This window comes from Parabacteroides sp. AF39-10AC, assembly GCF_003635405.1.
GTDB classification, from domain to species: Bacteria; Bacteroidota; Bacteroidia; order Bacteroidales; family Tannerellaceae; genus Parabacteroides; species Parabacteroides distasonis.
In genome coordinates this window covers 1-57,671 of the sequence record NZ_QTLP01000002.1, presented here as the reverse complement: position 1 = coordinate 57,671, position 57,671 = coordinate 1, and the positions used below count along the sequence as shown (strand labels likewise).

Here is a 57,671-nt window from a genome sequence, read left to right as displayed (position 1 = left end):
GACCCAAGATCCGTCCGACTGTTCCGTGAACCCGTTAAAGGAGATATTCTCCGCTCTCTCAACGTTAAACGTATAATCAAACAACGGGTATCTCTCGGCTATCACTTGCCTCTCGGGTACGCTGGACTCGCTCCGGACATACCTAACGCCGTTTATCCTCACCTCGGACAGACAGAATATGTTATTGATCAAGCGGGCCATCTCGAAAGGTACCCCCTCGTTATCCCCTATCGTGAGCGTGTCCACCTGATACGGTACGGCGTAAAGCTCTATGATCTCTTGCCCCTGTGTCCTGAACTGCTCGTTGCTAACGTTAAGGGAATGCCCATCCGACTTGAACCCTCCCTCTATCCATAGCTTGAAAGTCCTTTGATTGTTTCCAACCTCAAATACCGCCCCGAACGAGGTGATATTATCCCTGTTGGTATAGGACACCTCCGTCAGCCCCTCCAATTCCCCGTTATCGCAAAACCGGAAGGGGAGACTGCTTATCTGCCCCTCACTCCCGATTATGGAAGCCCTATAAAGGCTATTCCCTCTTGGAACGATAAACTCCAGAAGCTTATTCGAGTCGTTGATCTCATAGGATATGGGGGATATGACGAAGCTATCGTTGGCGCAAAGGTCGAACAACCTCATAGACAAAGTGGTGGAAGGGGATACTACGCATTGCACGGTTATATTCTCGGCATTAGAGAAGCGTTGTATATACTCACGCTCCATCTCGATGCCGTTATAGCCCACGTCAAAAAGCAACGGTGATATCTTGCTCACGTTTATCATACGCCTATAAACGCCAAAAGAGCCATACCCCGCAGGATACGACTCCCGCCGGGTATGGCTCTTAGGCTCTAATTTCTTTTTTGTTATGTCCTACAAATATAGGGGATAAGGATCAATTGTCAAAACAAATTCATGTAATTTTAGACAATATCAGCGAATAGGATGCCGTTTGGTATTTCCCTATCTTCTCCGTTATCTCGCTAACCCATCCCTCGTACGATCTCCCTGCGTACGAGAACGACAATTTGCCCCTGTAATTACCCGGGAACGGGGATAACCCCGGGGTCTCCAAGGAAACCTTATCGATCCTAATCCTCCGGTCGTTAACCGGCAGGGATATAGGAAGGGTCTCCGATACGCCTCCTATCGATATAGAGGAGTTTCCGTCCGAGGCCGTGAAAGACAGGTAATCCGTGCATATCCCGAGCCTTTCCTTATTGACAAGAAGCATATTTCTCGGCGAGTAGGAGGCGTTAAAGATAGTGTCGGAGAACAATACTCCCGTAACGGCATATATAGCTCCCCCATTCTCTTCTCTTACCAGAACTAATCTATCCCCATCTTTCCTAGCGTGGACAATAAATATGTCATTGTCGGAATCCGTATCCTTCGATTCCTCGTCACGCTCGTTAGCGAGAAACTCCAATCCGTAGCAATCTGCCCTATACGGGCTTATCAATGACAATATGTTGTCCTTTATGTCCAATCCCGTGCTGAAACTGCTCTTGAAGTGAAACTCGTCACGCCCGTTTATCTCATCATAGTCCTGCTTGTCGAATCCAATTTCAACCCCAGAGTATATCAACGACTCATCCACGGATAGCTCCATATTGCTCACGTGATCCAATTCTTTCGTCTCATTGACGAAGAAATCATTCATATGCCGGAAACGCACGCTATTATCAAGTATCTCGTAATCATACCCAAGCAACGCCTTGGCGAAATCACAGAACTTGGAGAAGGACGTATGGACCTTCGCGTCCTTTATTCCTCTCACGCTCTCAGCGGCCATCATCCAAGGTATGGGCATGGAACCGGAGACGATATCGCCGGACAATAACACGCCCATCCTTGACAATAACGAGGATAATAGTTTTTTAGGAGAGAAAGTGTCTATTTCCACCGGCTTATTTCGACCTATATAAGATACGGATATGTCTTTTACATCCTTAATTGTCAAATGAATATCAGTGCTATGACCTCCCGCCGAGTTGAAATAAACGGCAAATCTATCATCCGGATTTAATGATATGTCAAATGTCTTATCTATATTTATATATGTATCCGATAATGGTATGTCGGTCCTTTCTTCCCGTAAAATATCCCCTCCCTTGTTTAGTATAACAAAAAACAAAGCCAATACGATCTCCTCACTAGTCTTACCAGCTTTGATACTGAAGGAAATTCTTATTTTTATAGGATGTGGCGTAATCCCTTTTATCATATAATTGTCGCCTGTAGCCTCATGGATACTCAATATTTGATCCGACACATCTATTATGTTCTTTACGGCAAAATTTGTATCTATATAGGTTATTGGCAATAGCGTGTATATGTCTTTTGTATTTATGATAACCTCATATACGTCATCTTGCGTTTGATCCACATTTGGATTTATGGACCATTTCGTATTGTTGTTAAGATAGACCCTGTCATAATACAATGTATCCTCCTTTAGCTCCGACACCGGGATATCGTATACCTGCGACTTGTTTGCGTTGATGATGGACGCTACGCTATCGTCAATGGCGTTTATGGATATCGTATACCCGTCGCTCTGGTACGTGGAGAAATCGAGCTTGCAACGAAACTTCTCGTTATACCCCCAGCTATCGTTCAACACGCCTATCACCAATATGGCCGAGGCTTTCGTATAATTGGATAGGTACTCGGCCTCAAGAAGGTCGTATGCCCCCTTCACGAACTCAAACTTGTTGGAGAAGGAGCGAACGACACCGCCAAGATCCTTCCTCTTAGCCGATATCTCCACGTCCTCCCAGTTCTTGAGGTGATCCGTCACGTCGTACCTCTTCCCTCCTATTAATAACACCGCTTTTATCATACGCATATAAATAAGAAGAGCCGTCCGGGGACAAATACGTCTCCGGTACGGCTCTTTGGCTCTGTCACAAAGATAATGACTATTAAGATAATATCAACTAATCAATCGTATTATCTTTCTCGATCACCCGCAAGAAATCCCTCACGCATGACACGGCCCTCATCTTGTCCATGATATACCCGTCCTCGTAATTACCCTCGCAACTCAAATTGATAAGCGTATCTATCATATCGTCCATATCCTTAGAGAACAGGCAAGTGGACATACTCTTTATCTCTCTCATCATTTCCGGGGTTATGGTCAAGTCACCAATAACCAACTCATGCGCATGATCAACCTTGATCTCGTTACCGTCGGCTTTCACGACGATGCTTTTAATCTCATTCTCTTTCATATTCAATCAATCTTTTAATATTTCACAATTATTTTCAAGTCACAAAATGTTAAAGTCTTGGGTATACGTACTAAATCCGTACATCTAATCTATTTAGGTCACATTTTATACTTGGCATAGTCAAGGAAAGGAATCTTTCAAACAATCCTAGTAATCTTACCGTCACCGGGATCACCTCCCAGAAGATGGTTTATGTAAGCCAGCCCCTTCTGGGTTACGAGTACCTTCGTCACGACAAAGCCCGGATGATTCTCCCTCTCAATAAACTTCTCGGTCATCTCGAAATACCCGGCGTTGATGTACTTCTGTTTCGGCTCGTTCCGGTTGGAGAAGAACACGCCCATTTCTTTAAGCTTCTTGAAGAGGATGTTTCTTCCGAACCCTAATTTCAATATCTTCGCAGCCATACCGATATCAACCTTGTCCGAGGTCCCGAAAGCCTTGTCCGCAAAATCGGCCTTGGGCTGGAGCTTGCTGATAGTTCTATTTGCCTGTTCTATCTGCTCTTGCTGCTTGGCCGCCAACATCAACGCCTCCGAGAAAGATTGTGGAATCTGGAAACCTCCAGTCTTGATCTGCTCTTCCATACGGTTGAAAGCCTCAATATAATCTAACTTGAATTGAAGGGCCTTATCACCAGTAAAGCCCATAACCAATAATGTAAATCCATCACGATTCATAATATACATTGGCTGCATACGTCCATAATTGTCTGGATACTCTGACTCTATGAAGAGATTGGCGCAATTTTGCGCCGATGTCAATAATGCTTTTATCGCTCTCATTACATCTTTATGTAATTTGCCAAACTTCTCAGCGACCAATAAGCTGTTCGTGAAAATGCGATTATTATCGCCTTTAAATACTAATTCTTTCATAATCTTAATATATTTGTTATTGAAAATTCCATCAAACCCTCCGGCCGTATTACCGGAGGGGCATCTACTTCCGATCCTCTCCCCGTCGTTCGAGTTATCCCGCAAGCCTTACGCAAGTCATGTCGCTTATCACGCTCATGAATCTATCGTAGGTCTTTTTATTCCATTCCTTGTGATCCGGCATCCAGTCATTGAATATCTCCATGTAGACTACCTCGTGAGATCTGTCCTGTACGGTGACGCATAAACCGCCCGTCTCCGGCATAACGCCTACATTTATATGTACCGGTTTCCTTCCGATCATACACTCCAACGCAATCCTTTGCACGTTCTTCAATACCTCTATCGTTTCCATATTTCTTATATTATTAATGTATAGTTATCAATCTCCCGAATAAACCCTGTTACCGTAAAGGCTAGCCATACCGACATGAGATAAGACAACATGCTTGCGATACTCGATGCGTCTAGCTTCTTCCTCTGCCAATCTCTTGGCTTTGGCCTCATTATTTTTTATCTCTATCTTGGCATTATCCCATGCTATAGAAAGGCACTTGCCAAAAGACCAAGAGAATTTTCGGTAAAGTCTGAATAATCTCCATGCGTCTTTCATGATCTCACTCTTGTTGTATTTCTGTGTTGCCATTGTACTGTTGTTTTATTTTGATGATGCAAATGTAAGTCTATCATATTACATATACAAGAAAAAGAAATGCTATCATCTTAAATTTAACATCATTTAGTAGTATGATCGTTTTACATTTAATTATTCTGTGTAGTTTTGCATAAACTTAATACTGATCATTATGATAGATAGATTAATAATTAAAGAAGCTATTAAACATTACGGCACATCTGTTAATGAAGTAGCAGAGAAAATGGGTATATCAAGAGTTACTTTAAGCACGCACATTAATGGAAACCCATCTACAGAAATTCTTTTAAGAATAGCGGACGCAATAGGATGTCCAGTTACAGAGTTATTCGAGCAACCAAAGAAAGACTCTCTATCTATCACGTGCCCTAACTGCGGGCATCCATTGAAGATAAAGGTGGAATGATGTTATCTTCAATGATCTCAAAATAAAAATCATGAAAGTTTGTTTTCTGCATACAATGCACTACCTTTGCGATACAATATAATACAGAAGTAATATGGAAGCAGTAATAAGAAAACAAACCTCGTTCCGTTTACGTGAAGACTTGTTGCAAGTCTTGCAGGAGCAAGCCAAGAAAGCGAACAGGAGTTTGAATAATTTTGTAGAGAGCACCTTGATGGACGCTGTATACTCCGAGCCAAACGAGGAAACGATAGCGGCTATAAGGGAAGCACGCACGACCAAGAATAAAGAAACGTTCGACAGCGTGGATAGCTTGATGGAGGAATTAATGAAGTGAAAAAGAAATTACACCCAACAAGCCAGTTTAAGAAAGATTTCAAACGTATTCAGAAATTCCCCAAAAAAATCGCAGCTTTTGAATATATCGCAAATCTACTTATAAATGACCATCCGATTCCACAAGAATACAAACCTCACATGTTGAAAGGTGAGTATAAAGGGTGTATGGAATGCCATATAGAAGGGGATTTTCTTCTTATTTGGATTGACGGAGAAATAATCGACTTGCTTAGAATTGGTAGTCATTCCGAGTTGTTCGGAAAAAAAAGATGATTTCACGCCATCAAAAAGGATACATACTTACCTTGTCATCTAATATATGCTTCAAGTTACGCATGAGACATACAGCGTCAGCAAGGAAGTACTCAATTTCATAAACATGTTATCAAACATATTATTTTAATTCTTTAAGATTTCACTTATTAATATAAATATTTACTTTTGCATTGATTTATTAATTACAAAAACACACATGAAAACATTTTATTTGATATTTGGTATTCTATTTTTGAGTTCATGCAATGATAAATATACATATGTAGAAACCGTTAAAGAAAAAAGCTTCGATGGTGAATATTCTATTGAAAAAAAAGAAGAAATTTTTTCAGCCGCAAATGACTCTATCGCTTTTATTGAAGCTTATAAAAAGTTTTGTATTAGCATTGAAGTTGCTAATAAAATGAAAGAAAAGATAGGAAACAATCTATACTCAACCCCTATGAATTTTACCTTATATGATAAAAATGGGAATAAAATAGAAAATATAATTAGTGACAAAACACTGTTAGACATTAAAAACTCAATTAATAAAATTTCAGATAAAGATAACAATAGAGGAATATACTCTGAGTCTGAATCTTCAAATATTAATCTTATAGACTCTATACAAATAAAGGAACTTTCTCCTAATTTTATTTTTGAAAAAGACAAATTTGATCCTAATGGTAAAACTTGGATAAAACATAAAGATAATCAAAAATATATAAACAAAAATGATATAGGTTGTTATTTTATGTCCATAAATAACAATGTATTGAATTTTAGGTTTTTTATTCAATATTTGGCAGATGATTGGCTTTTCGTTCAAAAGTATCAATTTTCCATAGATGGTAATGCTTATGAGTTTGTTCCAAATCAAGTTGAACGAGATAATGGAGACGGTAAAATTTGGGAGTGGAGCGATGATTCTATAAATACTAAGAATAAGTTTGCTTTAATAAAAGCATTAGCTTATTCAAAAGAAGCTGAAATTAAGATTATAGGCCGCAATTATTATGAAATAAAAAAAATAACACAAAAACAAATTAATGCTATTAAAGAAACGTATCAATTATATTTAGCAATGGGTGGTATAATTAAATAACATAGATAGAGACAAGTAAAAGAACTTACTATCCCCTCCACCCAAAAGGCTCTGGAGGGGATTTTTATGAGATTGCCACATTTGTTGGCTAAGCAGTGTTTTTAAACAGACCTATTAGCCTAATAAAAAAGCCATACATTATTAACAATCAAAGATTTACCATCATATTTAATATTTGTTAGTTTTTTTAGCTAAAAAAATTTTGTTTGTTATCCAGTTTATCTCATCTTTGTGTCGAAAACAACAAAGATGAATGAATATGGGCACAGTCAAAAACAGTAAGGACATGCGGCCCAAAGATGTTAATAGCAAAATTGTGACCGCAGCTTCAGAAAAGAAGGATACCCAAGTAAAGTTCAGATCCCTTACGTCTAAAGAGTTACTTGATAGAAGAATTGACATTTATCCTTATATGATTTGAAATGAGTTTTTATTACCCTTATAGGTTTGTCCAGAATTTCGAAGGAAAGTCTGGACATCTTTTATCTAAAAGACTATATTCATTTAAATCTACCAAATCTAATCTTACTTATTGGGTCTGGGTGGAATTATATGATTATAATGTTTATGCTATAAAATTCCATTTAAAAAATCATAGACACAGTAAAAGAAAATATAATATACTATCTAGCACATTTGAGCCTAGAACGATAATACATACATGTATAAACATAATGCTTGACATATACCATCAAGATGATCATGCATCCTTTGGATTTATAGGCTCTAATTTGGACGAAGAGGGAATTGATAATACCAAAAGATTCCGTTTTTATAGCAAGATTATGGCAACCAATTTTTCTGATAAATATTTTCTACATACAGAACTAAAAGATAAAAGCGCATACTTAATGGTTAATAAAATCGAATTAGAGAACAATCCTAATTTGATAAATGACATCCAAGATGCTTTTACAGAGCAATATGAATATTTCGATTAAACATATATCCCCTTGCTGTCTCACGACATGAGGGAGGATTATGAAAACTAAACTAAATCATGTCTATTATGTTTTTAACAAGCCTCCTTATTACCTAAGAACTTGTTCACGAAGTAAACTTGGCCTTTGCCTGTTACTTTTATGACAATCGTCTCTAATAAGGTTCCATCCAACTTATTTGTAATAGTTCTCTTTACTTCGAATAAACCCAGATCAATGGATTTTTGGGTAGGTTGATTGAAATATTCTTCTTCCTCATGCAGATAATTATTCTTTCGCATCCACGCTAATAGACGCTCCGCATCAATATTGACACCGTTATGCTGTAATATCTTTGCTAGCTCCGGGATCAAACATGAGCGTTGGGATCTGGATATAGCGTCCGCAAACAAAACCTTAGGAACATCAGACTTAATCTTTCGTTCAGCCTCAATACGTTTAATCTTTTCCTTTTTCAGTTCCGTCGCTAGATGAATCAATAAGTCTAAATAGTTCAAATCCATATTTTAATTTTTGGTTGTTTAAAATCTTCTATACCGCTTGGTTAAATACCGCTGGATTATTCTTTTTATTATAAAGCTTCCGTAGATAGTTGATAAGCGGATCGTATGAGGTAATGAATCCCTCGTTTATCAGATCGGCCACCTTCTTCTCCAGTTGCCACAGTTCACGTTGCTTGCTTTCGTCACCGTGCTTGTTTCTCAATAATCTCTCGTGGCCGTTGAAGATTATCCAGTTTAAAGCCTCTCCTATTTTTCTCATGGCTTTTGGCATGAAATCATTCGGAACAATCTTCATGACAGCGGAGGACAATTCCCTGTAAGCATCACCGGCTTCGTTACGGTAACGGATCATCTCATCATGTACGAATTTTATGACATCGTATTTAAATTCTGGATTAATCCACATCGCAAAATCTATAAACAGCATCGGATGCATCCATGTACCACCTTTTTTGCCTCTAGTTTTTAAATACACCATTTTTGGGGTATTTAGTTTTTCCCGTTCAATTATTGTATTAATGAACTCATTGGTTTTATGAGAAGCGAAAAAGTTATCCATTTTTCTTTCGCTGCACGATTGATTATTCCATTGCTTCAATAAATCAGTGGCATTAAACATGCCATCCTTTGTCCGCTGGATAACATTGAAATTACCCATTTTTCTGATCATCTCTTGATTTGTCTTCATGAACAATCGTATTTATCTTGTTATATTATTATTATTATTTTCTCCCGCGATTTTAGCCATAAGATCAAAACGACTTTGTTATTTTGATTACTTCGGCACTTCTTAATGAAAAAGCCTCCCCGACACGAGCCACAACACATCGTATCAAGGAGGCTGTTAGCGACCGCTGTCGCCCAATATCTTCCTAGCCTGTTGTGGTAGGCTGACCAGTAAAAACAAAAAGAGCCATACCCCATAGACGTGACTCTATCGGGTATGGCTCTAAGGCTCTACTGTCTTCTTATATGTCCAGCAAATATAACTAGAAAGAATAAGAAAAGCAAGTTTTACGCTCAATTCATCCTCGATCTCTTGTAATTCTCGAAATCAATGCTCTTGCTACCCTTGGATATGGTTTTAGATAGCTTGCCTATCTCTTTTTTTATCTCATTATTAGCCCTTATTATCCCTTCAGCGTCGAAATTATTGACGATCTGAACCGGCTCGCCTTTCTTATTGTGGGTAAGCCAATACGTGTTATCCACGAAGCGGCTAAGGAAGGCCGGATCATTGAGATCCGGAACGACCTCGGCTCCCGCCGGCAATGACAGCAAGGTGGGCTTATCCGGGGTAATGTACGCTTTATCTCCTACCAATACCGCCTCGCTACGGCCTCCATCGCCAACAATAGCCAGACCGCCGGGGTGATTGTCGGTACCATGGGCGTATTTGGGGATGGGTTGGGCTATGATCGTGGCTAGTTGCACGGCACCCATCGCCCCTACTAGTGCCGCTAGGACGAAATTAGGTAAAGCTTTAGTGACAGCTAGAGATGTGGCAGCTATTGTCTGGGCTATATCCATCGCCTTCTGGAACTTTGCCTGTTTAGTCTGTAACTCAGCCTTCTTCTTCTCTAGCTCCTTGTTCTTGCGGCTGGTCTCTTCCTCCGCCGCACGCTTGCGGGCCTCGGCCTCCTCTGTCGTTATTATATCCTTCTCGGAAAGAGCGTCTATAGTCTCAACCTTAGCGTCATACTCATCTTGGTTAGCCTCTATTTCAGCATCTACATTATCTATTTGACGTTGAAATAATGAATTACCGATTGATATGATAGCAGATATAGATTCTTGTATCAAGCGCTTTTTAGCCTGTTCTACTTTTTTTCGCTCCTCTTCCTCTCGTTTGGCATCCTCTATGATTTTATCGCTGGTCTCTTTAGATAATTGAACACGGAGGCGAGCTATCTCTTTCTCTTTCTCAAGTCGCTCATTCCCGCTAAATAAGTAAAGATTTGACTCCAATATCTGCAATTGGCTGTTCAATGACTCCATAGCATACTGATGCTCCAAATCCGATTTCTGTTTCTCATATTCTTTTTTCTTGATAATCCCTTGCTCATATTGTTTAGCCAAGATGTTAAGCTCTTCGTTTATCTCTATCTGCCTTTGAGAAAGGAATATTTCATTTTGAGATTGTTGCGTTGACATCAAGTTTTTATAATAATCTCTATAGAGATCCTGCCTTTGTTTATTGTATTTATCGACAATCAAAGACTTATCCTGTTCAGTCTTATCAGCCTCTTTTAATTCCTTATCTCTTTGCAATTGTAATATGACTAGACGGGCATTAAGCTCATCCATGCTACCTTTTTCTGCAATCGCAAGACGATTTTGAGCCTCATCATTAGCCCTTTGCTCCGAGATCTTACGGTCGAATTCCGCCAACTTCTTACTTCTCTCAGCCTCAATAGCCTCGATTTGCTCATTAACCCTTACGCCTTTCGTCTTTACGTCGTCGATACGCTTTTGGAAAGATTGCTCCAAGAGAAGACGGTCTTTCTTATACCCCTCATCCATCACATTAAGACGGGCCTCCTGAATATTCCGTTCGGCCTCCATCTCTAATTTCTCCCTACGCTTGGCCTCTCGTTCTATTTGCTCCTGCTGTCGTTTAAGTTTCTCCTCGTTAGAGGATTCTCTTATACCTGCGCTCTCTAATTCACTCCTTGCGGCTTCCATCTGCTTTTTGTTATAGTTGAAATAAGCGAATCCTGCCTCATCAAGAGCATCAGCTTGATCATTCAAAGATTTAACATCCACTTCTATAGCCTTCGCATTCTCCTCAGCAAGTTCTTTCACTGATTTTACGCCAAATCTAGTATCTTGCATAACAGCCGTAGCCGCATATTGCCCTTTTTCTCTTGCCTCATCTGCTTTTTTTTGTAGATTTTCGGCTTCAATCCTTTTTTGTAAAGCCTCAGCATATTTTTCTTGAGCTAATTTTTGCGCAGCCGTTGCTTGCGCTCTCAAAGCCATTGCTTTAACAAAAGCATCCGTATTATCTACTAGCAGATTCTCAGCGTCATTAACATCCGTAACTGACACATCTAATTTCTTAAACTCAGAGGCGTTATCAATGATAAACTGCTTCTGCTTATTGAGATTATCTCCTAAATTATTCCATTCCGCTTGCAGGTTGCGTAATGTTACAAGATTCTCCCCATATGATGATGTCGAGTTCTTTAAAGCCTTGGCATAATCCCCGGTGGATGAATTCAAGTCTCTCTGGGCTTCCGAAGCGGCCTTAGCCGAGTTAGAGGATGACAATAAGTTTTTACCCCACTCAAAGATATCCTTACCATATACGGTAAGTAGAGTTATACCAACCGACAACAAGGTATTCAAAGACAAAGCGGACTTAGCTATTTGCTTCCACACGGGAACACCTTTCAGTTCCTCCTCCCGTAAGGCGGCGTTCTCCTTCCTTATCCGAGATATTTGGTCGACCAATATAGGGATATTGTTAGAGATAGCGAGGAATCCGGTCTGGAGCGATACCGAGAATGCTGGAAACTCACGGGTTAATTGATTGATTGCGTTTCCCATTCCATCCCAAGTGGAGACATAATTACCCACGTTTCTCTGATGCTGTCCCAGACTTTTATCAACAGATTTTACCTGAGTGTCCAAAGCCGCTATATTCTTTTGCAACTCTACTCCTAACTTGCTGTTAGCGGCTTCCGTGGAAAGCATCCGATACGCCTTTCTCAGCCTCTCCAATTGCAACGATTGCTCTTGATAACTATCGTTGGCCGAGTTGATCATTTTTGTCTCATTCGTAAGAATGTTCAACAGCTCTCTCAAGGATTCTCGATGAAGCAATTCAGACCTTACCAAATCCTGCCTCTTTTGCACGGCATCTTTAGTTGAGATAGCCCCGCTTTTCTCCATTTTATTCAATTGGCTTTTCTCCTTGGATAGTTGGGCCAATATCGTCCTTTCTTGAGCGACCCTGCGTATATTCTCCTCCCTAGATCCCAATGTCTGGTCAATGAGTCCCTTCAATTCCTGACTTATGACAACCTCTTGTTGCTTGGCTTTCATGTTCTCCGAGATAGCGTTTGATTCCTTGGCTATGGAAGAGGATGATTGATCTAAACTATTTTGAACTTTCCCAGCCGCTTCCGCATATCTCTTGTTAACCTCTATCAGCTCATCAATCTTTCTCTTGTACTGGTCATTGGTCTTATTGAGAGTGTCAATCGTGCTTTTAAGCGCTGATACATTTTTCTTGTACTCCTCGATCTTGGCGTTCAACTCTGACAAGCTTGAGGGATTTATCGTCAACCCTTTCCCTATCTCTTTTACCAACCCGATATAGACATTCTGCGTATCCGCTAATTTCCTATCCAGACGCTCCAGTTGATCAAACGCCTCTTTCCCTACTATATCAGTGATCTTAGTCTCGTTTCCCGCCATAATTCTTCATGTCCTCTAATTGGTTAAACATAATCCTTATCATATTCCCGTACTCGGCCGCGGTGAACGTGTCAGGATCGATACGCATCTTGAAATAGGTGGACACGATCATCCTCTCACGGGTGAAATCTTTATCCTTGGGGTCTACCACCTTAGACTTGTTCCTATCCAGAACGCTCAGGCTATATTTCACCTGCGACATCTTGGACTGGATTCTCTTTTTAGCGACGATCAGATCTTGCTCTCCCGGCTCCTCCGGCATGCGGATACCTACCCTGCCAAGAATATCCGAAGCGTCAGCGTACATCATAGCGTCCATCAAATGATCCGCAGACTCCAACAGGATAAGCTTGATATTGCAATCTACCGCCCTTGACCGATCCTCTATCTCGATAGCGATATTCTTGTTCCCGGTTATAACGGAATACTCGTCAATAAGCCCCATCGCCGCTTTCCTTAACTCCCCATCGGTGGGCTTGGTCCTCCCTCCTTTTATAAGGGCGTTAAGATTTCCCTTGTACATCTCGATGAACTTGCATAAGGGTATCTCATCGCATGTCGTGTATATATTCGCCATACTATTTATAAATAATGGATATATTCAACAATATCGCCTTTAGACACCATGGCATCTAAAGGCTCGAAGGCAAACGTCCCATCCGTTTTACGGATAAGCACGTAAATGCGTTTATCGGAAGCGGCCATCTTGATAGCCAGCCTCCTTATGTTCTCGTATGTGGCCATCGCCTTGTTCTGCGAGGCGCAATTGCACGGCTTTATCATTTGAACCCGTATTTCTTGAATAACTTATCCAACGCGGGAACAACCCGCTCCTCAATCAAATAAGCCCTAGCCTCCGGGGTCAAACCCAGATGACCGGGGCCGTATTTCTTCTCTAAAGCGTCGTCACCGGCATAGAAACCGATGGATCTCGTGACTATCTTGCCACCATCCTTGCCGCCTTGCACGATCGGCGTTATACTGGCGTGGTAATCGCCTCGTATGATAAGGTTGGGGGTGTTAGGGTCTCGTGGCGGAAGATGGAGTATGTCAGAGGACCTAGGCGGGGTTATGCTTTCCTTCATCGCCTTGTACCATCTGGCCTTGGCCCTCGCCGCCTTTGGGGTCTTCGTGGTCTCCACGAAATACGGGTCATCCAGATAGGTAGGCTTCAAAGGCTCCTTGTTCTCGTCTAACCCGGACATGAGTTGATCAGTGATCAAGTCATGGATCAATCCCTCGCTCTCCCTCAAGCTGTTCGTAACCTCCGGCCAGAAGTTCTTCTCCAGCGTCCTCACGGCGTTCGCCACTCCCGCTATCGTCCCCATGGTTCCTCTCCATTATATCATAAGCGTCACCTAATATCCTCCTTCGATCCGCCATTCCCCGGTCGAGGAAGAAAGATCCCTCGTGAGCCTTCACGAAAGCCTTCCTTCCCATACCGAGACAAGCCTCATCATTGAACGATACCCCGTTTATGACCATTGCTCTATACCTTTAACGTCCTCGGCGTATAACTCGGACGGTCTCTTGAGCGCGGGAGTACCGGAGGACGGGGTAAGAGACAACGTGCCGTCGTCGGGATTATACGTGGCGGCTGTCACGTTATTCCACACGGAAGAGGAACCTAATAGCGTACCGTACATCTCTGTCAAGTCAAAACCTCCATAATGCTCCACGACCTTGTACTTATTCTCGCCTGTAGCCAATTTCTTGACATCCACCCAGACCAACCCCTTCGCCTCGTCCAAGATATCGATATCGCTGGTGAAAGATATGGCGCTCATCCAAGCTTTCTCAACGTCCTTGTAAACAAGGTTGATCGTAAGCGAGGCGTTCTCTCCGGAACTCTTGAACCTCTGTCCACCCGGATAAACGGCACCAAGCTCATATCCCCTGAAATCACCTTCCGTATCGGTCTTCTCTCCATATACGACATTATTCTTGTCGATGAAGATCACCCTCATGCTCTCGTTCTTGAGCTTCATGAGATTGGTTCGCAAGCCCTCGTCATAATCGTTCATCGTGTAAGTCTCGACAAGCTCACTATAACCCGTGATCTTGGACGAGCCATAACCGGTAGCCGATGTCTGCGCCTCGCCTCCGGATGTGGCGTACTCAGCGATCGTCGAGATCGGATAGACACGGTTCGGACGGTCGGCGTGGGCGTACTCTCCCAGCTTCGTGTCAAAATCGGATATCTTGAACGTCATACCTACCGGAGTGAGTATGATCGCCTTGATATAGTCGGGAACGAACGGACACTTGCTCGTGCCGGTATTGAAAATCTCGGAACCGCAGTCCCTGAACATTTTTACTGCCATAATTATCTACATGTTATATTTTTTACATTTAATCTTAAATCCTTAATATCAATAGCGTCTATGCGATCGTCGAACTCGCTTTTCCCCTCGCCATACACGCCAGCCCTTCCATACCTGAAATTATCGGTCTTCACATGGGATACTATCGCCCCGGGACCTATATCAAACTTGCGATCGTTGGATATCCTCCTTATAAGGCTGTCATATACCGGATACAACGTAGCCTTGAAGGACTTCTCCAATCGCTCCTCATTGGTATAATTCCCCAACGTATTCACGGCTATTATCAAGGAAAGGCTCACGGACGTTAAGGAAGGGTTGGACTTGTCCTCGTCGAACGGGGAATATAACCCTATCATAGGATATTTCCTTCCCGCCGTTACGGGTGCCTTCCCCATGGCGGAAAGCGTCTTGGCCATATATTGCCAATCACCGAATTGGTAATTGACCATATACCCAACGTCTTTTGAAACGCCAGCGACGATATCCCTGAATATATCCACCAAGACATTCATATATTCATCTCATTTATATGGGTCAATATATTCCTGTCAATATCCATGTCCTCCTTGAAAGACTCCCTTATGCGATCCGATATCCCGATGTTGATATCCACCATATTATTCCAAGCTTGGGTCATCATCCTTGAGGTATGCGCCAATATCCGCCTCACGTCCACGTCATCGGACGTGGAGGATACGGATATTAGCGTCTCGTTTCTCTGGTAATGAAAATAGACATACATAGCCATGGGAGACCTATCCGATCTCAATATCCCTAGGATATAATCAAACATGTCGTTTCCCTTCCTGCCATTATCGGCGTAATCGACGAATGAGTCATAATATCCTCCCATGAGCGAGACGAGGTACTCGTCCCCGTAGGTCTCGATATACCATACCACGTTCTCCGATATGGCATTGGAAGCCTCATTGGAGAATCCCCCGTCCTCCGGTATCACGAGTCCCTGTATCCTAAGGTCTCCCTTGAAGTACGCATTGTCTATTATCATCGCTATTTATCTTTATCAAGTGACATTTCCGAGTCCCCGAAGACGGATGTCTTGGTATCCGTGTCCGGGATTCTCTTTCTTGTCCCAACCGGCGTCTTTGAGGATATATCGATCATGCCAAGCTCCTTTCGTATGGAATTCTCCTGAATGACCTTGTCGACCTCCATCTCCTCACCCGTTATAATTATAGAAACCCTCATGTCATTATGTATTAAGAGGATTTCTTGATAGCGGTCAATACGTCGGATAACTTGCCATAGGCGAACGCCCACGGGTTGTATACCGGCATGATAACCTCCTCGTCCACGATCACCGCCGTCTGGTTTTTCAATCGGCTCTCGATATCATCGGCGAACTCGATATTGATAGAGGTATAATCCACCAAGGAGGCCCCGTTAACCATGTCCCCTACGAAATAATACCCCGGCATGATACAAGTGGTCTCGACAACGGGTCTTCCGGCCACGTATTTCACGCCGTTCACCAACGTCACGAGATTCAAGTCCCGACCGGACGTATCCTTCAAGGTCTCGATCTCAAACAAGGTGGATGGGTTCATGGCGATCATATTCGGGGTATACTCAGCGTACGTCATGACACCGAAGATAGCCTTGACAGCGTCCCCTAGGTTCGGGGATGCGACGGTGTTGAAGAAATTATTCTTAACCTCGAAGGTAGCGGCGGTGAATACGCCGGAAGCCGTGAAAGCCACCTCTACCATGATCTCCCGATCGTTCATCTTATGGATATCGAAAGTTCCGTTCAGGCCCGTGAACGTGGTTACGCCCTCGATCTTGATCTTCTGGCCGTCAACGATCTTGTCCTGCGGGTTGGTAAACTCCACGATAGTGGCTTTTCCGCCATTGTAGCTTCTCGCTCCCTTGATAGATCCGGCCTCTCCGCTGACAACCGCGTCGGTTATGATATCGGATACGCATTTAACACCATCGTATTTGGTGATACCTTTCAGGTTATCACCCGTTCCATCACCGAACATGATCTGGAAATCCTCGGCCATCCTTACCCATGAGGATAAGCGATTGATCAACCATGAGCGAACATATACCCTAGATTTGAGCAATCTCTTGGACAAATAGAGGAAGGTACCGACACGCTTAACCTCCGAGCTCTCCTCCTTTAACTTGAAGGATGATTGGGATAACCGCCCGTTCTCGGACACGAAAGTGGCGTTACGATCCAAGTCGTAGATCAACTGCCATGTCAACATCGGGAAGGCAGGATCACCCTGATCGACGCTCATGAGATTACGGAAATTGATCTTTTTCTCGCTTACCTGCGTAACGACCCTGTTTTGCTGCTGACTGATCAAGATATTGCCCGTATAACTATCCGTCATACTGACCACGTCCTTCAAATCCAAATGGAAATTCCCGGAGGACTTCGTCTTACCATCTACATATTGCTTGAATTTCTCAGAGTCAAGGAACTCATTGATACTTTTCTCAAGAGGGCTATCCCCCCCCAAGGTGATGCCACGCCCCTTCATTTGCTCAATCTCCTTGCCCATGGACTTGATGATATCACGAATCTCCGTGACTTCCTTATTGTTATTACCGGAACCTAGAGATTTAAGCTTCTCGCTAATCCCGGACATCGTCTCCTCGTACTCCTTCCTGTCTATGACATTAGATCCGTAATCCTCCAGACACTTGTTGACCATCTTCTCGATAGTCCCAAGCGTTTGTTTCTCCTCGTCACTCAACTCACTCTCCTTCTTGGCGAAACTGGAGAAGGACAATACCGGCGCAACCGCCAAGGCATAGGCCGGATCGCCTACGCATGCGATAACGGCAAAAACCACCAAGGTCAACGCCATGATAGCGAGACCTCCTAAATTCTCATAAAAACCTTTCTTCAACATAAATAAATTAATTAATTGTTATTAATAAGATCACCTAGAGACCCTAAAGTGCATCTAGCGGCTTTATGTTTCTCTATCTGAGTGGAGTCTTCCGGCTCAGATATAAGGGTGTTGCTTCTATATATTCTGGAATAACATTTAGGGCAGCGGACATAAGAGGCGAAATCATCAACGGATTTCTTGGAGTTGATTATCTCCAAGATACGGTCTTGTAACTCCGGCTTGATCTTTTCCATCTCCTGATATACCACATCCTCCGTTATCCATCGTGAATAGTCACCGACGGCATCGATCACTTGGCTCTCCAACGTGTGTTCCGGTACTGACCCATAATCGAAAGCCAGCCCGCAATGAGGGCACTGTACTATATTAGATCCGATCAACGCTTTCTCTACGATAGATATGTTAGCCTCAAGAGCCTTGAGCTTATCTCCGCTATATCTCTTATTTAAAGCGTCACGCATCATATTTATATGATCTCTCAAGTCACTACCCCTCAATTCCTTTATATCCATCAAGAATGTCTGAGGATTAGCACCCCAATGGGTCAGCGTGCTATACTCGCCCAAGAACCACTCCTTAACGATAGCCGGGTTATTGGAATCCCGCTTCACGGCCCTGACACCCACGGAATGCTCCAAGGTCTTGCCATGATCCCTGTATAGCTTGTAATCCTCCAGCGTCTCTACGCCTATCTGCTTCTTTAGATTGATCTGCCCGGTCATGACCAGATTGCCATCCTCCTCCACTCCCTCTATAGGGCAGCCAAGAAGCTTGGTCTTGTCATGGTTGAGAAACCACTTGCACCTGTTGAAATTCTCTTGGAGCGTCTTGGAGAAAGAACCGGGAGACGATATATCGCCGTCGCTGTCCTTTATCCCGATACCATTAACGGCCACCTTGACTATTCCTTTCTCATCCACGTCCGTGGACTTGGTCTTAAATAATATGCTTCTATACGGTTCCATGTCGGTATAAATAAAAAGAGCCATACCCCGCAGGATACGACTCCCGCCGGGTATGGCTCTTAGGCTCTAATTCTTTTTTGTTATGTCCTACAAATATAGGGTTAATATATTAAAAAGCAAAACTATAGAATCATTTTTTATCATCATCAACATCACCCCTATCGTCATCGCCCTCGTCGGACGGTTTTTTATTACCAGAAGTCCCTCCAGAAGAGGATGAGACGCTCCTTGATGGACCGCCAGACCTAGCTAAGGATATGATCTCCTTGACCAAGGCCAATTCCTCGGTAGACATATCGTAAACCAACTTGTCATACAAGGGGTTCCCTACCTTGCTCTCCCCTATCTGCGCTCTCCAGTCATTCAACGTCAATACGCCTCCCATGAATTCCTTCTGGCATTTCTCCGATACGATACGCCTCTTCTCTACCATATCCTTATCACGTACTTGCAATACGCTTACGCCACTAAAATCAACGTCTATATACATGCCGGACTTATCAAGGCCAAGAAAGGAGGTCATCGATCGGCAGAATTTCCGGGCCTCAGGAATAACGATATTGGAATAAACGGATATCTCGGCGATATCCTGATTGTCGTATTTGGCCATATCCTTGCGTGGAATCAGCACTGAAGGTATACCATATATACCGGCTATCTGTATAGCGTCCGCCAAAGTCTCCTCGAAAGGCATAAGTTCTTGGATGGACATGTTTATCCTCACGAACTCCGTAGGGACATCCACTATGCTCATCTGGGACCTGTCATTAGTCAACCCATAATTGTCATTCCACTCCTTCCTTATGTTTCTCTTCTCCTTGTCGGTGAGTGGAAGGGAACCATCAGCGTCATATTTCTTGCTTATCAGCAATCCCAAGGCCCCCCTTTTTACGTATATGACATTCCTTGCCTCGTACACGGCGACCAAGTTGGCGATAGGATAACGTTGGGTCTCCAACCTGCTACGTCCCTTTAGATATGAGCTATTCAATCGCATATTTATATCCTTATAGTGGATGACCAGAGACGGGTCTATATCCATAAGTCCCGAGTTGGTGGAAATACGATAGCTGTTGATTATATCCTCCTTTGTTGACGGCTGGAACAAGGGAATGGACATCGGGCTGTTTATCACGACCTGATCACTTGGCAAGACCCAATAGGTATCGCACCATTTCCATAGCTCCTTAGGCTTTATCCTCCCTACAGACGGGGAGGCCTGCCAGAATCCATTACCTGTCACATACTTATAGACAAAGAACATCTTAACCAAATCCTCGAACGAGAACAAAGGGTTAGGATCGCTAAAAAAACGGTTCATCTCCTCGTTATTGAACACCACGGAATCATCCTTCGCCAATTTTAATTGATAATTGCCGCCCGCTATCCTGCTAGCCAAGAAATCCACGGGGAAAAAGACCTCTCCCATGGTCTCGAAAGCCTCGATAAAATTCCCGGAACAGGTATAGGGGCTGAACACCCCCAGATAACCGGACAAATCCACGAGTCCTCTCGACCTTGGAGGACGATCGGGCACATTCGCCACCTTATCCTCTTTCCTGAAAAAATCAAACAAACCCATAATATATTCGTTTTAAATATTGTTTCGTACCAAAATCTCCGCTATAGCGGATAGGCAACACAGCGACTCCCCTCCATCCTTGCCCCCATAATCTAGCATATTCTCGACAAACGACAGATAATCATCCTTCTCCTCGTAATTGTCGAGAAAATAAAATCGATCTCTCACGGTCTCCGAATGGGCGGATATCCTCAATCTTGCATCAGAAGCCCTCTTCCTTATCCTTATATCGCACTCCCCGGTCTCCCTTATCTCCCTAGCTACAGGGAAATAAGCCTTGTCGCTCTCAAACACGACATCCCCCCATCCTATAGGGCGCAAGAAATCCCTTAGAACTCCAGCCTCCGTGATATCCCTCAACGAGGCATCCAGAACGTACGCCTTCCCGTCCATCAATGCCACCTTTGCCATACCCGCAAGCCCATCAGGATTGACTGCCACATAGACTATCCTCGTGGCGTTCGATATATCCAATTTTACGTGATCGTAATATCTCATATCCTCCTCCTTATTTTTATTGTGCCTTCTCCTTAGCGAGAAAGACGTATACCTATCCTTTAATATCTCCGTGACAAAATAACGCTTGGCATCGCTAAGGTGACCGGCCTTCTCGTAGGACTGACCCGTAATCTTGTCCTTTACCCTCTGCTTGAGCATCGCCCCGTTGACATCCTTCTTAACCGTTATATAATCGTTTATCGACGTATCGCAACTCTCATCGATCATGATGGACACGTCTTTTATATCTCCGGAATATATCGCGTTGATAAACTCCCCGGTCATGGATACGGAAGGGTTCGACCTAGGCAACCTGTCCTCGCTGCGGAATCTCTTGTCTATACCCTCCTTGAACTTATCGAAAAAAGACCTCTTATCGTCATCTATCGTATTCCCGGCCTTGGTCGATACATCCCCATAAAGATAGACCATATCATCATGCCCTATCCCCTCCAGATATTCAACGGCGATCTCGGCGGCCTTGGTGACCGTGTTGAACGGATCGGACGGGGTTTCCTCGTGAATTTGCCTTATCCTCGTTATATCCCCGGTCTCAACCTGCCAAAAAGAGATGGAGATATAAGGCAGGACGTTGTTATCTATCGATATATGCACGGGAGCCTTGACATATGGGCACTTGCCCTTATGCTTGGCGGGGTCGAAGGCGTGGAAGAACTCGCCACCCGTCCTTATCGTCCCCCACTCGCCCAAGGCGTATATCAGATAATAAGCGTAATCTCTTTCCTTGTCCCTCTCGAAATCCGCTATCGTCTGAGCGTCATAAAAGCCATACGTGCCATCAGGAGACCCTACGACCCAGAAATTATTAAGATAGGTGGACTTGATGATAACCATATCCGGGCGGTGCGTCTCGTAAGTCTTTTTTCTTGGGTTGTATATGGTCCGCTCGGAATTGACCCATTTCCTCCCTACCTCGGAATATTCCTTTGGCAGTATCTTACCCGTTACGCTATCCTTGAGCTTCCCGTACAGATGATTGTCCACCTCGGTCAATGTCTCGGTATCAAATATCTTTTTCTTGATCCAATGATCCTCCGATATCGGGTTAAATAGAGCTACGATCTTCTGTCCCTTGCGACCACGGAGACGCTTCCTTATCTGTTTCAAGTCGGATTCATCGAACTCGGATATCTCCTCGCAAAACACGTACTGATAAGATTCGAGGCCCTTGATCTTCTCCGGATCGTCCAGCCCTTTGAACCGGATATAGGAACCGTTGAAACACCTTATAAGGTTCTCCAAGGGCCTGAAGAAGGACTCTATATGCAGGGACTTAGCCGCCTCTTGGAACGTCTTATAAATACTGTCCACTATGGTAGCGCCGGTCTTACGGAATACCATCGTGTTATAGCCCTTGGATATACATTCCAACAGGAAGGCTTGGGCCGCTGAGAAAGACTTGGCGGAAGACGATCCCCCGTACATGAAGATGAACCTTATATCGTCATTCCCCAACGCCAGCTTCAAATGGTGAAAGTTCGGATTGAACCTCTTGTAGCTTATTATCCTCCTGTTATCCGTATCAGCTCCCAAAATATTAAATATAGAACAATTATAAAATTATAAACCTCGTATTTTTTCTAACAAACATATCCATTTATTTAAAAATAGAACACTAATCATCTATTCCGGTATCTATTCCGATCAGCGATTTGCCAAGGTCTACCACGGTTGGAGCGTCAAAGCCAAGCATCTTACAGATACGCTCTATGGCTTTCAGCTTATCGTGCATCTCTATCTTGACATATTCCACGTCAATGATTTCCGGGTCATCGCTCGTCCCTATATTTTTCTTCAGGATTTTAGTAGATATGCTCTTGATAGCCGACTTCTCCTTGTCCGTTAGACTCTCGAACTCCTTGCGCTCTATCCATGTATTGTGGAGGTGGGCTATGGACGAGAACGCTATGTTACCTAACTCGCCTAGTAATTTCTCCTTGGTTATATCTGACTTAACTTTCTGCTCCTCTTGCAGTTCCCTTACCCTTGACTGAACCTTGACATCATCCAATAAAGCCGAAGCCTTCTCCCATACGGACTTATCTTTCCATTTTTCGCAAGAGTAGGCACGCCTGTACGCCTCGGAAGCGTTCCCGCCGCACTCGATATAATAATTACAGAAATTCTCTTGTTTTTGTGTCAACCTCTTCATTTTCCCATAACGATTTTGATTTCTTTCTTGCATTTCTTGCACCAGCAATAATAGATCCCCTTGGAGCCATAATCATAGTGGCCAATCCAATTATGATGGACAGGACAGTAAACGTCCACTTGTTGCCTTTGAGATGAGTTGTTATAAAAATCCATAAGTGACCTATATTATATTGTTAAACATAATATCCAATCAATAATACAAGTCACAAACTTGAAGCAAATATAGACAAAATTCTTTATATCCTAAAATAGCAAGGTTAAATTGGGTATATTCGCGGGTGTTAATCATTTATATACCATGAACGAGGAACTTAAACAACTTTTGGAGTGGTTTGATAACTATCAAATCACATTTAATGAAATCAGACTAAGCCCGTGTCAATACATATTTGACCTACGGAAATTTATATCGGTCCAAACGAACTCTGTCCGGAAAAATTGGGAAAATCCCACATTTGAATATGATATCATAAGCCTCTATCAACTTAAAAAGGTCTTGGAGGAAAAAGAGAAAGAAAATAAGGAATGACAATCATTGTATCGTGGATATTCCCTAAATTTGTATAGTGTTTAACTAAATAACGAATATCATGGCAAGAACAACGGATTACAAGTTAAAAGGAGAGAAAATCAAGGGGCAAATAGACGAGTTAGTAACCGCTCTTTTGGAGGAGAGGATAAATTCCTTTGACGAGAACAATAAGAAAGTAAAGGTTGCAAATGTAGACCTGGAAGGGTTGAGCAATATTGAGTTGCAGCAGTTACAAGTACGTGTATCTAAACTCTTACTAGAAAGGACAAAATAGTCCTATTTGTCGCATCCAAAAAGTATAACGCCCGTGTTTTTTCTGACACGGGCGTTTTTTATTGGTCTATTTGTCTTATAAGTATCAAAAGCCTTTTCCTTTTTGTCTCATAAATATCCGGTATTCGCCTTTATCTAAATTGTCTATCCTAAAATCAACCTTGGCTCCATCTGGAACAAACGACGGGACATGCCCCGCTAGCTTTTTTATTATTTCGTCAATGTTATTATATCCTATATCCGTAAATGAGAATATCTCCTTGCCTTGATATATGACACTGCCTTTAATCATCTGTCTAAAAGATATTTTCATCTGATCATCAGGGTAATATTTCACAGGATCCTCATATACCATTTCTTCCTTTTTTTGGTTAAATACAAAATCAATAACCTTATTGTTTATCTCAGAGACTATAGAGTAATCCGGTCTTACATATATCTCTGTAGTCTTATGAGCGCTTGAATGATTCATACAGAAAGCCACGTCATACATTGAGGCTTTTATATCGTTTCTCGCTATGGTTCCCCATGAATGCCGGAAATTATACATACATATAGCATTGAGACCGCCATGTTTGCAAATACGTTTCAATCCAGAGTTCATATTTGCGTTGAAAGAATCGTCATCACGATAGGTTTTATGGAAATTAAACAAAAACTCATCATCATCCGGTGTAAAGTATTTTTCCATGACAGGACGGAGAATATCCGGAACAATAATCTCCATATACGCCTTATCCCTTCTGAATTTTTGGGTCTTAGCCCTATTATAACAGAATGTCCAGCCTTTCAAATTGGACTTCTTTGCCCTAAAAAGGTCTACGGTATTAATTCCTGCCAAGCAAAAGACCATCAAGGCTACATCCCTAGCCAACTCTGGAAGTGATAATATCATCTTTGTCGGAGGTATGGGTGTGGCGAAAAACTCACGAACGAAGTCCGCATCCAAGGCCCTGTGATCGGGGGTGTCCGCATTGGGGATTTTTACCTTTAGCCAAGGATTAGTCTTGATCCTGATTATGCCCCTATCGTAATCGTTGAACTCATTTATTGCAGCTTTAAAAATCTGGCGAACATTAACAGGATACATTTCTTTCGCCCTTGCCGTTGGCAATAAGGTTTTTATCCAGTCATTTATGAATTTCGTGGTAAACCGGGAAAACATCAACTTGCTAGTTCCCGCAAATCTCTCAAGATGACAATAGGCCAACTCATAATTCTTGGCGTTACGGGCCATGCCTCTAACTGTTTCCATTTCCCGTTTATACTTTCTCGCATAATCAGAAAAACAGATATCCTCATCCGCTTTTTCCAGATATTCCACTAGGGTTTTTACATCCCATTGCGATATATCCTCTTTGTTCGCTCTCTCCACATATCGCATGATTACATCTGAACAGAAGGATACGACAAAAGGATCTTTCACCTCCCCCGTGCGAGTCAACCCTTTTTTATCAACCATTTTATCCATTTTTATATAAGAGGATTTACGGTTATGGGTTACTCTGATGTAAACAGGATAGAAGCCATCAGAACGCTGCTTTCTAACACAAATCTTAAAAGTTGCCATATATCAACACTTTATACATTAAATTTATGGTGTAAACACGGTGTAAACGCCATGTGCAAATATAGCAAACAAAGTGTAAACATCACATATCATTCAGATCATTTTACGCTAATAATGACATAAAAATATAAGGCTGATAAACAAGACTCAACCCGTCTATCAGCCTTATATATTGATATTTAAGACTTGCAGTTTTTAACAGCCTATCCTTCTATAGCCGCTTGCGCCGCCGCGATACGAGCGATGGGCACTCTAAAAGGTGAACATGATACGTAATTCAAGCCAACTTTATGGCAGAACTTAACGGAAGAAGGCTCACCACCATGCTCGCCGCAAATACCACATTTCAAATCCGGACGGATGGCACGACCTTTCTCAGTTGCCATACGAACCAGCTGTCCTACACCATTTTGGTCTAGTACTTGGAACGGATCGACCTTCAAAATCTTCTTCTCTAAGTAAACCGGTAAGAAGGAAGCGATATCGTCACGAGAGTAACCAAATGTCATCTGAGTCAAGTCATTCGTTCCGAATGAGAAGAATTCAGCGCTGGAAGCGATACGATCCGCTGTCAATGCCGCACGAGGAATCTCGATCATCGTACCTACCTTGAATTCGATACGATCGCCAACTTCCTTGAATAGCTCTTCGGCCGCGGTACGGATCACCTTCTCTTGTTCCTTGAATTCATATAAGATACCTGTTAATGGTACCATGATTTCCGGTTTAGCCTCAATACCTTCTTTCTTCAAATCCAAAGCGGCACCTAAAATGGCCCGAGTCTGCATTTCCGTAATTTCCGGATATGTATTACCTAGACGGCAACCACGGTGACCCAACATCGGGTTATGCTCGCAAAGAGATTCCACACGTTTTTGGATCTCCTTAACGGACACGCCCATAGTCTCAGCCATTTCCTCTTGACCTTTCAAATCGTGAGGAACGAACTCATGCAAAGGAGGATCGAGCAAACGAACGGTAACAGGACATCCGGCCATAGCCTTGAAGATACCCTTAAAGTCCTCTTTCTGATAAGGAAGGATCTTCGCCAACGCTTTCTTACGACCTTCAGCGTCCTCGGCCAAGATCATCTCACGCATAGCTTTGATCTTCTCACCCTCGAAGAACATATGCTCCGTACGGCAAAGGCCAATACCAACGGCACCGAAGCTACGAGCGATCGAAGCGTCGTGAGGCGTATCAGCGTTTGTACGAACTTGCAATTTTGTATATTTATCGGCTAAAGCCATTAACTCCTCGAAATCACCCGATAACTCAGCGGCTTTTGTCTCAACCTGCCCGACATAGACTTCTCCGGTCGTACCATTGATAGAGATATAATCACCTTCTTTCAAAGTCACGCCATCAACGTCTACAGTCTTATTCTTATAATCGATGTTCAAGGCACCAGCACCGGATACGCAGCACTTCCCCATACCACGAGCTACAACAGCGGCATGAGATGTCATACCTCCACGAGCGGTAAGGATACCTTCGGCGACAGCCATACCGGCCAAGTCTTCCGGAGAAGTCTCAATACGGACCATGACAACCTTTTTGCCATCGGCATGCCATTTAGCGGCATCATCAGCGAAGAATACGATCTGTCCGGTAGCGGCACCCGGTGAAGCCGGCAAACCTTTTACCCACACTTTCGCCAGTTTCTCGGCTTTTTTATCGAATACAGGGTGAAGCAACTCATCTAATTTATTCGGCTCGATACGGTTCAACGCTGTTTTCTCATCAATCATACCTTGATGCAATAAGTCGATAGCGATTTTCACCATAGCGGCACCGGTACGTTTACCGTTACGGGTTTGCAAGAACCAAAGTTTACCCTCTTGTACGGTAAATTCCATATCTTGCATATCCCGATAATGATCTTCCAATTTCTCTTGGATAGCGTCTAATTGCTTATAGATTTCCGGCATGGCTTCTTCCATGGACGGATATTTAGCGATACGTTCTTCTTCTGAGATTCCGGCACGTTCAGCCCAACGTTGTGAACCGATCTTCGTGATCTGTTGCGGGGTACGGATACCTGCTACAACATCCTCACCTTGAGCGTTAATCAAGTACTCGCCATTAAACAAGTCCTCACCATTACCCGCGTCACGAGAGAAACAAACGCCTGTAGCGGAAGTATCGCCCATATTACCGAATACCATGGCTTGTACGCTAACCGCCGTTCCCCACTCGTCTGGAATACCTTCCATCTTACGATACAGGATAGCACGCTCATTCATCCAGCTATTGAACACGGCACAGATAGCGCCCCACAATTGCTCATAAGCGCAAGTCGGGAAATCCTGTCCGGTCTGGGCCTTAACGGCTGCCTTAAATTTAGAGACCAATGTTTTCAAATCTTCAACGTCAAGCTCGTTATCTAACTTAACGCCTTTCGCTTTCTTTACTTCCTCGATGATCGCCTCAAACGGATCGATATCCTCTTTGCTTGTCGGTTTCATGCCTAATACGACATCTCCGTACATTTGAACGAAACGACGATAGGAATCCCAAGCGAAACGAGCGTTGCCCGTCTTACGAGACAATCCTTCCACTACCTCGTCGTTCAAGCCAAGGTTCAATATCGTATCCATCATACCCGGCATGGACGCACGGGCACCGGAGCGAACTGAAACTAACAGAGGATTGGCAACATCACCGAACTTAGAGTTCATTAACGTTTCGATATTAGCGATCGCCTTCTCAACATCCGCTTTCAGCAACTCTACGACTTTATCTTTGCCTAACTCGTAATACTCTATACAAACTTCTGTTGTAATCGTGAATCCCGGAGGAACCGGTACACCAATCAGATTCATCTCGGCAAGGTTAGCGCCTTTACCACCCAGCAGATTTCTCATATCTGCCTTACCTTCGGCTTTTCCATTTCCGAACGTGTAAACTCTTTTTCTTTCCATATTCGACAGTATTGAATTTAGATTCTAGTTTTGTTGATTTCAACTGTTATATTGCTATCTCAACTTTGCAATGCTGCAAATATATGCTATTTCTACTTTGCAAGCACGAATAGCGTTAAAGATTTTTACATGTTTTACAACTATTCTTTACCATTTATATCCAGCAAATGCTTACATTTGCGTGCGGAAGTTTGTTGACGCTTCCATTTCCCATCGGATTTCCCGCCTATCTCTTTGCCCCTTACATATAATTATATGATCTTTTTCTTTTATTTGTGTCTATTTATTTCCAATAGGAAGACTCAGGAGTTTTTTGCTGAAGAAACTTTAGTTTCTACAGCATGAAACTAAAGTTTCTCCCTAGTGGAACTAAAGTTTTTCTATAGCAAAACAAAAGTTTTCCTTATAAGAAATTTTAAGAAACTGCAATATATTGATTTATAAACACATACTATACATCCCTTTCTGTCCATAATCATATCTTCATCAATCTTGATAGAATAACGAGAACTGTTTGCCGGACTCATTTAAGTATATAGAACGAAGCTCTTTGTTCTTAGCGGAATTGTAAGTATTTTTGCGAAGCGAATTTAAAACTTAACGACATTGGCAAGAAAGAAGAAACAGTTGCCTATATTAGAAAAGGTAACCATTACGGACGTAGCCGCCGAGGGCAAGGCTATCGCAAGAGTGAACGATATGGTGGTATTTGTACCCTTCGTCGCTCCGGGAGACGTGGTTGATATTCAACTGACCCGTAAGAAGAATAGTTATGCGGAGGGGAAACCTGTATATTTCCATGAGTACTCGGCCAAACGTGCGGAGCCGTTTTGTGAGCACTTCGGTGTCTGTGGAGGTTGCAAGTGGCAACATCTTCCCTATGAGGAACAACTTTACTATAAGCAAAAACAGGTCTACGATAATCTTACCCGCATCGGGAAAGTCGAAATGGAAGAGAAACTTCCGATCTTAGGTTCCGAGCGCACGACTTTCTACCGGAACAAGCTTGAGTTTACTTTCTCAAACAAGAAATGGCTTACGGAGGAAGAGATCCAGTCCGGTGCTTCTTTCGATTGCATGAATGGTGTCGGGTTTCATATACCGGGGATGTTCGATAAGGTATTGGACATCCATAAATGTTGGTTGCAAGATGATATATCGAACAAGATCCGTCTTTGCGTCAAGGAATATTGCCTATCTCATGAGGGATATCCTTTCTTCGATTTACGGAACCAAGAGGGATTCGTTCGTACGTTGATGATCCGTACGGCATCCACTGGGGATTTGATGGTCGTATTGGTTTTCTTCCATGAGGATGTAGAGCGCAGGGAAGCGTTATTATCTCATCTGGCGGAACGATTCCCGGAAATCACGTCCTTGATGTACGTCATCAACGGCAAATGTAATGACACGATCACCGACCAAGAAGTTCTCGTATTCAAGGGAAAAGATCATATCATCGAAGAGATGGAGGGGCTTCAATTCAAGGTAGGTCCTAAGTCTTTCTATCAGACAAACAGTGAACAGGCTTATAATCTATATAAAGTGGCTAGAGAATTCGCGGGTCTTACCGGAAATGAGATGGTGTACGATTTATATACCGGGACAGGTACGATCGCAAATTTCGTCTCTCGTCAAGCAAAGAAGGTTATCGGCATCGAATACGTACCGGAGGCTATCGAGGACGCAAAAGTGAATTCCGCCTTGAACCATATAGAGAACACGCTTTTTTATGCCGGTGATATGAAAGATATCCTTACGCAGGATTTCATAAACCAACACGGACGTCCAGATGTTATTATTACCGATCCACCACGTGCCGGTATGCATGATGATGTGATCAACACTATTCTCTTCGCCGAGCCGGAACGTATCGTTTACGTTAGCTGCAATCCTGCTACGCAAGCCCGCGATTTGAGTTTGTTGAGCGTGAAATACTCCGTCAAGAAAGTCCGTCCGGTCGATATGTTTCCTCATACACATCATGTGGAGAACGTGGTTTTGCTTGAGAAAAAATAAACATATAATATAATGTATAGGAAATACGTCCCCTTTCTGCTCTTTTTGTTCTTCTTGTATGGTTGCAACGGTAACAAACAAGAGGAGAAAGAGGACGTTTCCGTTTTCGTGGATTTACCGCAACTGAAAGCGGAAGGCGAGATCACGGCGGTGACTTTATACAGTTCTACCTCCTACTTCCAATATAAGATGCAACCCATGGGTTACGAATACGATCTGATAAACGATTTTGCCAAGAGCCAAGGTTTGAAATTAAACATCAAGGTCGCCGAGAATCCTGCCCGTCTGATCGAGATGCTAGAAGCCGGCGAGGTCGATGTTGTAGCCTACCCCATCCCAATCAATAACAAGCTGAAACAAGAGGTCATTTATTGCGGCCGGGAGGATATCTCCAGTCAAGTATTGATACAACGGGCCAATAAAGGCGATAAGCTTCTTACCGATGTCACTCAATTAATCGATAAGAATGTTTACGTAAAGCCTAACACCAAATACTCCGAACGACTGAAGAACTTGGATGAGGAACTCGGCGGAGGAATCCATATCCAAAAAGTGGAAAATGACTCCATTGCTACCGAAGATCTTATCGAGATAGTCTCCTTGGGCGAAATTCCCTATACGATCAGCGATGATAACACCGCCCGCCTAAACAAGACTTATTATTGGAATATCAATGTCGATCTAAAGGTTAGTTTTCCCCAACGCTCTTCATGGGTGGTAAGGAAAAGTAGTCCGGACTTGGCGAAGGCCATCGATGAATGGGCTTCTGATAAAACGGGTAAACATTCTTTCAAGGCAGTTACTAAGCGGTACTTTGAATTAAGCAAGCGACCTTTTACCGCAGATATTCCGGAGGTAAAGAATGGACATATTTCCCCGTATGACCCTTTATTCAAGAAACATGCGAAAAACATCGGATGGGATTGGCAGCTGCTGGCGTCTATTTCCTATCAAGAGTCTCATTTCAATCCTACGGTTGTATCGTGGGCCGGTGCCGAGGGGCTTATGGGAATCATGCCAAATACGGCGAAGGCATTAGGTGTCACCCCGCATGAATTGAAAGATCCGGATACGGGAATCCGTACGGGAGTAGATTGTTTACGGCGCTTCCGTCAAGGTTTTTCTGAGATTACGGATCCTGAAGAAAAAGTCAAGTTTACCCTAGCGGCTTACAACGCTGGGATCGGACATATTTACGATGCGCAGCGATTGGCCCGAAAATATGGAAAAGATCCCAATAAATGGGATAATAATGTAGCGGAATATATTCGTTTGAAAAATGATCCCGAGTATTATAACGATCCTGTTTGCAAGCATGGATACTTGCGTGGCTCAGAAACATATAATTACGTGCGGGAAGTGTTGGAGCGTTATCATTACTACAAGAAAAAGTCATAGTTATAAAAAAATTCATAGCTATGAGTGAAAGTAGTCATAACTATGAATTTTCTGCAAGTAAATGCCACTTAAAAATTATAGGCGACACCTATGCCTAATATTTCCTTGAACTGGACCTTCGCCCCCCGTTTCTCTCCATTATCCTCAAAAGTTTTCACGTCGTTATCATATTTAAGCGTCGTATTGAGTGTAGCGGACAGGAATTTATTAATCTTCATGCTTATCAATACATCCCAATTGACATCGATATTTCCGAATTGATCGCTATAAGGAGTGAAAAAGTCAGCTGTAGTAATCAAGTTCACGTTTTCCATCACGATTAATTCCGCACGAGCTTTCAAGTAAGCTCCCCATTCCATTCTGAAGCGATCTCCCGGATCGACCCCGAAAGCTCCTAACTCGGAAAGGTAATCATCCTCCACGAAAGTCATCTTCGTGGAAGCCGGAGAAAGATAAACCGAATAATTGCTTTTGGGACGATATTCCATACCTACGGAGATATTCGAATACGCCGGCGCAAAGAAGTTCGATATATAATGTGTCTTATCCGGATAATTATATCCTTTGGCAAACTGGGTGTTTAAATCTCCCATCAACGTATAATACCATACATTATTGGTGGAATATCCTAATTGGGTAGACAGGGTTATATTATCGGTACTTTTCCTCATTCCCTGCGATTTAGTCTTTGATAATCCGTAATCGAGAGCGAGATTGGTTACCCATAACCAGTCACCGCTTTTATGTGTTAATGCCCCATTCAGATACGCATTTCCGGCAACAGAGTTCTCACCGCCAGCCGACCAATTCGACATCGCCGTTTGCGACAAGTTCAAACCTGTCACACCTTTCAGTACCCATTTGCCTTCCTCATATCCTTTATCATCCGTTTGACTATATGTGATTGTCGTTAATGCGACAAACAATGTCATGAAGAATATACGTTTCATATTGTGATATATTTTAGTTATTAAAAAATAAGACGTCCTATCATTTAAACAGGTTTGATTAATTTTTGTTTAGAAAAGCCTGAAGTTGAAAGGGTGTCACATTTGTTACACCTTTATGCTGATAAACCCCTTATTTTTGTATCCGATAATTAAGTAATTTGATTTATGGAACAGTTACATGCACACGAAGTCCTTCATATGATGGAGGGTAATAGTTATTCAGAAGCTTCTTTAAAAGAAGCGATCGTTAAGACTTTTGGTGAGGATCAGCGTTTCTATACTTGTTCGGCGGAAAATATGGATGCGGATGAGTTAATCGTATTTCTGAAACAAAAGGGGAAATTCATGCCTGTCGAAAATGGTTTCACGGTAGATATTACAAAGGTTTGTAATCATTAAAGATTCTACGACACTATCAATGACTCTAGGCTAAATCAAAAGAATTTAGCCTAGAGTCATTTGCCTAAAGTTAAAAAAGACTTTCGATTCTACTCAATGGATAATACTATTCCTATAAATAATCGCAAATGATTTTTGCATCAATTCATAATCTTTATCAGAGACATAACTTGGCCTACGGTTACCTGCGTGATTTATCATCCAGACAAAAGACTCTATATACTTTAGTATCTTATTTGACTTATCACTTTTTATACGTGACAAATAATCCATTTTTCCTAAAAGATAATTACTCACTTCAAGAACACTCATCTTATTACACTCATTCAACAATGATATTAATTCAAGGTCTTCCATAATCTTTATTTTTATTACTACAAATATAATATATTTAATCAAATAAACAAATCATATAGACAGATTTTCATCTTTAATTCTTTTACATAAAATAGCAAAAATGGGAAATGAACACATCTCTAAATTATATACCACTAATCTAAATGAGATCATTGAAGTTCATTGCCATTAGATAGGAAGTAGTTTCCTTAAAAAGAAATCAGATGATCCTGCAACAATAAAAATAGGCTTAAAAGAAAAATATTTAATAGATTTGTTTTGATATTCAAATAATAAAGATTATGTTTGATGCGCATTTTGTTGCAAGTGAAAATATTGGGGATTTTTTGACGTTCTGGAATAACACAGACAGCAACCCGGCAAGTTTTGTACTACCGGATTGTTTTTTATCCATGATTGATCCTATACGTGTAAAAGTGTGAGTCCGAAAACCTACCATACCTGCGAGCCTTCCAACAAACATTCTATAGGCCTTTTATGTTATGGTTGTAAAATGGTCTATTTATGCTTACTGGTTTTTTAAATACCTTAGCGACTATAATAAGTGTGACAAGCCTTCTGATTGTCACCTATGGTGCATTAATCGGAGTCATCTCATTTTTCAGAAATGAACTTAAGCGACTTACTGGTAATTATTCCATTACTAACATAAGAAAACTAAGAGCTGCATTCGGTACATACTTACTTCTCGGACTAGAATTTTTGATAGCGTCAGATATCTTAAAAACAGTATTGGAACCAACACTTAATGAATTGGCCATTTTAGGTGGAATAGTCGTGCTGAGAACAGTTCTGTCTGTCTTTCTGAATAAAGAGATCAAGGAACTAGAGACTGAAAATAAAGATACCGAGTAGATCCCATAAAGTTTTCAAGGGAAAGTACAGAAAAATGGCGCTTAAGTCTTGCATGAACAGAATTTAAACGCCATGAAGTAAAGTTAGAAAACCAAACCGCTCGGCCTTCACAGGTGAAGCGGAAGTGGATATATTGCCTTAAACTAATACCTTATATTATTACAACCAGATTAAAGATCATAATGTTTATACTTTTGATGAATTTCAATAGCCAAAATAAAACAGAAAATAAAAATCCGCATCCAGCGTCACTGCTACATGCGGATCAAAAATAACAAACTCTTACAAGAGTTAGGCACTACATAAAGTTGTATTATACTAATAAGCAGACTGAACCGCATCAAAGTGTTGATTCCTTATGTTGTTTTTTTCTCATCATTTACATATTCCAAAATGTCGCTTGGCTGACAGTCTAATGCTCTACAAATTGCCTCTAGGGTACTAAAACGAATTGCTTTCGCCTTTCCCGTTTTTAAGATAGAAAGGTTAGATAATGTCAAACCAACTCTTTCAGAAAGTTCGTTCAAAGAAATCTTCCGCTTTGCCATCATTACATCTAAGTTTACAATAATAGGCATAATTAAACTGTTAAGTCATTCTCTGATTTCATATCTATCGCATTTTGCAATAATTTTTCAAATACAGCCACGGCTGTCGCAACTACGATAGCGACAAAAGTAGTTACGATACAAATGGCAAGAAAACCTGCGGGGTCATCTTCTGTATTATGGGTCAACCTTATAAATAGTCCTGCCACCACGATTAAAATACTTAGTAAGATCGCACAATGCTTTATGTTCTTCAAAGTCTTTACAGAGTTTGTTGAAAACACTTTATTTTGCCCAATATAACCGAGCAACCTAAAAGCATTGTACAACGCAACAAAAAAAGCGATTGACGCTCCATATCCATATAAGATAAATGGATCAGCGTAAGTACTAAATAAATCTAGGTGTGTGGCTCGTCCCTCAGTTAAGGGAAACCAAATCAAAATAATAAGTGCCACAATACCGATAAGAACAATAACTGTTTGAAGAAATGCTGTTGAAATTCTTTTCATGACGTATGATGTTAATTTTAAACGACGTTGCAAATGTAATAAATATTTATTGATAAACAATAAATGAATAGCGAAATTCAAAAAACAGTCTCTTTCTCAAGCTAATTAAAAAATCTGGACTTGAATCGCCAGTGTAGTGTCGAAGTACAATGATCTCCCATTTGGAAGGGAGAATGGGAATAGAAGAAAAAAAGAACGCCTACCTGAAAAGTGGTAGACGCTCATTGCATACGGTTATTGGGACAAATATAGAGTTTATTTCTATCTTGGATTATCCTATTCATTAATAACTACTTCATCTCTTCTCCCTTTTCATTAAAGATAGCGATAGCCTCCTTGCCTTCGATTACCAAAATCACTTTAAAGAGTTTACCTTCAGTCTTTTCCGCAACATATACCTCTTGGATCGCTGAATCCGGATAAGATTTTTAATTAAACAATCTATTCATATTAACGTAATCAATAGATATAGAACAACGGATATGCCGAATTTCGCCTATCTACAGATAATCATGACACACAACATCTTATATTTTAGCATTAACATATGGATTCCATGCGGAAACAAATAAAAATCCGCATCCAGCTTCACAGCTACATGCGGACCAAACAAATAACAAACTCTACTTATATGAAAAAACAAATACTACTAACAAATTATTATACGATGACTACTATCAAGATGACTTCTGAGTCATTTTATAGTATAACAGAAGATTGTTTGAAAAGGTTCACCAGTAATTTCTTTTAGGCTGAGAGCTTTTCTTTTTATCGACTGTTTGAATATAAAACATTTCAAGCTGCAAATTGTTTTACAAACAAAGATAAAAATGATGATTGATCGGTTTGAGGCATGATTAAGAAGTTACTTTCTATATTATTGTTTATGATAATGCTCTTTGCCTTCCGGATGAATGCGGAAGCGGATGAGGAACACTTTTCTAACGGTTCCTATCGTTAGCGCACTAGGATTAACATTAAATGAAAGCGCTTCCGACGCTATGGTTGGTGGAGCGGTTACCCAAAACGACAAATTTCAAGTAAAACACGGCGATTACTCCTAAATATTTAGGGATAATCGCTTTTTTATGAATAGATTTCAAGTAAAATTAGGACATTTATCCAATTATATCCGTAATTTTAGCCCAATTAAATCAATAGCAATTATGGAAAGAATCGTTAATCATCCTATTTTAACAATTCCACAAGAGGGAGAACACACTTTTTTATTCAATGGCAAACCCGTAACGGGAATGAAGGGTTTTACCATCGCCGCCGCCTTACATCAGGCCGGCTATCCAGTACACAGTCATAGCGTAAATGGCCGCAACCGTTCGTTGAATTGCGGTATCGGTAAATGTGGCGCCTGCGAAATGCTGGTAGACGGAGAAGTAAAGCGTATCTGTATTACGAAAGTAGACAATGTAAAGGAAGTATCGGAAATAACAGTACAGAATTATACGACAGATTCCCAAATAGAACCCAGAGAAGAACCGGTAGAGATCTATCGAACCGATGTGGCCATCATTGGTGCCGGCCCCGCTGGATTAGCTTGTAGGGAAACCTTAAAAGAGCTAGGCTTGAACAGCATCGTAATCGATAGCAATGATAAGATTGGCGGTCAATTCTTGATGCAAACCCATGCATTTTTCTTTTTCGAGAAAGAGCGGCGCTTTGGCGGTATGCGTGGTTTCGATATAGCGAAAACTTTAGCCGGAGACGACCACTCTGGTATTTTCTTACATTCTACGGTCTGGGATATCCTACAAAATAAGCGTATTGCCGTAAAAGACATGCTTAACCATAAAAATTTCTATGTAGAAGCTCAAGCCTTGATAGTCGCTACTGGTGCGGTTCCTTTTATGCCGACCTTCGAGAATGATGATGTGCCCGGAGTTTATACAGCGGCAGTCGTACAGAAAATGATGAACGCTGAATTCACGTTACTCGGCAAAAACATATTGACAGTAGGCGCCGGTAATATAGGTTACCTAACGTCTTACCAATTGATGCAAGCCGGAGCGAAAGTCAAGGCTATTTTAGAGGCGATGCCCCATGAAGGTGGATTTCCGGTACAAGCGAATCGAATTCGCCGCCTTGGCATACCTATTTATACCTCTCATATGCTTTTGAAAGCCATTCCAAACCAGGATCGGACAGGTATCACCGGCGCGGTTGTCTGCGAATGCGAGAACTTCAAGCCAATCCCGGGAACAGAGAAAGTGATTGATGGTATTGATGTTATTAATATATGTACAGGATTGATTCCCGACAACCAATTGCTAACCAAAGGCCAATATACATTTGGAAAACGTTGTGCCGGCGTAGGTGATGCCGTACGAATCGGAGAAGGTACTACCGCCGTACTAAGAGGAAAGCAAGCCGCTTATGAGATCGCCCAAGAGCTAGGCGTACGTTTCAACTACAACGATTACTTACAAATATCTAAGGAATACATCGACTCCCAGCAACATCCGATCCGCATCAAGGAAGAGTCCCCAAGGCCCACTCCCGAACGTCAAGCCCAACTCCCTTTCGTTCGTTTGGATTGCCTATACGGTTTCGCTTGTAACCCTTGCTCTTTCGCTTGTCCTCAAAAGGCGATCACCAAAAGCTCCACCAGCGTAACGCCCGAGATCGATTACGAAAAATGTACCGGCTGTATGCAATGCGTATCCCATTGTCCGGGGCTGGCTATTTTCGGCTACGATACCCGGAAGCAAAACTTATTCTTACCGGTAGAATACGAGGTAGAAGAAGGTGCCGAGGTGTGGCTCGTCGATGATAACGGGAAGAAACAAGGCGAAGGTATCATTGAGAAAGTATTAAAGAAGCCGACAAAAACAAACGTGGCCCGTGTGAAAGCGGCAGGAATGGAAAACGATGCCTTATTGAATATCACAGGATTCATCGTAAAAGAAAACTATCCGGAGGAAATCGACTTCAAGCAAGAGCCGGAGTGTGAGTCGGAGACCTATGTTTGCCATTGCGAGGACGTATCTTTGGACGAGCTACTTTCCGCCATTGGGGATCGTAAATATATCTCCGTCGACGAGGTAAAACATATCACCCGCCTAGGAATGGGGCCATGCCGGGGAAAACGCTGCATACCCCGCCTACGCATGAAACTAAGGGAAAAAGGTATCGAACTGGTAGGCGACGCTACCCCCCGTGCTCCCCTATCTACCCGCTTCGTCCTAGGGGAAATGTATCCGCAGCGTCAGATAGCGGATACCTATAAAGTAGATTCCGGAAAGCAGGTTCGTAAGACGGAAGTCTTAATCGCCGGCGGAGGTATAGGTGGTAGCGCATTGTTCCGTTATTTTGCGGAAGCCGGTAAAAAGACCGTGCTTATTAATGCGGATCGAGGATCATCATGGCGTAATATCGGTGGTGGTCGTCCAGCGTTCTCGATCCCCGAATTAGCGGAGATCGCCCGTAATAACCAAACGATATTCGAGGAGACACAAAAAGAATACGATATCCATTACCGTGAGATACGCTATATCACGTTCGCCCACGACGAGGCTACCTACAATGATCTGGAACGTTCCTGCGGTTGGTCCAACGCTTATTTGATCGACAAGAAAGACTTCCAGAAAGAGGTGTCTCCCTACTTCAACACGAACCAAAACACCTATTTCGCCGCACAAATCTCCCAGCATTGTTGGCAAGCTACCCCGGGGCGTGTGATAGACTTTATACGAAACAAAGGCAAAGAGCGGCAAGGTGAGGTTTTGGAAGACACACACCTAGTGGAAGTACACAAAAACGGTGGAAAATATCACGTCTTATTATATACGCATGATAAGCGATACATCGAATACGAATGCGATCATTTCGTGAACGCCCTCGGTTATAGCGCCGAGCGTTTCGCCCGCATGCTAGGCCTTTACACCGGCCTCTATCCGGTCAAGCACCAAGCGTTGATTACCCATCGCCTACCGAATCTGGGTAAAGACGGGGATATCCTCGATATGTTGATAGACCGCCGGAAACGTAACGACTTCTCCGCTGTCTACGGTCAGCAATTCGCCGAGACCGGACAGATTATCGCTTGCGCCTCCCCCGCTGTCGACGCTAAAGCGGAGATCAGCAATTTTGATGAGTTGAAGTTTAATACCCGTCGTTTCATGGAGATCATCTCCGAGGTGTTCTGCGATTGGATTCCATCGTTAGCCACAGTACCCGTACAAGCCACATGGTCCGGTTATTATGTAGAGCCTCGCTACATTATCGATCCGGATAACGGACTATTCGTCGGTTTGCAAGGTCACGGCTTCATGCTCGCTCAATACTTGGCTAAGCTATACGTAGATAAAGCGTTAGGCCGTACCGTTCCGGATTATATGGAGCGATTGAGGCTCGATGGAGACGGAATTAGTGAGAAAGCTTTCAAATAAACTATAAATAAAACAAAACCTCCTCTACCACAATTGGTAAGGGGAGGTTTTGATAAAACCAATCTTTTCTATTTTTGTTATTCTATATCCATAAATAGTAATCATATGAATATAGAAACAACAGACAACTCCCCTTTGCTACAGGAATGTATAGAAGAATTGATCAGTAGTAAAATCGATGAGGGGAAAGGAAGAACCGCTGGGAATTATCGAAGCGCATGGAATAAATTATCCACCTTTTTAGGTCCGAGAGTAACGGAGTTTACATTTGCCGACTTAACGACCGATTTTCTTCATCACTATCTTTTATGGTTGATGCAAGGGGAAGACGGGAAACAGGCTCCCTTGAAACCGGGTAGTTTGGACTTCTACATTCGTAATCTAAAGACAATGTACAACAAGATCGCTCAAGATAAACAAATGGATGTTCCGAGAGAAAGCCCGTTCTCCGGCCTGCAGATAAAGGTCCCACCCACCCGGAAAAGGGCTTTGCCAAGCCTCGACCTACAAAATCTGGCGACTCTTGAGCGGCCCAAGAACCCACACGCCTGTACGGCCCTTCACTTGGCTCTTTTCTTATTTTACGCTAGAGGTATGTGCTTCGTGGATGTCTTTAATTTGCGACACAGCAATATAAACGATGATTATATCCACTACGTACGTAGCAAGACTGGCGTAGCGATGCAAGTAAAGATCACCCCCGAGATGAAGAACATCATATTCTCTTATCGGCGTTTCAATAACCCGTGGATATTCCCTTTCTTACACGAGAAAATCAGCGGAGAGGGAGAAGTCACGGCCCAGTCCGCGCTTCGGAGAGTGAACCGCCACTTAAAGAAAATGGGAGAGCAATTACACTTCGAACAGCCATTCACTACCTATGTGATGCGGCATAGCTGGGCTTCCATGATGCTGGAGGCGAATTCGGAAATCGGCATTATCAGCCAATCCTTAGGACATATGTCCCTACGGACTACCGAGATCTATCTTGGCCGGATATCAGTATCTAAAATAGACAGGGCCTCCGATAATATGTTGAATAATTTGGTTCGCGGCTCTTCCTCCCGGCAAAGAAGTAAAAATAAGGTGATGGCTTTAAGAGACAATCCTCCTATACAAATAAAAGAGACAATCGGCAAGAAATGCAAGAAGCTCATTTCCTCGATTGCCTCTAAGTTATTCTCATTTATTTAAAATAGTTCATGCAGGAATGCCAAAGGGTAGATTCGTCAAGGCATTCCTGCACAGCCCTTAGAATGGATACTATTTCTCTTCACCAAAATTAACGGTATTCTCGACATTGTCCACATCATCAAAGACAGCCACGTTGCCGTTTGTGATCGTTACACGGAGGTCGGCACTATTAGGGCCGGCGATATTCACCGTCAGCTTATAATGATAATCCCGATAGATATTGTAATCGGTCACCAAGTCACCCCCAAGATAGAATTTATACTCTACATCGATCGGCGAAGAGTATGCTCCTCCACCCAAAGGATACTGATATTGCCCTCTTACCAATAGATAAGTGCATCCTTCCAAAGATCCGCCAGCCCCCGGTCCCATATCCTTCTTATTCTTCTCTTGCGCCGTGGTAGCTAAACCTGTACCCCGGATATTTTCCGCCATATAGAAAACTCCTTCTTTATCACCAAGTGATATTCCGGATACAGGTATCTCCTCCGTATAGAAATTAGTAGATAAAGGACTTGAAATCGTTGGATATGTCGAGTCGTCATCATATAGCCGGGTTACTTTAGGTACATTTGACATAATAACCGGTTTCGTATCAATTAACTTAAAATTGCCAGAGGCCACTGAAGAGTTCACGGTCACGGTCACTTTCGCGAACGCCCTGTACATACGGGATAATACGACCAACCTCATGTCAGCCTCTGAGCTAGAGGGATCCTTCGTATAGTTAGTCGGTCCCGAAGATAGTATATTAGTACCTGTTGGAGAGCCATCTGATGAATAAATAATACTTTTCGTTTTAGCCATCAATTCTGTTACAGAAAGGGACGTAGGGATACCACCTTCTTTTACAAATAACTTGGCGGTAACCTCCGTCGCATTCATATCCTCCGCATTTACGATGATATAAAACTCACTAGTCTCGTTCTTGAAACGCATATCATCCTTCATTAATTGAATCAATAACTGGTCATAGGTAGTGCTACTACTTCCCGGCACAGCCGTTATGCTATTCCTATCGGCAAAGACAGCTTTCAACAACTCGGTTCCATCCTTTTTAAACTGTAAAATCCATACATTATATATATTAGTATCTCCCAATTTAAGAATTTTCGGTTCCGTTCCCGCTTTCGTCTCTACATCAATCGTACCCGGTACCCTTAACAGGAACTGGAAAGCACATTCCTCCCCTCCTTCGGATGTTGATGGTATCATTTCCTCATCACTACATGCCCCTAGCAGCAAGCATAGTATACAAAATAAACTTATTCTTATTCTCATTTTCAGTTCCTCCTTATTCTCCACCAACGGGATCTGTCACATTTTTTATTTCCGTGAATTCCAATATACCCAGAGTCAGTTCTGTCTCCTTAAAGTCACCAAAGAACTTCAAGGTAAATTCAAAGCTATAGGACATACCGGGCAAGAAAGTCTTACGAGCGGTAGCATTGAATACAAAATGACCGGGCACAGATCCACCATTTCCATTTTTATCATAATCTACCGTTAAATCAATTACAAACTGTAATTCCGACCCGCTTAAAGGCAATACTATTTTACGTGGATCTGAGGTATGAGGCAGGCCTACAGCTACGGAATTATTGAAAGAGCTAAAATCCACTCCGTTGTTTTCATTCGCAACTCCATCCGAATACCATGCATTATCCCCTAGCCTATAAGTTCTTGAATCAGATAAGTTTTTCATCGTTATAAAGTTTACACGCAAGCCTTTTACAGTAACAGGAGATACACTAGCCGCTTTTACCGACACCTCCACTTGCGAGCAAAGCCGCGTGAACGGATTCGTCAAGGTAACCGACATCGTGTTTTGTCCCGCTTTCTGGGGCTGGACAGTTATATCGTTCATGAACGTATACATAAAATCTTGCCCATTTTGCACGGTCACCAGATTTCCATCACCCAATTCCGGCGCATTCTCTTCATTGTAGGAAGTGAAATAAAGGTTATATACACCGCGATACAAAAATAGGGCCTTGCCCGATTGGGCGGTGACCTTTCCATCCGCACCCACCACATAAGTACCTTCCGCCGAAGGAGTACCAGTTTCACCAGTCCCAGTCTTAGTACCGGTCTCAGTCTTAGTCTCCACCTTGAAAGCATAGACTTTAATCAACGCTTTATCATTCAAGGCTGAAACGGCCGCAGCCTTGGTTACGTTCGCTTGATAAAGATCGAACTCCAAGGCAACCTTATCACCTTCCCCTTCTTCCAAAAAAGATTCCTTTTGGCAACCCACCAACGTGACCAAAAGCCATAGACTTACAAAACTTAATACATATCTCATATCTCCTCCCTTCTTATTTAAATACCCACACTCGTATTCTGATCCGTACTATTTTGCCAATCGTATACGGTTACGCCCTCGAATGTACCTTCCATCTTATCAATACGTATCTTATAGACATAATGATAACCCGCCAACCATTTCACCCCGCTTTCGGAAGAAATAGAGGCAGTTTCAAACTCACGTTCCACCCCATCTACATCCACTGTCAAACGGAACGACAATACTTGCTCGGCAGCGTCCATCGGGGCTACGAGACAAGATATGTTCGGTTGCGTCAACGAGGTTTCCAATATTTTCGAACCGGTCAACTCTATCGAGGATGTCCCCGCTAGGCCATTCAGACGCCCTAGTTCCTCCCCTGTCCCGTTCAATCGCATGTCCGCCTTACCGATTTGCAGACGTCCGGTGTTACTACGTATATCTATTTTTTTCAGCGTTAAGATCTCATCGCTGGCATTCGCAGACTTATAGATATAGAAACTCACCTTTGTCAAGGCATGGAACAATTGAAGGCTGATTATCTTTGAGGTTTTGGAAGCCTGAACCGGCGTAGCATAAAGGTAATCGATCTGTTTACCATCGAATGTATCCGCATCCCGGACCGTGACCTCGACAGAGTACACGCCGGAGGAGGCTGTTACGTTAATGGCCTTACCTTCTTCTTCCGTAGGATAATAAGCATACACATCCGTAGCGGTACTACCCAGCAGTGGCGCGGATTCACATCCCCATGTTACTCCGGATTTGGAATACACCGGATTCACCCATGTATCACTGGAGTTCTTCAAATACAATTTCACGTTATCCACAGAGGTAGTCACAGCCTTCGTAACAGCGTCGTCAGCCAAAGAGACCGATCGCAGCTCAAGGGTGGAACCTGCCTCCACCTCCGGTATCCCGTCTGACTGGCAAGCTCCCAACAGGGAACAGAGGGCCAATCCCCAACCTAGATTATATAAATTTTTCATATTCTTCATTCTTTATAGATTTTAAATGGATCAAGTGGCGCTAACAGGATTGTCGGGAACCGTTGTCTCCTTAAACCCCATTACTTCCACGGAAGTCAATATCAATTCATCGGATGACGTGAAGTTATATACATAATTCTTACTAGCCCCAAATGTGTATGCCGGCTGAGTAAATGTTTGTTGTGTAGCCTCTGGACTTGAAGCACCGTCAAGCGTACGGGAAACGCTTAGCTTGAAACTCATATTCGCTCCCGGTCTTAAGATACAGACGAAAGTATGCTTATCGCTAGCTACGGTATTATCCCCTGTATGCAACATCTCGATCGTTTCAGAAGAAGAGGCACCAGTCCGGATGCCATTGCCTGCTAAGGTAGCCGTCACATTCCTATATTTTGTAGTAGCACCCCCTGATGAGGCATAATTAATTGAGATCGTGATCTTCGCCGCTACCGGCATAAAGGTAAAGTTTACCTTGTTGCTACTCAAGGTAACGTTAGAGCCGCCTTTCGCTTCCAGTTTATTGCTTTGCCAGAAATTCTCATAGGATCTCTGGTCTTGCAGAATAAAGGTGAAAGCTGCCGGATATGAGGCCGAGAATGAAGAAGCCGTAGATGATCCGGAAACCGTCAACGATTTTCCCGCCGTTTTCGGAATCCACCCGTTCGTGGCATCCTTTCGGTAAGTCACGGTCTGGCTCCCACCATTAATCTGTATCTCATCGTCCGTACTAAAGCTACTCTTATCATAGTTCGTAGCGTCGACCGCACGGGTAGACAGAGAAGAAACGATCTCCGCCGTCACCTCCAAGGGCTGTCCACCTTCCAGATCCACCTCTGAGGTACAGGCGGGGGCGAGCAATAGCAATAAGCCTCCGGACAGGTGGAGCATGGTTTGTCGTATATTCATAGTATAATGTATCATAATGCTATATAGTTGTTAAGTTAAATTTCCTCCAGCCATGATCTCATCCGTCCATTTGCCGATGGTACAACTTTCCGGGATCAGCATGTCGTTATGCAAGGTCAAATTATATGTATAGTGGTAACCGGTCCGCAAGGCACAACCCGTTAAGGTAGCCTTGTAGGTAACACCATCGCAAGTGAGAGAGACCGTTAGATCCGTAGCAGGGGTTCCCGCACTACCACCTACAGCCCTTAGGATACCACACCATTCATATTTCCGGGATGCATCGACCGGGTAAGGCCGATATAGCGTGATCGTCTGGTTCGTAGATACAGCCGTACGTATCCCCGCCGCCGCTACCAATACGGCATCATTGGCGATGGTAGTCTCACGGTTCACGGTAAACTTCAAGGTCAACTTCGAATTGACGTGCGTAAAGGGCTTGCCGCTCGACGTAAAGTCCAGCGTACCGTCGCTGGATGTGGCATCACCCGTTTTCAGCAGGTTACTGGCCAGATAAGCAGCGCTCGTGGTTTGAAACTGGTTGATGGCCGAGTAATCCGCCGGAAACTGCGCCGAATACGTAACGGCAGGCTCCAAGGTCACAGGCGAGGTTCCCACCACGGTCCATGCGGAAGTCCCGTCATACCGATAGCTGGCCGATTGGGAAGCCGCCGTCCCACTTGCCTTTTTTGTCCTTGTCACCTTTATCTGATCGCCGGAAAGGAAGGATGTCCTATCGAAACCATTATCCGAGCTAACCGCCTCGCCGCTTTTGGTAACAGGGCTGATCTCGGCAAGTACCGTCACCGGGATTCCCTCCGGAGCGGAAAGCCCCGTCTCTATCCCGTTCGTGCAACCGTAGAGAGCCAGCGCCATGTTCAAGGCTCCCATCCATGCTAAACTGAGGTTCATGTAATTCATATTCATATTTTTCTTTTTATGCCGTAATTAATAGCCGCCGGGCTTAACGTCTCCCGTTCCTGCTGAACCGCTCTCCATCCAAGGGACGATATTGGCGTTCACCGTAATCGCTCGGTTGGATAAGGTTATTTGTATTTTGTGGGTATGTCCTCTTTTCCAAGTGATCTGACTTAGGTTGGCGGATAACGTCCGGTCATCCGTAGTGCCATCCCGCTTGCCGACCACTACCGTAAGGGTCATGTCTGTCGATACCAAAGGAGCCACCAGCCCATAGCCTACCTCCACCGGAACACCTGCGGCACCGCAAAGTATGGCGGTGGTATTACTCGACGCATCGTTTTTAGGGGTAAAAGTGAGTTCGGCTACCTTTGTTCCTCCACCAAGCGCTCCATCCGCGATCTGCATCGTTCCCGTGCCGGTAGTGAACGCATTGGAGGATGTTTTCAACGTTATCTTCTTCACGTAATCATAGGTCGTATTCACGGAACGTCCCGTGGCGGATTGCATCGTGAAGGAAAGGCGGGCCAGCGCATGTTGCAAGTAGATTTCCGGCTGATAAGTACCGCTTGAGGGGGAACCGCCGGACGGCGTGGTATTGCTGGCCGTAATAGCGATAGCCTCTCCTACCGTGTTGCTGGCGGAACCGTACATATAATCGGTAGCGTCAGAATCCCATCCCTTGCCGCCATAGAAATTCTGGTGAGCGGGAAGGGTGGTCGCTATGGTATGCGTCGTGGTAGTCGTTGATTTTGTGAGGGTGGCGCTCGTCGGGCTATAGGCATAGATCCGGGCCTTTACACTCGATAAATTCACGGTGGGATCGCCTATCCAATCGTTTCCGCCGCTACCTACCGACTGATAGGTGAAGGTGGAAAGGCCGGCATCCCCCGCCGTACCAACCCCGCCATAGGGAGTATAGCCGTCCTCTGCTTTAGTAACGAAAAGTTTTACCGCGTTAATCCTTCCCTCACCCTCCGTCGTGGAGGTTCCGCTTATGATGGAGCGGGTCTCGACACCGCTCATGTGGAATACGGGTTGTAAGAATGCCCCTGTCGTGTCTTCCGGCAAGGAGTCGTCGGAGGAGCAGCCGGATAAGAGCGCCAGTATCGCCAACAGGCCTACACTGAGGTGTAGCGGACGTGCGTTTTTGTAAATATCCTGTATCATAGGTCGTATAGTTTTTTTAGATAGTCGTACTTGTATTGTCGGATGATTCATTCGTCCACCCTACCACATTGAAGCCGTCCAGCTTAAGGCCGGTACCGTGGATGGAGATGGTGTATGTATATTTATTTCCGGCGGACCATTCGCCACCGTCGGTAATGGTGTCTAGTTTCATTTCCTTGCCATCTACTACGACGGTCAAGGTAGCGGCGGTAACATTTGCAGTGCCGGAGGGGAATGGTACGCCGTAATTGATGAACTCGATTCCGTCTGTGGTAGCGGCAACGGTTACGCCGCCATTTACCGTGTACTCGTACTTTACCGGTGTACCCGCCTTCGCTCCGGTTAGGTTGCCGAGGGCTCCGTCCTTTAGGCTCATGGTGGTGGTACCATTCGTTTGTAGTGTCGGGATGGGGCGACTATAGGTTATTTTTGTCAGGTTGCAAGGACCGGCGTAGTCCGTGTGTTTCTTGAACTTTAGGCTTACCAAGCAAAAGGCATGCTTAAGGCCGAGGTTTATCTTCTCGCCTTTTGAATCGGAGGTTCTGTGGCCGTTATCGGCTATGGGTTGAGTTGTTCCAAAGGTTTTCGCGGTAGTGTTATAGGCTACGCCATACATATAATCGTTACCGGGAACTGTGAAATCCAAGGAGGAGGCATTCGTTACCGTATTCGAATAGGCTATGGCAGTGGCTCGTACCGGGATGGTATAGACCGGGGAAGAGGCATTTCCGGCCGCGGTTATCGTGGTGGCATCCGTGACTGGATAGCAAGAGTAGACTATAGCTTGCTGGGTGCTTAGCCAGATCGTTTGATCCTTACCGTTTATCGTAGCGGGTTTTAAGGAACCCTCTTGGAGGGTGTATTGGCCGTATGTACCTTGGGGGGATGTGCCGTAATGGTTTTCACTTGCCACGTTATTTACGGCGTATAGGCCGATAGCCGCTATATCGCTGGATGTGGCAGTGGCCTTGGTGAGGGCTACGCTGGCGATCTGCGGGGACAGGGCGACAGGGGTATCCGGATCAACCGGGGGTACGATGGGGTCTTCGCCATCCTCTCCGCCGCAGGCGAAAAGGGAAAGCGATACTGTTGTTAATAATAGGTATCTATACGGTTTCATATTTATCGTTGTTTATATTGTTCGTTTATTTGCCACCCGGTTTTATTATTACCACCCGGTCTGATTGTTACTACACAGATTTCGTGTTTTGTATTTCGTGTTTCGTGTTTTGTTGTAGAGACGGGGCACGCCCCGTCTCTACAACCCTAGACTGTAGGTTAATTAACTTTCAAATCATCATTGCCGGTTCCTGTGCCCCAAGCGGCTACGGTTACGGTGCCTATGGATAATTCCTTACCGCTAAGTTTTACAGTATAGATGTTTTCTTTCCCCTGCTCCCAAGTAACTCCTGTCCCACTATCGGCTAACGCAACCTCATAATCCGCTCCATCAATCGTAAAGATGGCTTTGGTATTATTTAGGGCTTTGCTAGTTATCGGCAAAGCCAAGATGCTAAATCGGGATGAAGCATTTTTTGTAGCTGTCTCATCGGTTAAGCCTCCAGAACCTTGTACCTTTAGCGTATAGTTAGAGGAAAAATTCCGGACGTAAGTCGCAGCACTAGTTGTATTGGCGTGAACCGTCAAGACTCCCGTATTAATATTCATCGTCGCTATCGCATCGGAACCTGTATTAGCTTGATTAGGTACATCCTTCAACTGTATCTTCGATAGCACACCTTTATTCTTATAAGTTCCATCATTGTAAATGCGGAAACTAACCAAAGTCAAGGCATGCTTCATGGTTAGATCAACAGAGGCATCTATAGAGGTTTCCTTTTTCGTGTTGCTGGCAGTTATCCAATTCGTCTCAGAGCTACCTTGGTCCGCCCACATATAATCGATTTCACCTTTCGCTGAATTAATCTTTGCCTTATTGGTATTTGTCGTTTCAGAGTTGTCTATTAATGTCGAGGGATAATCCCTATGCGCATCATCAGTCGTTCCAGCAAAGACCGTTACTGGGATTGTGGAGTTATCCGTAGCGGTATTATCAGATAATACTAGAGCTGTGGTTGTGGCTAACTCTTGATTTGTTCCGGGCTGATAAGCCGGATAATAAGCGTATATCTTTGCCACTTCGGAGGTCAGATAGATCTTTTTATCTCCGCTTTTCCAACCTGCGGTTCCTGTCGTCGAATAAGTATATAATGCGTAATTATTGCTTTTCGCATTCGTATAAGGATCTTCACCCGATACGACTGTCCCCTTTAAGCGTGCGTACACCGCTACGCTTTTCATGACATCATCTTTACTAGCGTCAGCTTGGGTACCCAAATTTATCACGCTTTTCGTAAGCGTCACCCCCGCCGTAATCCCCAGCTCTACGGCATCCGGCTGGTTGGAAGGGAGGATGGAGGGGATATTGTCCTCGTTGCTACAGGCAGCCAAGAAGAAGGGAGAAAGAAAGAGTAGTTTATAGTTTATCTGTTTTCTCATGATTACTTTTTTTGATTCGTTCTATTAATTGTTCAATTCGTTTAGTCAGTCAGTGGATCAAGTCTAGGTTGCCATCGACATACGAGGGAGTCCATTCGGCTACCTCCACGGAGGAGATACCTAAAGAGGCATCGTAGATATCCAACGTGATCACGTGAGAGAAACCGGGCTTGAAATTATCCTCAGATATTTCATCACCCATCTTTACGGATACGTCGGTAAAGGTACCGATCGAAGTCTCGACCGTTATTTTTACATTGCCCGGATCGGGTGTAGGCGGCAGATACAAGCAGCCCAGATCGATGGGACCGACATTTGATGCCCCTACCGTGGCGTTGCCGGCAGGCTCAAGGATCACTTCCGAGGAACCGGAGAAGACAGCCTCGCCCGTAGCCAGCGGAACATTTACCGCCGTAGGTATGCTTTTCACGATAATCTTGTTCACCTTCACCTCCAGTCCTCCGGCATCATGCTTCTTTGCCTTGAATACCAGCTGGGTAAGCAGGTGGGCGTAATTCAATGAGCGATTCGCCTCGACCCCGGCGACGGTATTGCCCGTAAACCGGTTACCATCCCACTTATTACCCGCCAAGGGACCGGCGTACATCAAGTCCATATGCCCGTCAAGGGTATAGCTTACGGTACCCTCGGCGGCATCGTACGAGTTATCGCCCGCCACGGGAGATACGCCGACCAGATACACGTTCGCTCCCATGCGGGGATAATGGTGCTTACGAGAGGCATCCCATGAGATACTCCCGCCTACCGCCACATCAGCCGTCCGCTCTACCCATTCCTCGTAGAATACGGCATCGGCCCAACTTGTGGTCACGTCGGATACGGGGGTGGAGAAACGATCGGCAAGACTCGTATAGTCGGGAACACCTGTGATGGCGTCGAGACGGGTCACGCAAAAGAGGGTAGTCTTGAACGCCTCCGCCTCTCCCACTTCCGCTTTCGTGCTTATGGACGTGTCCGGGTACGTCGCCCGAAGCTCGATCGGAGGATCGGCGGAAGGTATCTCACCTCCCGCCTCACCATTGTCCGAGCAAGCGGCCAACGATCCCATGGCTATCATCGACAATATGTATGTAGAGAGTTGTCTCATGATGGTTGAGGGATATTTAAGATTATTTCAATTCAACGGTTCCGCCGTTACCCTGTTTCCATTCGTTGACAGTGGCTTTCACTTCCAGTGCCTTCACATTTTCTCCTGTAGGTTTATCTGGCTCGGTAATGTTCAACGTAACCGTATGGGCATAGCCTTCTTGGGCATTCAACTTTTCACCTGCATTCTTTGAGTCCATCACCGGGACATTCAAGAAGGTACGATCCGTACCGCCTACGTTGATCGTTACGTTCAGCTTGATATCATTAGACGGAGCGAGCATCACTGCCGGGCTAATCGTAGAAGCTGTCGTGGAAAGAGCGGTTGTCGTGATATTCGGGACAGAGAAATCGGAAGCAGTAGCCCAATTCACGTCACCATTTGTCAGGTTCACGGATTGGGGCAATTGCGTGCCCAAAATCTTGATGCTCTTGATGGAGACGTTCTTTCCTTCCCATTCTCCCTTACCACCAGCTACGCTTGTGTAACTAGCGGCGAAAACCAATTGGGTGGTCTTGTGGGCAAACGTCAACTTACATCCATTTTGATTTGGTGACGCTGCAGTTCCGGCATCTTGATCCGCACCGATCGTCATGACATCCTGCAAGCCGTCTACCTTACCGAAAACCACTTTTGAGGACTCGATTGTTCCGGAAGGAACGACCGCCGTAATATGGGAGTTTTTGGGACTCACTTCCGTATTATCATAATACAAGGTGGGAGTCAAGGTAATATCCGTCTCTTTCCCAGCCGTAAATACAGCGCCGGCTACGTTGGCACGTGTTTCCAATGCCTTTGTAGTTTCATTGATCACATTCTTGTAAACCGGATTAAAGCTACCCCAATCATGCTCGTGTCCGGAAGTCACGTCCACCATCACCACGATACCTTCCACCTGCGATCCATTCGTGATCGGGGCTTTAGTCGTGAGACCTTCCACGCTTTGTGTCAATTTGATCGCTACCGGAGCATTCGCCGTACCCAAATCGGGAGTGATCACATCCTTGTCGTTCGAGCAGCTTGCCGCTAACAGGGCCACAGCCGCCATTGTCAAAATCTTTTTCATTTGTCTTGTAATTTTAAAGTATTAATAAAAAATATGAATTAAATAATCTGGTCTATAAATCGGCGTTGCCGCCATTGCCCGGTTTCCACGGGGTGACGGTTGCCGTTATCTTTACTTGGTACTCCTCGAAGGGATCCGGCTCCTTGGGTTCCTCGGGAGTATCGGGGTCGTCCGGTTCCTCCGGATCAACGGGTATCTCAAGCGAGATCTCAATATCGTAAGCCCCTCCACTCTCGTTGCCCTCGCCGCCGAACGAGACGGGGAGATCCTTGAAATCCTGCCCGGAGGCGGGATCACCTTCCGGCGCGAGCGTCATGTCAAGCGTCAAGGAGGCCTTGGGCTGCACCAGCACGAATCCGGGGAGCGTCACTACGCCATCCACCACGGGGATACCATTCCCGTCATCGGAAGAATAGATGATCACCGAGCTGGTCTCCCCGACCGGGACCACTTCTCCATCCGACAAGGACACCTTAGCTACCGAGGCTAGCCCGTTCAGCTTGACGGCATGTACGCTATACCCGTCCGGCGCTCCCTTGACACGTAGGCGGAAGCTGAGTTGCGTCAGCAGGTGCTTATGGATCAAGGGCGTTTCCGTAGCGTCGAAACGGCGGGACAGGGAACCGCTCCGCTCATCGGTCAGCATCAAGTCTTCCTGCCCCGTCAGCTCGTACCGTACCTCGCCGTTCACGTGGGGGGCGGCGGGGTGATAGCTGCGGATGAAAAGCGCGGAGCCGTCCGTGGGATAGTAGCGCTCCGGGTCTAAAAGGATATCGCCCTCCGTAGCCGTCCCCGTCCAATGCTCCGTGTAATCGCCGGCGGAAGTGCCTACGGCGATGGATACGGGTGTGGAGTCGAAAACGTCCACGGCGGCACGGGTCTGGATGCCGGTGTAAAGGCGGATCGGGACGGCGGGGCTTACCTTCAAGGAGAGATCCAGCGTATCACGGCCCGAGGACATGGCCTCATGCAGGCTCGCGGTCAGGTTCTCCTCGTAACTGAAACGCTCGCCGCCGGCGGTCTCGAACGAGAGCGTGCAGACGTTGCTCCGGTCCGAGCCGTCCAGCGTCACCGTACCCAAGATACCCGCCACGGCTTGGTAAACGCCCGCTACGCCCGTAGCCGAGGCACGGAAATCAAGGTCGAGCACACCCACTCCTGTCGCTATCCGGTCGGACAGGCGCACCGACGAGGCTATCCCGCCCAGACGGCCCTCCACCTTCGCCCCGCCGAAGCCTTTCCCCGCGTCGATGGTAAGGCGCAAGATCCGGCGGATATCCTTGGGGGTCGATGAGATCGCGGTCTCATCACCATCGGTCACCTTAATCCCCGTCACGCTCTCCACGTAAAGAGGGCTATCCAGCGATACCAGCAGGCTGTCGCTTCCCGAGGGAAGGGCGGCGGCATAGGCTTTCCCCAGATTCTCCGTATCGCCCAACCGGACCTCGGCGGGGTCGGCGCCGGCGACCAGCAGGGCGTACTCCCCCACCACGAGCCGCTCGCTCCACGACCACGTAGACGGCGTTCCGGCGGGCTCTTCCTTCCCCGCCACGCGGGAACCATCCGCCTTATAAGCGAAAACGGCCAAGGGAGTATCGCCCGTATGTCGCACGGATACCCGCAACAATCCCTCGCCGGAACCGGGAACGGGTGGTTCCGGATCGTCCTTACCGCAAGCTCCCAAGACGAGTAAGCCGAGTAATAAAAAAGCTGTTTTTTCCGATAAATGTCTTAATCTCATATACTAGTTTATCTATAGTTTTTCCTTTCCCTCTGTACGGGCCGGTTCCCTGCCGTCGGGGAGGGTCTCTCCCTAGCGTTAGGGATGATGCCTCCCCAGCGTTAGGGACGATGCCTCCCTAGTGTTAGGGATGATGTCTCCCCTGTGCTAGGGATGATACCTCCCCCGGATCAAATCTCATCCGGGCTCTCGGAGTCGCCTCCCCCGGCACCCACGGTGAGCGGCAGCTTGTACTCGATCGTGCGGGGAGACTTGAGCAAGGTGACGCCTTTCGAGAACTGCGTCACGATGCGTAGCTTGTACTTGCCGTCGGTCAAGGCCGGTACGCGGGCGATGATACGGCTGGGGTCGTTTTGCGTGAGGCGGCGGGTCACGGGCGTAACCTTCTCGCCGTCTTCCGACACGAAAAAGATACCTACCGAGCTGTCCGCCCCGTTAATACGGATACGGTCGCCCTCGATCAGTATGTCCTCGTTCGGGGTGATAGAGCCGTTGGACAATCCCGTGAAGGTATCGGTCACCATGCCGATGCGCCCTACCTCAGACTTGGCTCCGAGAACCTCCACGCCCACCTTGCTCAACGCGTCACGCATCTCGGCGGAGGGCACGATATCGAGCGTCAGCTTATGGATAGCGGGATCGAACTTCGCCGTCTCGCCTCCCCAAGGGCCCGTGATACGGGGCGTGTACTGGCACACCTCGGTGAGTAGGCTGTAGCCCATCATGAGGTGCTCCCGCACAATGCGGTCGCGTTGCTTGATGATAGAGAGCAAGGTGTCATACTTGATCTCGGAGCCTTCCTTGATGATGGCGTTGGCTATATTCTCGTTGTGCAGGGTGTCTTTTTGTGTCAATACCTCCGCTACGTAGTCGTTGTCGTCATCCTTGGTTAACAAATTCGGCCGAAGCCATACTTTCCAGTAATACTCGTTTGCCATGATTGGTTTGTTTTTAATTGTTAGTAATCCGTTTAATTATATGTTATGTCATGATCTTATTCTTGGATACAGCGGATGTTTTGGGCATCACGGTTATCTTTGCCGGCGAACTTAAGTCCTCCTCCCCCTTCCACGATCCCACCGCTACGACTGGCGATAAATACGCTACTCATTTTGGCATTGGAGGCTGTAATAGCCAAGAAAGTCGTGTATCCCACATTATTTAATGTTGTCAAATCCGCCGGATAACCGGAGAATCGCAGGTACGTGCCGTTTGTCGTATTATCGTATTTCAAAAGGACTCCACCATTTTTTTCAGAATTAGATAGTATCGTATTCCAGTCAGAGGAATTACGGCTTATTAGTACTTGAAGTTCATTCTGTGTCGGAACCCGCCAACCAGCAGGACATGGATCATGCACGGTTTTGCTGTCACTCCAAGTGGGCCTGCCGTTCGCATCCGAACTGGGATTGGATGACCATTCCTGATTTTGGGGCTGCCCAAAAGCCTCGGGATGCTGATAGGCATGATGAACCGAGCTGAAATTAAGACCTGTCGGCATCACCCATGTGATTCCGTCCGCCTTATACCTGTTCAGGCAATGCTTGGGAGGTAGGACAGCATTGATGGTGAATTTATATTGATTCGCTATTTTTTCCGCCGTATAGCTTCCGGGGAAAGGGTCTTTACGTGCCCTCTGGTAATGAAAACCGTTGGCACGCGACATATCGAGGATATCGGGGGGGACGGACACGTATCCATCGTAGGCACCTAGGCAACGATCCATGATGGGCTTATATGAGGTCACCCCGTTCTGCAATTTCAAGATGCGCTGGTTGTCCGGCAAGAGAATGGTAGCGTCGGTTGTTGCCGAGGGACTATAATCCGTTACCCACACATGCCAGCTCCAAAGGATATTGCCCGTTCCGTTCTCGCCATCGTAGGCGGCGATAAGGCCACTGCCTCCCGTGGTGTTCGGAGCGACACGGCAGTAGATACGGGCATCCGTGAGGCTGTCGCCGTTCTTTAGCTCCACGATGTTCGTGTGGTCATCTTCGGCCGGTACCTGCGGGGCGTATTTGTTAACGACTCCCAGTGCGGGGTCGCCCAAGTCGCCATCCTCCAGCGTCTGCCACAATACTTTCACGGATTTTATCGGGGTAGAGAAGGTAGTGCCCGAAAGGCCGCACCAGTCTCGCAATATCGTATTGCCTCCGGCTACTCCCTTTATAGTGTAGTTGTATGGGTTGAAGCAGAACGCTCCACCCGGTTTTACCATAAAGCAGTTCGCCGTGGGGACTATGTTGTTGTTGTTCTGCGAGGCAGGGATTGGGTCGATGATGGTTATGCGACGGTCGTCAACTGGAAGCGTATTGTGCGACATCTCTACATTATATATATAGTTCGTGTTATCGTATAAGTCGAACTCCTTGCTGGTGCTGCCACCCAGATAGACGCGGTAGTTCAGTTTCTTCCGGCTATCCGTTTCGTTGCCGCCGTCGCTCTTGTGGCGGGAGATGAAGGTAGCGTAGGCGCTGCCCTTCGGGGCGTTCGCCTTCGTGCGGTAATAAGCGGAGGAGGCGTAGGCGCTCTCCCCGCGTACGACGGAGGGAATCCAGCAGGTATAGCTTCCCTCGTCCGAGACGCTTGCCACCTGTATGGTGGTATATTGATCCAACAGGGACGGGTAGGTATCGTCATTGACGGGTTTTAATAACCTGTAGTCTACGGGGATGGATTGCAGCAGGACTTGCTCTAGAGTATAGCCGGTTTTCTCCGATTCGTTTTTCCAAGACAGCGTCAGGCGGGTAGCCAAGCGGCGCAGGAGGATGCGGACATCCGTACCGTCAGGGCTTTGGATCTCGCCTGCCGAGGTTACGTTCACCTTAGGCAGGTGAAGGATATAGGGCATGGCCTTTATATCCCCCTCATTCTTGATCCCCTCGATCATGGATGCCGTGGCTGTCGTGCTTTGCACGGCGGAAAGGCTTTTCCCGCTAAGGGAACCCACCGTGTAGGCGGAACCATTATATCCCCGGGCGATTATCACCAGCTGGCAATTGTCCAAAGCCTCCAGCGTGACCGTGAAGGAGGAACCAATCTCAACGGCGCTCGTATAACTCACTCCTTTGCCGGTTTTAAAATTACCGCCCGCATCGTATTGCCAGATCTCCAAGCCGTAAAGCTTATCCGGCTTGGCGGTGGCCAACGGGTCTTCTACGGCAGCCTTGGTCTTGGCAGAGGATTGCAGCCGCACATTGAGACCGGAGCCGGAACCAACGCCCTCCCCCGCTTTCGTACCGGACGTGCCGCCGGCAAGCGATGCGGCATCCACCTCGTCGGCGATACCCACGCAGAGCGATACCTCCACCGCCTTGCCCTCACCCGTAGACGGGCAGGGTGAATCGAGACGATCCTCACAACTTGACATTCCTAACATCGATACTATTGACATCATGATCAATACTGCTTTTTGTAATTTTACACCTATTTCCTCCATACCTGCACGTGCTTTTTCACTACTACATTTTACATTTTTTTACTTGAATCACGCTGTCTCTTTCTTACGCAGAAAGAGACAATAGGAGTATAAACGCTCCTATCCGCTGTTTTTCAAGCCCTTGGAAATGTTAATAGGACAAAGCACGTCACGCTTGACGGCTCGCTATTGTTTGTCTTTTTTAATTTTGACAAAAGATTTAAGCATCCTCCTTGCCTTTATCAGCAATTTGAGCTACTTTTACACCCGAAAACGGATATTTATCCGTCATTCTGAAAGTTGTCTCTTTCTGCGTAAGAAAGGGACAACTTTTTTTCTCTCACACCTTCATTCTCAATATCTTCCATTTTCTTTCCTTTTTTACATTTTCATTCATTTCGCTTTTTGTCTCTTTACAAATCACTACTCATTTAACATTTCGGAC

54 protein-coding genes (1 of these 54 running past the window's edge) are annotated in these 57,671 nt (G+C 44.7%); 13 read left to right on the top strand and 41 right to left on the bottom strand.

The genetic code is table 11. The features are described from left to right. The 6 genes from DW033_RS02045 to DW033_RS02020 all read right to left on the bottom strand — a co-directional run. Positions 1 to 774 carry the 5' portion of a hypothetical protein gene (locus DW033_RS02045; RefSeq protein ID WP_147423664.1) on the bottom strand. Its footprint begins 108 nt before the window's first position, so 774 of the gene's 882 nt are visible here — the first part of the coding sequence; its start codon is at positions 772 to 774; the stop codon falls past the left edge of the window. 139 nt (positions 775 to 913) lie between these two features. Then, entirely contained in the window at positions 914 to 2,845 is a 1,932-nt protein-coding gene (locus DW033_RS02040) for a hypothetical protein (RefSeq protein WP_147423663.1), read from the bottom strand. Positions 2,846 to 2,942: 97 nt separating this feature from the next. After that, positions 2,943 to 3,239 (bottom strand): hypothetical protein, encoded by a 297-nt coding sequence (locus DW033_RS02035; RefSeq protein WP_122382366.1) that lies wholly within the window; start codon positions 3,237 to 3,239, stop codon positions 2,943 to 2,945. 137 nt (positions 3,240 to 3,376) lie between these two features. Further along, positions 3,377 to 4,117: a Rha family transcriptional regulator gene (locus DW033_RS02030; protein WP_147423662.1), complete on the bottom strand. Its 741-nt coding sequence runs from the start codon at positions 4,115 to 4,117 to the stop codon at positions 3,377 to 3,379. Between the two features lie 94 nt (positions 4,118 to 4,211). Further along, positions 4,212 to 4,472, bottom strand: a complete 261-nt coding sequence (locus DW033_RS02025; protein WP_121956731.1) for a hypothetical protein — start codon at positions 4,470 to 4,472, stop codon at positions 4,212 to 4,214. Between the two features lie 27 nt (positions 4,473 to 4,499). Continuing rightward, positions 4,500 to 4,763, bottom strand: a complete 264-nt coding sequence (locus DW033_RS02020) for a hypothetical protein (protein ID WP_122382364.1) — start codon at positions 4,761 to 4,763, stop codon at positions 4,500 to 4,502. A gap of 160 nt (positions 4,764 to 4,923) precedes the next feature. On the opposite strand from DW033_RS02020, the gene DW033_RS02015 reads away from it, so the two are divergent. The 5 genes from DW033_RS02015 (at position 4,924) to DW033_RS24815 (ending at position 7,821) form a co-directional block, all read left to right on the top strand. Beyond that, positions 4,924 to 5,178: a helix-turn-helix transcriptional regulator gene (locus DW033_RS02015; RefSeq protein WP_199712362.1), complete on the top strand. Its 255-nt coding sequence runs from the start codon at positions 4,924 to 4,926 to the stop codon at positions 5,176 to 5,178. 94 nt (positions 5,179 to 5,272) lie between these two features. Further along, positions 5,273 to 5,515, top strand: coding sequence for a toxin-antitoxin system protein (locus tag DW033_RS02010; protein ID WP_122382363.1), 243 nt, complete (start codon positions 5,273 to 5,275; stop codon positions 5,513 to 5,515). Then, on the top strand, positions 5,512 to 5,790 hold the full coding sequence (locus tag DW033_RS02005; protein WP_122382362.1) for a type II toxin-antitoxin system YafQ family toxin: 279 nt from the start codon (positions 5,512 to 5,514) through the stop codon (positions 5,788 to 5,790). The genes DW033_RS02010 and DW033_RS02005 overlap by 4 nt, the downstream gene beginning before the upstream one ends. A gap of 199 nt (positions 5,791 to 5,989) precedes the next feature. After that, complete coding sequence (locus tag DW033_RS02000) at positions 5,990 to 6,880, top strand: hypothetical protein (protein WP_122382361.1); 891 nt, start codon at positions 5,990 to 5,992, stop codon at positions 6,878 to 6,880. Between the two features lie 674 nt (positions 6,881 to 7,554). Further along, positions 7,555 to 7,821 (top strand): hypothetical protein, encoded by a 267-nt coding sequence (locus tag DW033_RS24815; protein ID WP_233554124.1) that lies wholly within the window; start codon positions 7,555 to 7,557, stop codon positions 7,819 to 7,821. Positions 7,822 to 7,895: 74 nt separating this feature from the next. On the opposite strand, the gene DW033_RS01990 is transcribed toward DW033_RS24815, so the two are convergent. From DW033_RS01990 to DW033_RS01920, 16 genes are all read right to left on the bottom strand, one after another. Further along, positions 7,896 to 8,324: a phage antirepressor KilAC domain-containing protein gene (locus DW033_RS01990; protein ID WP_122382359.1), complete on the bottom strand. Its 429-nt coding sequence runs from the start codon at positions 8,322 to 8,324 to the stop codon at positions 7,896 to 7,898. Between the two features lie 28 nt (positions 8,325 to 8,352). Beyond that, a complete protein-coding gene (locus DW033_RS01985; RefSeq protein ID WP_122382358.1) occupies positions 8,353 to 9,012 on the bottom strand; it encodes a KilA-N domain-containing protein in 660 nt (219 codons plus the stop codon). 332 nt (positions 9,013 to 9,344) lie between these two features. Then, entirely contained in the window at positions 9,345 to 12,749 is a 3,405-nt protein-coding gene (locus tag DW033_RS01980) for a hypothetical protein (RefSeq protein WP_122382357.1), read from the bottom strand. Next, the gene (locus DW033_RS01975; RefSeq protein ID WP_122382356.1) at positions 12,730 to 13,326 is read right to left on the bottom strand and encodes a hypothetical protein; all 597 of its coding nucleotides are present in this window, start codon (positions 13,324 to 13,326) and stop codon (positions 12,730 to 12,732) included. The genes DW033_RS01980 and DW033_RS01975 overlap by 20 nt, the downstream gene beginning before the upstream one ends. 5 nt (positions 13,327 to 13,331) lie before the next feature. Further along, positions 13,332 to 13,532, bottom strand: coding sequence for a hypothetical protein (locus DW033_RS01970; RefSeq protein ID WP_121956741.1), 201 nt, complete (start codon positions 13,530 to 13,532; stop codon positions 13,332 to 13,334). Beyond that, positions 13,529 to 14,077, bottom strand: coding sequence for a hypothetical protein (locus tag DW033_RS01965; RefSeq protein ID WP_122382355.1), 549 nt, complete (start codon positions 14,075 to 14,077; stop codon positions 13,529 to 13,531). Before DW033_RS01965 ends, DW033_RS01970 begins: the two co-directional genes overlap by 4 nt. Further along, on the bottom strand, positions 13,974 to 14,234 hold the full coding sequence (locus DW033_RS24355; RefSeq protein ID WP_122144560.1) for a hypothetical protein: 261 nt from the start codon (positions 14,232 to 14,234) through the stop codon (positions 13,974 to 13,976). The genes DW033_RS01965 and DW033_RS24355 overlap by 104 nt, the downstream gene beginning before the upstream one ends. Further along, positions 14,225 to 15,073 carry a hypothetical protein gene (locus DW033_RS01960; RefSeq protein ID WP_122382354.1) on the bottom strand — a complete coding sequence of 283 codons (849 nt, stop codon included), beginning with the start codon at positions 15,071 to 15,073 and terminating at the stop codon, positions 14,225 to 14,227. Before DW033_RS01960 ends, DW033_RS24355 begins: the two co-directional genes overlap by 10 nt. Positions 15,074 to 15,075: 2 nt before the next feature. Then, entirely contained in the window at positions 15,076 to 15,588 is a 513-nt protein-coding gene (locus DW033_RS01955; protein WP_121956745.1) for a hypothetical protein, read from the bottom strand. After that, entirely contained in the window at positions 15,585 to 16,085 is a 501-nt protein-coding gene (locus tag DW033_RS01950) for a hypothetical protein (RefSeq protein WP_121956746.1), read from the bottom strand. Before DW033_RS01950 ends, DW033_RS01955 begins: the two co-directional genes overlap by 4 nt. A 2-nt stretch (positions 16,086 to 16,087) precedes the next feature. Continuing rightward, on the bottom strand, positions 16,088 to 16,285 hold the full coding sequence (locus DW033_RS01945; protein WP_122382353.1) for a hypothetical protein: 198 nt from the start codon (positions 16,283 to 16,285) through the stop codon (positions 16,088 to 16,090). Positions 16,286 to 16,296: 11 nt separating this feature from the next. Continuing rightward, a complete protein-coding gene (locus DW033_RS01940) occupies positions 16,297 to 17,967 on the bottom strand; it encodes a phage major capsid protein (RefSeq protein ID WP_122382352.1) in 1,671 nt (556 codons plus the stop codon). Positions 17,968 to 17,978: 11 nt separating this feature from the next. Further along, a complete protein-coding gene (locus DW033_RS01935) occupies positions 17,979 to 18,935 on the bottom strand; it encodes a phage prohead protein (protein ID WP_147423661.1) in 957 nt (318 codons plus the stop codon). Positions 18,936 to 19,065: 130 nt separating this feature from the next. After that, positions 19,066 to 20,517 carry a phage portal protein gene (locus tag DW033_RS01930; RefSeq protein ID WP_122382351.1) on the bottom strand — a complete coding sequence of 484 codons (1,452 nt, stop codon included), beginning with the start codon at positions 20,515 to 20,517 and terminating at the stop codon, positions 19,066 to 19,068. 12 nt (positions 20,518 to 20,529) lie between these two features. Beyond that, entirely contained in the window at positions 20,530 to 22,461 is a 1,932-nt protein-coding gene (locus tag DW033_RS01925; RefSeq protein ID WP_122382350.1) for a PBSX family phage terminase large subunit, read from the bottom strand. A gap of 190 nt (positions 22,462 to 22,651) precedes the next feature. Continuing rightward, positions 22,652 to 23,188, bottom strand: a complete 537-nt coding sequence (locus DW033_RS01920) for a terminase small subunit (RefSeq protein ID WP_158595232.1) — start codon at positions 23,186 to 23,188, stop codon at positions 22,652 to 22,654. A 592-nt stretch (positions 23,189 to 23,780) separates the two neighbouring features. Here DW033_RS01920 and DW033_RS01910 point away from each other — a divergent pair. Further along, positions 23,781 to 23,996, top strand: coding sequence for a hypothetical protein (locus tag DW033_RS01910; RefSeq protein ID WP_122382348.1), 216 nt, complete (start codon positions 23,781 to 23,783; stop codon positions 23,994 to 23,996). A gap of 84 nt (positions 23,997 to 24,080) precedes the next feature. Here the strand turns inward: DW033_RS01910 and DW033_RS01905 are convergent, their stop codons facing one another. Next, the gene (locus DW033_RS01905; protein ID WP_233554123.1) at positions 24,081 to 25,319 is read right to left on the bottom strand and encodes a site-specific integrase; all 1,239 of its coding nucleotides are present in this window, start codon (positions 25,317 to 25,319) and stop codon (positions 24,081 to 24,083) included. 449 nt (positions 25,320 to 25,768) lie between these two features. Then, positions 25,769 to 28,489, bottom strand: coding sequence for a pyruvate, phosphate dikinase (gene ppdK, locus DW033_RS01900; protein WP_121772374.1), 2,721 nt, complete (start codon positions 28,487 to 28,489; stop codon positions 25,769 to 25,771). Positions 28,490 to 29,095: 606 nt separating this feature from the next. Here ppdK and rlmD point away from each other — a divergent pair. Then, positions 29,096 to 30,508: a 23S rRNA (uracil(1939)-C(5))-methyltransferase RlmD gene (gene rlmD / locus DW033_RS01895; protein WP_005857064.1), complete on the top strand. Its 1,413-nt coding sequence runs from the start codon at positions 29,096 to 29,098 to the stop codon at positions 30,506 to 30,508. A 12-nt stretch (positions 30,509 to 30,520) separates the two neighbouring features. Then, positions 30,521 to 31,906 carry a transglycosylase SLT domain-containing protein gene (locus DW033_RS01890; protein ID WP_122382347.1) on the top strand — a complete coding sequence of 462 codons (1,386 nt, stop codon included), beginning with the start codon at positions 30,521 to 30,523 and terminating at the stop codon, positions 31,904 to 31,906. Positions 31,907 to 31,974: 68 nt separating this feature from the next. On the opposite strand, the gene DW033_RS01885 is transcribed toward DW033_RS01890, so the two are convergent. Next, positions 31,975 to 32,856, bottom strand: a complete 882-nt coding sequence (locus tag DW033_RS01885; RefSeq protein ID WP_008772198.1) for a DUF3078 domain-containing protein — start codon at positions 32,854 to 32,856, stop codon at positions 31,975 to 31,977. Positions 32,857 to 33,021: 165 nt separating this feature from the next. On the opposite strand from DW033_RS01885, the gene DW033_RS01880 reads away from it, so the two are divergent. Then, positions 33,022 to 33,255: a YecH family metal-binding protein gene (locus DW033_RS01880; RefSeq protein WP_005862370.1), complete on the top strand. Its 234-nt coding sequence runs from the start codon at positions 33,022 to 33,024 to the stop codon at positions 33,253 to 33,255. Between the two features lie 93 nt (positions 33,256 to 33,348). Here the strand turns inward: DW033_RS01880 and DW033_RS01875 are convergent, their stop codons facing one another. Further along, positions 33,349 to 33,612, bottom strand: a complete 264-nt coding sequence (locus tag DW033_RS01875; protein WP_005862371.1) for a hypothetical protein — start codon at positions 33,610 to 33,612, stop codon at positions 33,349 to 33,351. Positions 33,613 to 34,116: 504 nt separating this feature from the next. On the opposite strand from DW033_RS01875, the gene DW033_RS01870 reads away from it, so the two are divergent. Then, positions 34,117 to 34,467, top strand: coding sequence for a DUF1622 domain-containing protein (locus tag DW033_RS01870; RefSeq protein ID WP_008772200.1), 351 nt, complete (start codon positions 34,117 to 34,119; stop codon positions 34,465 to 34,467). Positions 34,468 to 34,823: 356 nt separating this feature from the next. Here DW033_RS01870 and DW033_RS01865 read toward each other — a convergent pair whose 3' ends face one another. Both DW033_RS01865 and DW033_RS01860 read right to left on the bottom strand, forming a co-directional pair. Beyond that, entirely contained in the window at positions 34,824 to 35,045 is a 222-nt protein-coding gene (locus tag DW033_RS01865; RefSeq protein ID WP_005862373.1) for a helix-turn-helix transcriptional regulator, read from the bottom strand. A 2-nt stretch (positions 35,046 to 35,047) separates the two neighbouring features. After that, positions 35,048 to 35,527, bottom strand: a complete 480-nt coding sequence (locus DW033_RS01860) for a DUF2975 domain-containing protein (protein ID WP_057326559.1) — start codon at positions 35,525 to 35,527, stop codon at positions 35,048 to 35,050. Between the two features lie 926 nt (positions 35,528 to 36,453). Between DW033_RS01860 and DW033_RS24445 the strand changes: the two genes are divergently transcribed. The 3 genes from DW033_RS24445 to DW033_RS01845 all read left to right on the top strand — a co-directional run bounded on the left by DW033_RS24445 (position 36,454) and on the right by DW033_RS01845 (position 41,124). Beyond that, complete coding sequence (locus DW033_RS24445; RefSeq protein ID WP_008772202.1) at positions 36,454 to 36,591, top strand: hypothetical protein; 138 nt, start codon at positions 36,454 to 36,456, stop codon at positions 36,589 to 36,591. A gap of 102 nt (positions 36,592 to 36,693) precedes the next feature. Then, positions 36,694 to 39,930: an FAD-dependent oxidoreductase gene (locus tag DW033_RS01850; RefSeq protein WP_057326558.1), complete on the top strand. Its 3,237-nt coding sequence runs from the start codon at positions 36,694 to 36,696 to the stop codon at positions 39,928 to 39,930. Positions 39,931 to 40,035: 105 nt separating this feature from the next. Next, entirely contained in the window at positions 40,036 to 41,124 is a 1,089-nt protein-coding gene (locus DW033_RS01845; RefSeq protein ID WP_005862537.1) for a phage integrase SAM-like domain-containing protein, read from the top strand. 69 nt (positions 41,125 to 41,193) lie between these two features. Here DW033_RS01845 and DW033_RS01840 read toward each other — a convergent pair whose 3' ends face one another. The 13 genes from DW033_RS01840 to DW033_RS01780 all read right to left on the bottom strand — a co-directional run bounded on the left by DW033_RS01840 (position 41,194) and on the right by DW033_RS01780 (position 57,202). After that, positions 41,194 to 42,339 (bottom strand): DUF4906 domain-containing protein, encoded by a 1,146-nt coding sequence (locus DW033_RS01840; RefSeq protein WP_229033057.1) that lies wholly within the window; start codon positions 42,337 to 42,339, stop codon positions 41,194 to 41,196. A 79-nt stretch (positions 42,340 to 42,418) separates the two neighbouring features. Continuing rightward, positions 42,419 to 43,429: a fimbrillin family protein gene (locus DW033_RS01835; RefSeq protein WP_229033058.1), complete on the bottom strand. Its 1,011-nt coding sequence runs from the start codon at positions 43,427 to 43,429 to the stop codon at positions 42,419 to 42,421. Positions 43,430 to 43,446: 17 nt separating this feature from the next. Continuing rightward, positions 43,447 to 44,400 (bottom strand): fimbrillin family protein, encoded by a 954-nt coding sequence (locus DW033_RS01830; protein ID WP_233554122.1) that lies wholly within the window; start codon positions 44,398 to 44,400, stop codon positions 43,447 to 43,449. Positions 44,401 to 44,430: 30 nt separating this feature from the next. Continuing rightward, positions 44,431 to 45,306, bottom strand: coding sequence for a hypothetical protein (locus DW033_RS01825; RefSeq protein WP_233554121.1), 876 nt, complete (start codon positions 45,304 to 45,306; stop codon positions 44,431 to 44,433). Positions 45,307 to 45,336: 30 nt separating this feature from the next. Beyond that, positions 45,337 to 46,233: a fimbrillin family protein gene (locus DW033_RS01820; RefSeq protein WP_232432515.1), complete on the bottom strand. Its 897-nt coding sequence runs from the start codon at positions 46,231 to 46,233 to the stop codon at positions 45,337 to 45,339. A gap of 21 nt (positions 46,234 to 46,254) precedes the next feature. Next, the gene (locus DW033_RS01815) at positions 46,255 to 47,394 is read right to left on the bottom strand and encodes a fimbrillin family protein (protein ID WP_233554120.1); all 1,140 of its coding nucleotides are present in this window, start codon (positions 47,392 to 47,394) and stop codon (positions 46,255 to 46,257) included. Between the two features lie 16 nt (positions 47,395 to 47,410). Beyond that, positions 47,411 to 48,514, bottom strand: a complete 1,104-nt coding sequence (locus DW033_RS01810; RefSeq protein WP_122379649.1) for a fimbrillin family protein — start codon at positions 48,512 to 48,514, stop codon at positions 47,411 to 47,413. Positions 48,515 to 48,672: 158 nt separating this feature from the next. Next, positions 48,673 to 49,893 (bottom strand): fimbrillin family protein, encoded by a 1,221-nt coding sequence (locus DW033_RS01805; protein ID WP_122382345.1) that lies wholly within the window; start codon positions 49,891 to 49,893, stop codon positions 48,673 to 48,675. Between the two features lie 49 nt (positions 49,894 to 49,942). Further along, a complete protein-coding gene (locus tag DW033_RS01800; RefSeq protein WP_122379647.1) occupies positions 49,943 to 51,001 on the bottom strand; it encodes a fimbrillin family protein in 1,059 nt (352 codons plus the stop codon). A 22-nt stretch (positions 51,002 to 51,023) separates the two neighbouring features. Beyond that, entirely contained in the window at positions 51,024 to 52,067 is a 1,044-nt protein-coding gene (locus DW033_RS01795; RefSeq protein ID WP_122382344.1) for a fimbrillin family protein, read from the bottom strand. 52 nt (positions 52,068 to 52,119) lie between these two features. After that, positions 52,120 to 53,808, bottom strand: coding sequence for a fimbrillin family protein (locus tag DW033_RS01790; protein ID WP_122382343.1), 1,689 nt, complete (start codon positions 53,806 to 53,808; stop codon positions 52,120 to 52,122). Positions 53,809 to 53,978: 170 nt separating this feature from the next. Then, on the bottom strand, positions 53,979 to 54,746 hold the full coding sequence (locus DW033_RS01785) for a DNA-binding domain-containing protein (RefSeq protein ID WP_048927267.1): 768 nt from the start codon (positions 54,744 to 54,746) through the stop codon (positions 53,979 to 53,981). 56 nt (positions 54,747 to 54,802) lie between these two features. Then, the gene (locus DW033_RS01780) at positions 54,803 to 57,202 is read right to left on the bottom strand and encodes a DUF4906 domain-containing protein (RefSeq protein ID WP_370453712.1); all 2,400 of its coding nucleotides are present in this window, start codon (positions 57,200 to 57,202) and stop codon (positions 54,803 to 54,805) included. Positions 57,203 to 57,671: the final 469 nt, after the last annotated feature.

Excerpts from the sequence above, each read along its gene's own strand:
- DW033_RS01830 (WP_233554122.1), bottom strand. The coding sequence starts at position 44,400 with ATGAAAAATTTATATAATCTAGGTTGGGGATTGGCCCTCTGTTCCCTG.
- DW033_RS01955 (WP_121956745.1), bottom strand. The coding sequence starts at position 15,588 with ATGAATGTCTTGGTGGATATATTCAGGGATATCGTCGCTGGCGTTTCA.
- DW033_RS01970 (WP_121956741.1), bottom strand. The coding sequence starts at position 13,532 with ATGATAAAGCCGTGCAATTGCGCCTCGCAGAACAAGGCGATGGCCACA.
- DW033_RS01985 (WP_122382358.1), bottom strand. The coding sequence starts at position 9,012 with ATGAAGACAAATCAAGAGATGATCAGAAAAATGGGTAATTTCAATGTT.
- ppdK (WP_121772374.1), bottom strand. The coding sequence starts at position 28,489 with ATGGAAAGAAAAAGAGTTTACACGTTCGGAAATGGAAAAGCCGAAGGT.
- DW033_RS01780 (WP_370453712.1), bottom strand. The coding sequence starts at position 57,202 with ATGTCAATAGTATCGATGTTAGGAATGTCAAGTTGTGAGGATCGTCTC.
- DW033_RS02040 (WP_147423663.1), bottom strand. The coding sequence starts at position 2,845 with ATGATAAAAGCGGTGTTATTAATAGGAGGGAAGAGGTACGACGTGACG.
- DW033_RS01785 (WP_048927267.1), bottom strand. The coding sequence starts at position 54,746 with ATGGCAAACGAGTATTACTGGAAAGTATGGCTTCGGCCGAATTTGTTA.
- DW033_RS01920 (WP_158595232.1), bottom strand. The coding sequence starts at position 23,188 with ATGAAGAGGTTGACACAAAAACAAGAGAATTTCTGTAATTATTATATC.
- DW033_RS02020 (WP_122382364.1), bottom strand. The coding sequence starts at position 4,763 with ATGGCAACACAGAAATACAACAAGAGTGAGATCATGAAAGACGCATGG.
- DW033_RS01960 (WP_122382354.1), bottom strand. The coding sequence starts at position 15,073 with ATGGCAGTAAAAATGTTCAGGGACTGCGGTTCCGAGATTTTCAATACC.
- DW033_RS01810 (WP_122379649.1), bottom strand. The coding sequence starts at position 48,514 with ATGAAACCGTATAGATACCTATTATTAACAACAGTATCGCTTTCCCTT.
- DW033_RS01945 (WP_122382353.1), bottom strand. The coding sequence starts at position 16,285 with ATGAGGGTTTCTATAATTATAACGGGTGAGGAGATGGAGGTCGACAAG.
- DW033_RS01870 (WP_008772200.1), top strand. The coding sequence starts at position 34,117 with ATGCTTACTGGTTTTTTAAATACCTTAGCGACTATAATAAGTGTGACA.
- DW033_RS01850 (WP_057326558.1), top strand. The coding sequence starts at position 36,694 with ATGGAAAGAATCGTTAATCATCCTATTTTAACAATTCCACAAGAGGGA.
- DW033_RS02030 (WP_147423662.1), bottom strand. The coding sequence starts at position 4,117 with ATGAAAGAATTAGTATTTAAAGGCGATAATAATCGCATTTTCACGAAC.
- DW033_RS01935 (WP_147423661.1), bottom strand. The coding sequence starts at position 18,935 with ATGGAACCGTATAGAAGCATATTATTTAAGACCAAGTCCACGGACGTG.
- DW033_RS01840 (WP_229033057.1), bottom strand. The coding sequence starts at position 42,339 with ATGATACCATCAACATCCGAAGGAGGGGAGGAATGTGCTTTCCAGTTC.
- DW033_RS02035 (WP_122382366.1), bottom strand. The coding sequence starts at position 3,239 with ATGAAAGAGAATGAGATTAAAAGCATCGTCGTGAAAGCCGACGGTAAC.
- DW033_RS24815 (WP_233554124.1), top strand. The coding sequence starts at position 7,555 with ATGCTTGACATATACCATCAAGATGATCATGCATCCTTTGGATTTATA.
- DW033_RS02015 (WP_199712362.1), top strand. The coding sequence starts at position 4,924 with ATGATAGATAGATTAATAATTAAAGAAGCTATTAAACATTACGGCACA.
- DW033_RS01980 (WP_122382357.1), bottom strand. The coding sequence starts at position 12,749 with ATGGCGGGAAACGAGACTAAGATCACTGATATAGTAGGGAAAGAGGCG.
- DW033_RS01950 (WP_121956746.1), bottom strand. The coding sequence starts at position 16,085 with ATGATAATAGACAATGCGTACTTCAAGGGAGACCTTAGGATACAGGGA.
- DW033_RS01790 (WP_122382343.1), bottom strand. The coding sequence starts at position 53,808 with ATGAGATTAAGACATTTATCGGAAAAAACAGCTTTTTTATTACTCGGC.
- DW033_RS01860 (WP_057326559.1), bottom strand. The coding sequence starts at position 35,527 with ATGAAAAGAATTTCAACAGCATTTCTTCAAACAGTTATTGTTCTTATC.
- DW033_RS01910 (WP_122382348.1), top strand. The coding sequence starts at position 23,781 with ATGGCAAGAACAACGGATTACAAGTTAAAAGGAGAGAAAATCAAGGGG.
- DW033_RS02010 (WP_122382363.1), top strand. The coding sequence starts at position 5,273 with ATGGAAGCAGTAATAAGAAAACAAACCTCGTTCCGTTTACGTGAAGAC.
- DW033_RS01890 (WP_122382347.1), top strand. The coding sequence starts at position 30,521 with ATGTATAGGAAATACGTCCCCTTTCTGCTCTTTTTGTTCTTCTTGTAT.
- DW033_RS01820 (WP_232432515.1), bottom strand. The coding sequence starts at position 46,233 with ATGAATATGAATTACATGAACCTCAGTTTAGCATGGATGGGAGCCTTG.
- DW033_RS01865 (WP_005862373.1), bottom strand. The coding sequence starts at position 35,045 with ATGCCTATTATTGTAAACTTAGATGTAATGATGGCAAAGCGGAAGATT.
- DW033_RS01815 (WP_233554120.1), bottom strand. The coding sequence starts at position 47,394 with ATGATACAGGATATTTACAAAAACGCACGTCCGCTACACCTCAGTGTA.
- DW033_RS01825 (WP_233554121.1), bottom strand. The coding sequence starts at position 45,306 with ATGAATATACGACAAACCATGCTCCACCTGTCCGGAGGCTTATTGCTA.
- DW033_RS01805 (WP_122382345.1), bottom strand. The coding sequence starts at position 49,893 with ATGAGAAAACAGATAAACTATAAACTACTCTTTCTTTCTCCCTTCTTC.
- DW033_RS01835 (WP_229033058.1), bottom strand. The coding sequence starts at position 43,429 with ATGAGATATGTATTAAGTTTTGTAAGTCTATGGCTTTTGGTCACGTTG.
- DW033_RS24445 (WP_008772202.1), top strand. The coding sequence starts at position 36,454 with ATGAGGAACACTTTTCTAACGGTTCCTATCGTTAGCGCACTAGGATTA.
- DW033_RS01975 (WP_122382356.1), bottom strand. The coding sequence starts at position 13,326 with ATGGCGAATATATACACGACATGCGATGAGATACCCTTATGCAAGTTC.
- DW033_RS24355 (WP_122144560.1), bottom strand. The coding sequence starts at position 14,234 with ATGGTCATAAACGGGGTATCGTTCAATGATGAGGCTTGTCTCGGTATG.
- DW033_RS01845 (WP_005862537.1), top strand. The coding sequence starts at position 40,036 with ATGAATATAGAAACAACAGACAACTCCCCTTTGCTACAGGAATGTATA.
- DW033_RS01940 (WP_122382352.1), bottom strand. The coding sequence starts at position 17,967 with ATGTTGAAGAAAGGTTTTTATGAGAATTTAGGAGGTCTCGCTATCATG.
- DW033_RS01990 (WP_122382359.1), bottom strand. The coding sequence starts at position 8,324 with ATGGATTTGAACTATTTAGACTTATTGATTCATCTAGCGACGGAACTG.
- DW033_RS02000 (WP_122382361.1), top strand. The coding sequence starts at position 5,990 with ATGAAAACATTTTATTTGATATTTGGTATTCTATTTTTGAGTTCATGC.
- DW033_RS01965 (WP_122382355.1), bottom strand. The coding sequence starts at position 14,077 with ATGGGGACGATAGCGGGAGTGGCGAACGCCGTGAGGACGCTGGAGAAG.
- DW033_RS01875 (WP_005862371.1), bottom strand. The coding sequence starts at position 33,612 with ATGGAAGACCTTGAATTAATATCATTGTTGAATGAGTGTAATAAGATG.
- DW033_RS01930 (WP_122382351.1), bottom strand. The coding sequence starts at position 20,517 with ATGGGTTTGTTTGATTTTTTCAGGAAAGAGGATAAGGTGGCGAATGTG.
- DW033_RS02025 (WP_121956731.1), bottom strand. The coding sequence starts at position 4,472 with ATGGAAACGATAGAGGTATTGAAGAACGTGCAAAGGATTGCGTTGGAG.
- DW033_RS01925 (WP_122382350.1), bottom strand. The coding sequence starts at position 22,461 with ATGTACGGGGGATCGTCTTCCGCCAAGTCTTTCTCAGCGGCCCAAGCC.
- DW033_RS01800 (WP_122379647.1), bottom strand. The coding sequence starts at position 51,001 with ATGAGACAACTCTCTACATACATATTGTCGATGATAGCCATGGGATCG.
- DW033_RS01880 (WP_005862370.1), top strand. The coding sequence starts at position 33,022 with ATGGAACAGTTACATGCACACGAAGTCCTTCATATGATGGAGGGTAAT.
- DW033_RS01795 (WP_122382344.1), bottom strand. The coding sequence starts at position 52,067 with ATGAAAAAGATTTTGACAATGGCGGCTGTGGCCCTGTTAGCGGCAAGC.
- DW033_RS01885 (WP_008772198.1), bottom strand. The coding sequence starts at position 32,856 with ATGAAACGTATATTCTTCATGACATTGTTTGTCGCATTAACGACAATC.